This is a genomic window from Pseudomonas sp. SZ57 (genome assembly GCF_009495975.1).
Lineage (GTDB): Bacteria > Pseudomonadota > Gammaproteobacteria > Pseudomonadales > Pseudomonadaceae > Aquipseudomonas > Aquipseudomonas syringae.
In genome coordinates this window covers 109794-167464 of sequence record NZ_WIBD01000015.1, presented here as the reverse complement: position 1 = coordinate 167464, position 57671 = coordinate 109794, and the positions used below count along the sequence as shown (strand labels likewise).

General features: G+C 61.0%; 51 protein-coding genes and 3 pseudogenes (1 of these 54 only partly in view). 18 read left to right on the top strand and 36 right to left on the bottom strand.

All coding sequences use genetic code 11. From position 1 onward, the window contains the following. Positions 1-82: 82 nt before the first annotated feature. The 3 genes from GE543_RS15355 to GE543_RS15345 all read right to left on the bottom strand — a co-directional run bounded on the left by GE543_RS15355 (position 83) and on the right by GE543_RS15345 (position 1902). Positions 83-577 carry a copper chaperone PCu(A)C gene (locus tag GE543_RS15355; protein ID WP_153221795.1) on the bottom strand — a complete coding sequence of 165 codons (495 nt, stop codon included), beginning with the start codon at positions 575-577 and terminating at the stop codon, positions 83-85. Next, complete coding sequence (locus GE543_RS15350; RefSeq protein ID WP_153221794.1) at positions 571-1176, bottom strand: SCO family protein; 606 nt, start codon at positions 1174-1176, stop codon at positions 571-573. The genes GE543_RS15355 and GE543_RS15350 overlap by 7 nt, the downstream gene beginning before the upstream one ends. A 174-nt stretch (positions 1177-1350) precedes the next feature. After that, a complete protein-coding gene (locus GE543_RS15345; RefSeq protein ID WP_153221793.1) occupies positions 1351-1902 on the bottom strand; it encodes a TetR/AcrR family transcriptional regulator in 552 nt (183 codons plus the stop codon). Positions 1903-2081: 179 nt separating this feature from the next. On the opposite strand from GE543_RS15345, the gene GE543_RS15340 reads away from it, so the two are divergent. Further along, on the top strand, positions 2082-3242 hold the full coding sequence (locus tag GE543_RS15340) for an efflux RND transporter periplasmic adaptor subunit (RefSeq protein ID WP_153221792.1): 1161 nt from the start codon (positions 2082-2084) through the stop codon (positions 3240-3242). A gap of 33 nt (positions 3243-3275) precedes the next feature. After that, a complete protein-coding gene (locus GE543_RS15335; RefSeq protein WP_153221791.1) occupies positions 3276-6419 on the top strand; it encodes an efflux RND transporter permease subunit in 3144 nt (1047 codons plus the stop codon). A gap of 21 nt (positions 6420-6440) precedes the next feature. Here GE543_RS15335 and GE543_RS15330 read toward each other — a convergent pair whose 3' ends face one another. Together GE543_RS15330 and sfnG are read right to left on the bottom strand one after the other, a co-directional pair. After that, positions 6441-8033, bottom strand: coding sequence for a sensor domain-containing diguanylate cyclase (locus tag GE543_RS15330; RefSeq protein ID WP_046235758.1), 1593 nt, complete (start codon positions 8031-8033; stop codon positions 6441-6443). Between the two features lie 320 nt (positions 8034-8353). Continuing rightward, entirely contained in the window at positions 8354-9454 is a 1101-nt protein-coding gene (gene sfnG, locus GE543_RS15325) for a dimethylsulfone monooxygenase SfnG (RefSeq protein ID WP_153221790.1), read from the bottom strand. A gap of 322 nt (positions 9455-9776) precedes the next feature. Between sfnG and GE543_RS15320 the strand changes: the two genes are divergently transcribed. Together GE543_RS15320 and GE543_RS15315 are read left to right on the top strand one after the other, a co-directional pair. Further along, positions 9777-10112 carry a hypothetical protein gene (locus GE543_RS15320; protein ID WP_004410841.1) on the top strand — a complete coding sequence of 112 codons (336 nt, stop codon included), beginning with the start codon at positions 9777-9779 and terminating at the stop codon, positions 10110-10112. A 207-nt stretch (positions 10113-10319) separates the two neighbouring features. Next, positions 10320-11357 carry an LLM class flavin-dependent oxidoreductase gene (locus tag GE543_RS15315; RefSeq protein WP_004412651.1) on the top strand — a complete coding sequence of 346 codons (1038 nt, stop codon included), beginning with the start codon at positions 10320-10322 and terminating at the stop codon, positions 11355-11357. 553 nt (positions 11358-11910) lie between these two features. Here the strand turns inward: GE543_RS15315 and GE543_RS15305 are convergent. From GE543_RS15305 to glnT, 4 genes are all read right to left on the bottom strand, one after another. After that, positions 11911-13257 carry an FMN-binding glutamate synthase family protein gene (locus GE543_RS15305; protein WP_103688044.1) on the bottom strand — a complete coding sequence of 449 codons (1347 nt, stop codon included), beginning with the start codon at positions 13255-13257 and terminating at the stop codon, positions 11911-11913. 15 nt (positions 13258-13272) lie between these two features. Next, entirely contained in the window at positions 13273-13956 is a 684-nt protein-coding gene (locus GE543_RS15300) for a protein glxC (protein WP_046235856.1), read from the bottom strand. Continuing rightward, entirely contained in the window at positions 13953-14873 is a 921-nt protein-coding gene (locus GE543_RS15295; protein ID WP_153221789.1) for a glutamine amidotransferase family protein, read from the bottom strand. Before GE543_RS15295 ends, GE543_RS15300 begins: the two co-directional genes overlap by 4 nt. Positions 14874-15023: 150 nt before the next feature. Continuing rightward, positions 15024-16358 carry a type III glutamate--ammonia ligase gene (glnT, locus tag GE543_RS15290; protein WP_004410830.1) on the bottom strand — a complete coding sequence of 445 codons (1335 nt, stop codon included), beginning with the start codon at positions 16356-16358 and terminating at the stop codon, positions 15024-15026. 288 nt (positions 16359-16646) lie between these two features. Between glnT and GE543_RS15285 the strand changes: the two genes are divergently transcribed. Continuing rightward, positions 16647-17252, top strand: a complete 606-nt coding sequence (locus tag GE543_RS15285) for a helix-turn-helix domain-containing protein (RefSeq protein WP_003423969.1) — start codon at positions 16647-16649, stop codon at positions 17250-17252. A gap of 48 nt (positions 17253-17300) precedes the next feature. On the opposite strand, the gene GE543_RS15280 is transcribed toward GE543_RS15285, so the two are convergent. From GE543_RS15280 to GE543_RS15265, 4 genes are all read right to left on the bottom strand, one after another. Next, positions 17301-18467: a DUF1624 domain-containing protein gene (locus GE543_RS15280; protein WP_153221788.1), complete on the bottom strand. Its 1167-nt coding sequence runs from the start codon at positions 18465-18467 to the stop codon at positions 17301-17303. Positions 18468-18518: 51 nt separating this feature from the next. Beyond that, positions 18519-19079 (bottom strand): carbonate dehydratase, encoded by a 561-nt coding sequence (locus GE543_RS15275; protein WP_003367212.1) that lies wholly within the window; start codon positions 19077-19079, stop codon positions 18519-18521. An 11-nt stretch (positions 19080-19090) separates the two neighbouring features. Continuing rightward, positions 19091-19996: a GTP cyclohydrolase FolE2 gene (gene folE2 / locus GE543_RS15270; RefSeq protein ID WP_004410826.1), complete on the bottom strand. Its 906-nt coding sequence runs from the start codon at positions 19994-19996 to the stop codon at positions 19091-19093. Between the two features lie 174 nt (positions 19997-20170). Beyond that, positions 20171-21079 (bottom strand): LysR substrate-binding domain-containing protein, encoded by a 909-nt coding sequence (locus GE543_RS15265; RefSeq protein ID WP_003408081.1) that lies wholly within the window; start codon positions 21077-21079, stop codon positions 20171-20173. A 206-nt stretch (positions 21080-21285) separates the two neighbouring features. Here GE543_RS15265 and GE543_RS15260 point away from each other — a divergent pair, with 206 nt between their 5' ends. The 8 genes from GE543_RS15260 (at position 21286) to GE543_RS15220 (ending at position 30998) form a co-directional block, all read left to right on the top strand. After that, entirely contained in the window at positions 21286-22806 is a 1521-nt protein-coding gene (locus GE543_RS15260; protein ID WP_153221786.1) for an ABC transporter substrate-binding protein, read from the top strand. A gap of 102 nt (positions 22807-22908) precedes the next feature. After that, on the top strand, positions 22909-23826 hold the full coding sequence (locus GE543_RS15255; RefSeq protein WP_003348343.1) for an ABC transporter permease: 918 nt from the start codon (positions 22909-22911) through the stop codon (positions 23824-23826). Positions 23827-23834: 8 nt separating this feature from the next. Continuing rightward, positions 23835-24743 (top strand): ABC transporter permease, encoded by a 909-nt coding sequence (locus GE543_RS15250; protein WP_024647922.1) that lies wholly within the window; start codon positions 23835-23837, stop codon positions 24741-24743. A gap of 16 nt (positions 24744-24759) precedes the next feature. Further along, the gene (locus GE543_RS15245) at positions 24760-25761 is read left to right on the top strand and encodes an ABC transporter ATP-binding protein (RefSeq protein WP_003423960.1); all 1002 of its coding nucleotides are present in this window, start codon (positions 24760-24762) and stop codon (positions 25759-25761) included. Further along, positions 25758-26780 (top strand): ABC transporter ATP-binding protein, encoded by a 1023-nt coding sequence (locus GE543_RS15240; RefSeq protein ID WP_153221785.1) that lies wholly within the window; start codon positions 25758-25760, stop codon positions 26778-26780. Before GE543_RS15245 ends, GE543_RS15240 begins: the two co-directional genes overlap by 4 nt. Next, positions 26777-28204 carry a M20 family metallopeptidase gene (locus tag GE543_RS15235; RefSeq protein WP_046270406.1) on the top strand — a complete coding sequence of 476 codons (1428 nt, stop codon included), beginning with the start codon at positions 26777-26779 and terminating at the stop codon, positions 28202-28204. The genes GE543_RS15240 and GE543_RS15235 overlap by 4 nt, the downstream gene beginning before the upstream one ends. Continuing rightward, positions 28201-29352, top strand: coding sequence for a M20 family metallopeptidase (locus GE543_RS15230; protein ID WP_153221784.1), 1152 nt, complete (start codon positions 28201-28203; stop codon positions 29350-29352). The genes GE543_RS15235 and GE543_RS15230 overlap by 4 nt, the downstream gene beginning before the upstream one ends. A gap of 122 nt (positions 29353-29474) precedes the next feature. Then, positions 29475-30998 carry an amidase gene (locus tag GE543_RS15220; protein WP_153221783.1) on the top strand — a complete coding sequence of 508 codons (1524 nt, stop codon included), beginning with the start codon at positions 29475-29477 and terminating at the stop codon, positions 30996-30998. Positions 30999-31041: 43 nt separating this feature from the next. On the opposite strand, the gene GE543_RS15215 is transcribed toward GE543_RS15220, so the two are convergent. From GE543_RS15215 to GE543_RS27945, 16 genes and pseudogenes are all read right to left on the bottom strand, one after another. Continuing rightward, positions 31042-33423 carry a glucose/quinate/shikimate family membrane-bound PQQ-dependent dehydrogenase gene (locus GE543_RS15215; protein WP_153221782.1) on the bottom strand — a complete coding sequence of 794 codons (2382 nt, stop codon included), beginning with the start codon at positions 33421-33423 and terminating at the stop codon, positions 31042-31044. Between the two features lie 208 nt (positions 33424-33631). Then, the gene (gene phnP, locus GE543_RS15210) at positions 33632-34381 is read right to left on the bottom strand and encodes a phosphonate metabolism protein PhnP (protein ID WP_004410803.1); all 750 of its coding nucleotides are present in this window, start codon (positions 34379-34381) and stop codon (positions 33632-33634) included. Then, a complete protein-coding gene (gene phnN, locus GE543_RS15205; RefSeq protein ID WP_153221781.1) occupies positions 34372-34938 on the bottom strand; it encodes a phosphonate metabolism protein/1,5-bisphosphokinase (PRPP-forming) PhnN in 567 nt (188 codons plus the stop codon). Before phnN ends, phnP begins: the two co-directional genes overlap by 10 nt. Further along, a complete protein-coding gene (locus GE543_RS15200; protein WP_004410800.1) occupies positions 34938-36083 on the bottom strand; it encodes an alpha-D-ribose 1-methylphosphonate 5-triphosphate diphosphatase in 1146 nt (381 codons plus the stop codon). Before GE543_RS15200 ends, phnN begins: the two co-directional genes overlap by 1 nt. After that, positions 36077-36793, bottom strand: a complete 717-nt coding sequence (gene phnL, locus GE543_RS15195; protein ID WP_024960089.1) for a phosphonate C-P lyase system protein PhnL — start codon at positions 36791-36793, stop codon at positions 36077-36079. Before phnL ends, GE543_RS15200 begins: the two co-directional genes overlap by 7 nt. Before the next feature lie 41 nt (positions 36794-36834). After that, a complete protein-coding gene (gene phnK / locus GE543_RS15190) occupies positions 36835-37656 on the bottom strand; it encodes a phosphonate C-P lyase system protein PhnK (RefSeq protein WP_103695437.1) in 822 nt (273 codons plus the stop codon). Then, positions 37653-38525 carry an alpha-D-ribose 1-methylphosphonate 5-phosphate C-P-lyase PhnJ gene (locus tag GE543_RS15185; RefSeq protein ID WP_371927173.1) on the bottom strand — a complete coding sequence of 291 codons (873 nt, stop codon included), beginning with the start codon at positions 38523-38525 and terminating at the stop codon, positions 37653-37655. The genes phnK and GE543_RS15185 overlap by 4 nt, the downstream gene beginning before the upstream one ends. Positions 38526-38536: 11 nt before the next feature. Continuing rightward, a complete protein-coding gene (locus tag GE543_RS15180; RefSeq protein ID WP_046270411.1) occupies positions 38537-39616 on the bottom strand; it encodes a carbon-phosphorus lyase complex subunit PhnI in 1080 nt (359 codons plus the stop codon). Continuing rightward, positions 39616-40212 (bottom strand): phosphonate C-P lyase system protein PhnH, encoded by a 597-nt coding sequence (phnH, locus tag GE543_RS15175; RefSeq protein ID WP_153221779.1) that lies wholly within the window; start codon positions 40210-40212, stop codon positions 39616-39618. Before phnH ends, GE543_RS15180 begins: the two co-directional genes overlap by 1 nt. Beyond that, positions 40212-40676 carry a phosphonate C-P lyase system protein PhnG gene (phnG, locus tag GE543_RS15170; protein ID WP_003367168.1) on the bottom strand — a complete coding sequence of 155 codons (465 nt, stop codon included), beginning with the start codon at positions 40674-40676 and terminating at the stop codon, positions 40212-40214. Before phnG ends, phnH begins: the two co-directional genes overlap by 1 nt. Positions 40677-40690: 14 nt before the next feature. Further along, positions 40691-41440, bottom strand: coding sequence for a phosphonate metabolism transcriptional regulator PhnF (gene phnF, locus GE543_RS15165; protein ID WP_153221778.1), 750 nt, complete (start codon positions 41438-41440; stop codon positions 40691-40693). Between the two features lie 36 nt (positions 41441-41476). Next, a complete protein-coding gene (gene phnE / locus GE543_RS15160) occupies positions 41477-42265 on the bottom strand; it encodes a phosphonate ABC transporter, permease protein PhnE (RefSeq protein WP_003403611.1) in 789 nt (262 codons plus the stop codon). 28 nt (positions 42266-42293) lie between these two features. After that, the gene (phnD, locus tag GE543_RS15155) at positions 42294-43304 is read right to left on the bottom strand and encodes a phosphonate ABC transporter substrate-binding protein (RefSeq protein WP_003396071.1); all 1011 of its coding nucleotides are present in this window, start codon (positions 43302-43304) and stop codon (positions 42294-42296) included. A gap of 44 nt (positions 43305-43348) precedes the next feature. Further along, positions 43349-44182 carry a phosphonate ABC transporter ATP-binding protein gene (gene phnC / locus GE543_RS15150; protein ID WP_004410760.1) on the bottom strand — a complete coding sequence of 278 codons (834 nt, stop codon included), beginning with the start codon at positions 44180-44182 and terminating at the stop codon, positions 43349-43351. Positions 44183-44420: 238 nt separating this feature from the next. After that, positions 44421-45185: a methyl-accepting chemotaxis protein gene (locus tag GE543_RS27950; protein WP_371927172.1), complete on the bottom strand. Its 765-nt coding sequence runs from the start codon at positions 45183-45185 to the stop codon at positions 44421-44423. Between the two features lie 93 nt (positions 45186-45278). Continuing rightward, a pseudogene (locus GE543_RS27945) lies at positions 45279-46310 on the bottom strand (cache domain-containing protein); the annotation flags it as partial. 333 nt (positions 46311-46643) lie between these two features. On the opposite strand from GE543_RS27945, the gene GE543_RS15140 reads away from it, so the two are divergent. The 3 genes from GE543_RS15140 (at position 46644) to GE543_RS15130 (ending at position 50083) form a co-directional block, all read left to right on the top strand. Then, the gene (locus GE543_RS15140) at positions 46644-47471 is read left to right on the top strand and encodes an HDOD domain-containing protein (RefSeq protein WP_178118617.1); all 828 of its coding nucleotides are present in this window, start codon (positions 46644-46646) and stop codon (positions 47469-47471) included. Positions 47472-47641: 170 nt separating this feature from the next. Further along, complete coding sequence (locus GE543_RS15135) at positions 47642-49618, top strand: DNA topoisomerase III (protein WP_153221775.1); 1977 nt, start codon at positions 47642-47644, stop codon at positions 49616-49618. Between the two features lie 63 nt (positions 49619-49681). Beyond that, positions 49682-50083 (top strand): RidA family protein, encoded by a 402-nt coding sequence (locus GE543_RS15130; RefSeq protein WP_153221774.1) that lies wholly within the window; start codon positions 49682-49684, stop codon positions 50081-50083. Positions 50084-50090: 7 nt separating this feature from the next. On the opposite strand, the gene GE543_RS15125 is transcribed toward GE543_RS15130, so the two are convergent. Then, positions 50091-50402 (bottom strand): DUF6482 family protein, encoded by a 312-nt coding sequence (locus GE543_RS15125; RefSeq protein WP_032698387.1) that lies wholly within the window; start codon positions 50400-50402, stop codon positions 50091-50093. A gap of 205 nt (positions 50403-50607) precedes the next feature. On the opposite strand from GE543_RS15125, the gene GE543_RS15120 reads away from it, so the two are divergent. Next, positions 50608-50979, top strand: a complete 372-nt coding sequence (locus GE543_RS15120) for a PH domain-containing protein (RefSeq protein ID WP_004410746.1) — start codon at positions 50608-50610, stop codon at positions 50977-50979. Between the two features lie 45 nt (positions 50980-51024). On the opposite strand, the gene GE543_RS15115 is transcribed toward GE543_RS15120, so the two are convergent. The 3 genes and pseudogenes from GE543_RS15115 to GE543_RS27935 form a co-directional block, all read right to left on the bottom strand. Then, complete coding sequence (locus GE543_RS15115; protein ID WP_046235878.1) at positions 51025-52821, bottom strand: methyl-accepting chemotaxis protein; 1797 nt, start codon at positions 52819-52821, stop codon at positions 51025-51027. A 162-nt stretch (positions 52822-52983) separates the two neighbouring features. Next, on the bottom strand, positions 52984-53709 hold the full coding sequence (locus GE543_RS27940) for a methyl-accepting chemotaxis protein (RefSeq protein ID WP_370683537.1): 726 nt from the start codon (positions 53707-53709) through the stop codon (positions 52984-52986). Between the two features lie 132 nt (positions 53710-53841). Beyond that, positions 53842-54597: pseudogene (locus GE543_RS27935) on the bottom strand (MCP four helix bundle domain-containing protein); the annotation flags it as partial. Positions 54598-54801: 204 nt separating this feature from the next. Here GE543_RS27935 and GE543_RS15105 point away from each other — a divergent pair. Continuing rightward, complete coding sequence (locus tag GE543_RS15105; protein WP_371927170.1) at positions 54802-55746, top strand: DNA/RNA non-specific endonuclease; 945 nt, start codon at positions 54802-54804, stop codon at positions 55744-55746. Between the two features lie 97 nt (positions 55747-55843). Here the strand turns inward: GE543_RS15105 and GE543_RS15100 are convergent, their stop codons facing one another. From GE543_RS15100 to GE543_RS27925, 3 genes and pseudogenes are all read right to left on the bottom strand, one after another. Beyond that, positions 55844-56764: a substrate-binding domain-containing protein gene (locus GE543_RS15100; RefSeq protein WP_024660336.1), complete on the bottom strand. Its 921-nt coding sequence runs from the start codon at positions 56762-56764 to the stop codon at positions 55844-55846. An 18-nt stretch (positions 56765-56782) separates the two neighbouring features. Beyond that, on the bottom strand, positions 56783-57541 hold the full coding sequence (locus GE543_RS27930) for a methyl-accepting chemotaxis protein (protein WP_370661141.1): 759 nt from the start codon (positions 57539-57541) through the stop codon (positions 56783-56785). Positions 57542-57637: 96 nt separating this feature from the next. After that, a pseudogene (locus tag GE543_RS27925) lies at positions 57638-57671 on the bottom strand (HAMP domain-containing protein) (its annotated part continues 137 nt past the right edge of the window); the annotation flags it as partial.

Here is a 57671-nt window from a genome sequence, read left to right as displayed (position 1 = left end):
TGTGCCGGCCTCTTCGCGAGCAAGCTCGCTCCCACAAGACCGGTTTATAACGATGAGTGCCCCGCGTCCGATGCTGCAAGCCTCAATGGCCGCTGTGATCGCCGTGGCTGCTGTGCTCGTCGCTGGTCAGTGACTTGGCGACTGCGGTGACCTGGATCGATTGCTTCGCGCCCTTGGCGTCTTCTACGGTCAGGGTCAGAGGCACCTGATCGCCTTCTTTGACCTGGGCAGCCAGGCCCATGAACATCACGTGGTAGCCGTCGGAATCGAGCATCACCGGTTTGCCGGCCGGCAGGTCGACCGAGTTGACGCGCTGCATGCTCATCACATCGCCTTTCATGCTCATCTCATGGATCTGCACGGTTTTCGCAACGGGTGAAGCGACGTCGACCAGCTTGCTGTCGGTGTCCGCAGTGATGCGCATGAACGCGCCAGTGGCTGACTGGCCCGGCACGGTGGCACGCACCCAGGCGTCATCGACGTGTGTTTCGGCCAGGGCCTGAGCGCTCAGGCTCAACAGCGAAAGGGTCAGCAACAGCGGTTTTGCGACGTTACGAATCAAAACGGTCATCAGCATACTTCCATCAAAGTGAGCAGATCTTCGGTGCATTGTTGGGCGGACAGCCTGTGCGACAACCCCAGGCGCAATACACCGCGGGTGTCGTAGACGTAAATGGTCGCGGTGTGCGAGATCGTGTAGGTGTCACCCAGTGGGACCTTCTCGAAGAATACGCCGAACTCCTTCGCCGTTGCCGCCGTTTCTTCAAGCGTGCCGGACAGTGCGACGAAGGTCGGATCGAAGGCCTTCACATAGGCGTCGATCACTTCGGGCGTGTCGCGCTCCGGGTCCAAGGTAATGAACACCACCTGCAGCGTCTTGCCCTCCTCGCCCATCAGCTTCCTGATTTGCGCAGCCCGCGCCAACGCGGTGGGGCAGATGGCCGGGCACTGGGTGAAACCGAAGAAGATCATCGGCATCAGCCCGCGAAAGCTGGACAGGGTCTTGACGTTGCCTTGCGAGTCCTTGAGCCGGAAGTTGCGGCCGACAATCTCGTTGCTCATGTCCTTGCCGTGCTTGAACGGCAACGCATTGGAGCTGCCGCAGCCGGTCAACAGGCCAAGGCTCAGCAATGAGAGGCCAGTGACCACCTCGCGGCGTGTCAGATGTTGCGTCATGTCTTGCGTCCCCTGAGGATAAGGCGCGTGGGTTCAGACAAATTCAAAGGCGGCGAATTTACCACTCAAGGGCAATGGGGAATACCGCCAATCCTGTATCAAGGCATGAGCAGACGCGCAAACGTCGCGCTCATGGGCTGCCATACGTCGTGCGACAAAACAGCGCAGGCCTGCTTATCGTGCCGCCGCCCCGTGCAGGAAGAACTGGGTCACCAACGCGCCCATGCCGACGCGCGCCACACGGCCGCGGCGTTCGGCGTCGACCATCCCGGAGAGCAGCGCCGCGAACATTTCGGTAAGGACGGCGGCACCGACGTCGATCCGGAACAGGCCTTCACGCTGACCACGCAGGAAAAACGCATCGAGGGCATCGGAGTAAGGCAACCAGCGGCGCCCCCCGCTGCTTTCATCGAGCGAATCCGGGCGCCACTGAAATACCAGAAAGACCAGCATTTCGCGGTGCATCAGGTGGTTGTCGACCAGCCGTTGAAGCGCTTCCAGCGGCGGAGCACTCTGCAGATCCGCGTCGGCGACCATCTGGTTCATCAGGTCCGAGGCGTGGTTGAGCAGCAGTTCCACAAGGTTGGCGCGGGTACCGCAGAAGCGGTTGAGCGTCGCCTTGCTGACGCCAGCTGCCTGAGCAATATCCTTGAGCGTACCGCTGGAATGGTCAACCAGCGCAACGGCCAGGGCCTTCAGAAATTTGTCGTCAGCAGGTAATTCCATTGGGGTACGTCTTCAACTCGTATAAGTGGCGGGCGGCGCATTGTGCAGAAACCTTGATGCGTTCTCAAAGCCTATACACAATTAGTCACTAAAGTCTCAAGTGAGTCAATATTGACTCACTTTCGTACAAAGTAGATCATTCGCGGCTTTAGCATCTGATGGCTGCGGCCGGGTGAATGATGAGTAGTTTCAGCGATTGGCGTGTCATGCCTGCAGTAGCCCTGCTGGCAGCGTTGGGTCTGGCCGGGTGCGAGCAGAAACAGCAGCAGGATCACGCTGCATCGAAAGCGCCCAAAGAGGTGGAAGCCATTACCGTCAACGCCGAATCGTTCACGGTCGTTGACGAATTGCCCGGCCGTATCGAACCGGTGCGTGTGGCGCAGGTTCGCGCCCGGGTGGCCGGCATCGTGCTGAGCCGCAACTTCGAGGAAGGTGCCGATGTGAAAGCCGGCGCAGTGCTGTTCCAGATCGATCCGGCGCCTTTCAAGGCCGCGCTGTCCAAGGCGCAGGGAGATCTGGCCCGCACGCAAGCCACGCTGTTCGAGACTCAGGCCACGGTCAAACGTTACGAGTCGCTGGTCGAAATAGAAGCGGTCAGCCGCCAGACTTTCGATACCGCCCGCTCTGCACTGCAAAACGCAATCGCCGCTAAAAAATCGGCTCAGGCGGATGTCGAGACAGCCAGGCTGAACCTGGGCTATGCCACCGTCAAAGCGCCGATTTCAGGCCGCATCGGCCGCGCCATGGTCACCGAGGGCGCGCTGGTCGGTCAGGGCGAAACCACGCTGCTGGCAACCATTCAACAACTCGACCCGGTCTACGCCGACTTTACCCAGCCGGCTGCCGAGGCCTTGCAGATGCGCGCCGCGATACAGGAAGGCCGCTTGCCCAAGGGCGGCGAAGACGCGTTGTCGCTGAGTGTCGACGGCACCGATTACACGAGCACCGGCACCCTGCTGTTTACCGATGTCGCGGTAGACCGGACCACCGGGCAGGTGTCGTTGCGTGCCCGCTTTGCCAATCCCAAGGGCGTGCTGCTGCCCGGCATGTACGTACGGGTGCGCACACCGCAGCGCGTCGACAGCAACGCCATTCTTGTTCCGCAGCGCGCCGTTCAGCGCTCCGGCGACGGTGCAGCCCGCGTGCTGGTGATTGCCCAGGACGGCACGGTCGAAGCGCGTCCGGTCAAAACCGGGGCGATGCAGGATTCGCGCTGGCAGATCACCGAAGGCCTGAAGGCAGGCGAACAGGTCATTGTCGGCAACATGACCGGGCTCAGCGCCGGTGACAAGGTCGCCCGCAAATCGCCATCCGCCCAACCGCAGGCCAAGGCGCAATAAAGCCGCCTTCAGCGCGACCGAGGATCACTGTCCATGTCTCTCTTCTTTATCAAGCGCCCCAACTTCGCCTGGGTACTTGCCCTGTTCATCCTGCTCGCCGGGCTGATGGCTCTGCCGTCCCTGCCTGTGGCGCAGTACCCGGACGTGGCGCCACCGCAGATCACCATCACCGCCACCTACCCCGGCGCATCCGCGAAGGTGCTGGTCGATTCGGTGACCAGCGTTATCGAGGACGAGCTCAACGGTGCCAAGGGCATGCTGTATTACGAGTCGACCAGCAACTCGACCGGCAGCGCGGAAATCAACGTGACGTTCGTGCCGGGTACCAACCCGGACCTGGCTCAGGTCGAGGTGCAGAACCGTATCAAGAAAGCCGAAGCACGCTTGCCTCAGACTGTCCTCAGCCAGGGCCTGCAGGTCGAACAGGCCAGCTCCGGTTTTCTGTTGATCTACACCCTTAACTACAAGGACGGCGCGGCCAACAAGGATACCGTCGCGCTGGCCGACTACGCGGCACGCAACGTCAATAACGAAATAAGCCGGGTGAACGGTGTCGGCAGACTGCAATTCTTCGCTGCCGAAGCCGCGATGCGGGTATGGATCGATCCGCAGAAGCTGGTGGGTTTCGGCTTGTCCATCGACGACGTGAATGCCGCCATCCGGGCGCAGAACGTGCAGGTGCCGGCAGGCAGCTTCGGCAGCAGCCCGGCCTCGTCACTGCAGGAGTTGACCGCCACCCTGGCGGTCAAGGGTACGCTGGACAACCCGGAAGAGTTTGGGCGCATCGTTCTGCGTGCCAACGAGGACGGCTCTGCGGTGCATTTGTCCGATGTGGCGCGCGTGGCAGTCGGCAGCCAGGATTACAGCTTCGAATCACGCCTGAACGGGCAACGGGCCGTCGCCGGTGCCGTTCAGCTGTCGCCGGGTGCCAACGCGATCCAGACGGCCAGAGCCGTCGAGCAGCGGCTCACCGAGCTGTCGGTCAATTTCCCGGAAGGCGTGGGGTTTTCGATACCGTACGACACCTCGCGCTTCGTCGACGTGGCCATCGACAAGGTCATCTACACCCTCATCGAAGCCATGGTGCTGGTGTTTCTGGTGATGTTCCTGTTTCTGCAGAACATCCGTTACACGCTGATCCCGACCATCGTGGTCCCGGTGTGTCTGGCAGGGACACTGGCGATCATGTACCTGATGGGCTTCTCGGTGAACATGATGACCATGTTCGGCATGGTGCTGGCCATCGGTATTCTGGTCGACGACGCCATTGTGGTGGTGGAAAACGTCGAGCGGATCATGGCTGAAGAAGGCCTCTCTCCCGCCGCCGCCACGGTCAAGGCGATGCAGCAGGTTTCCGGGGCGATTTTCGGCATCACGCTGGTCCTGGCCGCCGTGTTTCTGCCACTGGCCTTCATGGGCGGCTCGGTCGGGGTCATCTACCAGCAGTTCTCGCTGTCGCTGGCCGTGTCGATTCTGTTTTCGGGCTTTTTGGCCCTGACGTTCACCCCGGCGCTGTGTGCCACGCTGCTCAAGCCGATCCCGGCCGGGCACCATGAAAAGCGGGGGTTCTTCGGTGGTTTCAATCGCCTGTTCGGCACGTTCACCGATCGTTACGAGCGCGTCAGCTCCAGCATGATCAAGCGCGCCGGCCGCTACATGCTGCTGTACCTCGGTATCGTCGGTCTGCTGGGCTTTTTCTACCTGCGCCTGCCGGAGTCCTTTGTGCCCGTGGAAGACCAGGGCTATCTGATCATCGACGTGCAACTGCCTCCCGGCGCCACCCGTTCGCGTACCGACCTCACCGCACAATTGCTCGAGAACTACATGCTGTCCCGCGAAGCCACGGGTGCGGTGACCATGCTGCTGGGGTTCAGCTTCTCGGGCATGGGTGAAAACGCCGGTCTTGCGTTCCCGACCCTGAAGGACTGGTCGGAGCGCGGCAAGGGCCAGTCGGCGGCTGAAGAAGCGGCGGCGTTCAACCAGCATTTTGCCGGGCTCAGCGACGGTACGGTGATGGCGGTGACGCCACCGCCCATCGACGGCCTGGGCACCTCGGGCGGCTTCTCGCTGCGTCTGCAGGACCGTGCGAGCCTGGGCCGTGAAGCATTGCTGGCGGCGCGCGACAAGCTGCTCGGCGAGGCCAACGGCAACCCGAAGATTCTCTACGCGATGATGGAAGGTCTGGCCGAAGCGCCGCAATTGCGCCTGAACATCGACCGCGAAAAAGCCCGGGCGCTGGGCGTGAGTTTCGAGTCGATCAGCAACGCCCTGTCCACCGCCTTCGGCTCCTCGGTGATCAGCGACTTCGCCAATGCCGGGCGTCAACAGCGCGTGGTCGTGCAGGCCGAGCAGAGTTCGCGAATGACCCCGGAAAGCGTGCTCAAACTCTACGTACCCAACAGCAGCGGCACGCTGGTGCCGCTGGGCGCCTTCGTTTCGACGCATTGGGAACAAGGCCCGGTGCAGATCGCCCGCTACAACGGCTACCCCGCGTTCAGGATTTCCGGCGACGCAGCGCCGGGGGTCAGTACCGGCGAGGCCATGGCGGAAATCGAACGGATCGTTTCCGGGCTGCCGCAAGGCATCGGTTACGAATGGACCGGCCTCTCCTATCAGGAAAGAGTCGCCAGCGGCCAGGCGGCCGGACTGTTCGGCCTGGCGCTGCTGGTGGTGTTCCTGCTGCTGGTCGCTTTGTATGAGAGCTGGGCGATCCCGCTGGTGGTGATGCTGATCGTACCCGTCGGTGCGTTGGGTTCCGTGCTGGCGGTGACAGCCGTGGGTATGCCCAACGATGTGTATTTCAAAGTCGGCCTGATCACCATCATCGGGCTGGCGGCGAAAAATGCGATTCTCATCGTCGAGTTCGCCAAGGAGCTGTGGGATCAGGGCCACTCACTGCGCGACGCGGCGCTTCAGGCTGCGCGGCTGCGCTTTCGACCGATTGTCATGACCTCGCTGGCCTTCATCCTTGGCGTGGTGCCGCTGACCCTGGCCACCGGCGCAGGCGCTGCGAGCCAGCGCGCCATCGGTACCGGTGTTATCGGCGGCATGCTCAGCGCAACGTTGCTGGGCGTGGTTCTGGTGCCGGTATTCTTCGTCTGGTTGCTGTCCGTGCTGCGCCGCAAACCGCATGCGCAACCCATTGCCGACGATCAGCAGCTGCCTGAGAAGCGATAGGCAAAAGGCGGCCGGCGGGTGTCAATCCCGCTGGCCCGACCTTGGCTCCGTGTCGGCTTGCTCGTCCGCAGAGGCCTTGACGCGGGTCCAGGCCGGTAATGTGCCGGTCGTGATTTCCGAAGCCACATTCACCCGATTGCGACCTTGCGACTTGGCGGCGTACAACGCGCGGTCGGCAAGCTCGATCAGGCTACGCTCATCGAGTTGCCGATCCGTGCCGACGAATGTCGCGACACCGAGGCTGATCGTCACGATGCCAAACGGGCTGGCAGGATGTTCGATCTGCTCGTCACGGATCGCCCGCAGGATATTTTCGGCCACCTGGCGAGCGTTCGACTCGTCAGTACCAGGCAACACCACCGCGATCTCTTCACCGCCATAACGGGCGGCGACGTCACTGGGACGACGAATGAACTGCTCCACCACTCGGGCCAGCGCAATCAGGCATTCGTCACCGGCCAGGTGACCGTAATGATCGTTGTAGCGTTTGAAATGATCGGCATCGATCAGAATCAACGACAGCAGGCTGCGCTCGCGTCTGGCGCGCTTGAATTCGACTTCCAGAAACTGATCGAAACGTCTGCGATTGGCCAGCCCGGTGAGTTTGTCTTCAGAGGCGATCAACTCCAGATGCTGGTTCAGCCGGATCAGGGCTGCCTGGGAATCAAGCAACTGGTCTTCTGCACGTATGCGGCTGTGAATATGCCCGATCAGACGAACGCCGAGCCCGATCACCAGGCCGAGCAGCACCAGCATGACCAGAATGGACTGCTTGGTCTGGCCCAGCCAGTCGAGCATGGCTTCTTTCTGACCCAGCGCAACCACGGTGACGATCGGGTAGACATCACTGCGTTTGAACGCATAAAAACGCGGGACACCGTCAATCCTGGAAACGAACTGAGCGGTGCCGGACACTTGGCCGCGTTCCGAGGTGAAAATGGGCGTCGATGACAGGTCGCGACCGATTTCCTGTTCCAGATGGGGATAGCGCACCCGCAATTGTCCGGCCGTCGACGTCAGACTAATAATGCCGGTTCGACCAACCTTGATATCCGAATAGAACTTCAACAGATGATCGACGCCGATGGTCACAACCATCAGCCCGGCAAAACTCGCATCGGGATTATTGATGCGTCTGCTGACCGATATGACCCATTCGCCGGAGGCGCGGCTGCGAATCGTCGGGCCGATGTAAGGGGCTTTGTCAGGCACCTGCAGGTGGTGCTGAAAGAACTGGCGCTGCCCGCTGTTGATGCCTATGACTTTGGGATTGCTTGAGAAGATGCAAATCCCGTCAGCGTTGTACAGCGACACGGTATCGATCTGCGGCAGCGCGCCCATTTCACGCGCGATCACCCACCTCAGACGCTCGATCTGTTCGGGTCCGGCGCCGTCCTTTTCGACACGCTCCGTCAGGCCGATCAGCATCAGCTCGCTTTGCTTGAAAATGCCATCCGTGTAGGTACTCAGCGCTCCAGCCAGATTGATCGTGCTGGTCTGGATGTTTTCCAGGGTGTTGCGGCGTGCGGTCCATGCTTGCCAGGCCATCAACATCACCACGCAGGCGCACACTACGAAGATCAGCCATGACGCAAGCCGAAGGTCGCGTTTCAAAACTTGCCTCCACAACAGGTGAGAACCAGTGCATCTGGTTTTTCTGAAAACCGGACCTGATTGCTCAGGGGCCATCGACAATCCTTTCGCTATCAACTGCCATTGTCGGCAAGTGCTCGGCCATACCTGGAAGGCCTGGCATCGATAAAAGCATGCCAGTGAGTGGCATCATAATGCCACGTACAGCGGTATATGGGTTGATCGGGGTTGAACATACGGACGCAGGCGCACACTGGATCACAGTGGCGCCTGATTTTATGGCGGGCTGTAAGCGCGACCGGCTTACAGGGGCAAGGCGGGTTGTCGGCAGTGACCTGGGGTCAAGCCGTCTCGGCGACAGGCTTGCGTTGTGCAGCGGCTTCCAGCTCGCGTACCAGAGGCAACACGTGCTGACCGAAATAGGCGACTTCTTCCTGGAAATGCAGGAACGCGGAAAGGACCAGGTCTACGCCAACGGACTTGAGTTCGACGATGCGTTCGGCAATCTGCCGGGGTGTGCCGATCAGGTTGGTCTTGAAGCCATCGTTGTACTGCACCAGATCCTGAAAGGTGGATTTGGCCCAGTTGCCCTCGCCTTCCGGACTCGCCTGACCGGCCTGTTTCGCGGCGTCACCAAAGGCGTTGACAGCTTCCGGATCAGCCTTGTCGACGATTTCGGCCAGCACGGCGCGTGCCTCTTCTTCGGTATCTCTGGCAATGATGAAGGCATTGACGCCGATCTTCACCGAATGCCCGTTCGCGGCTGCCTTGGCTCGAATGTCATAGACCTGCGCCTTGATACCTTCGACAGTATTGCCGTTGGTGAAATACCAGTCCGACACCCGCGCCGCCATATCACGTGCAGCCCGCGAGCTGCCGCCCTGAAAGATCTCCGGGTGAGGACGCTGGATCGGCTTGGGCTTGAGGGTGTAATCGTGAAAGCGATAGAAATCACCCTTGAAGGTGAAGTTGTCGGTGGTCCAGATTCCCTTGAGCGCGCGAATGAACTCCTCGGAGCGCCGATAACGTTCGTCATGCTCCAGCCAGGGCTCACCGATGGCCTGAAACTCGCCCTTGAACCAGCCGCTGACGATATTGACTGCCACGCGCCCGGCAGTGAGCTGGTCAATGGTCGCCAGTTGCTTGGCGGCTACCGACGGGGTCCATGGACCGGGCAATATCGCGGCGATGACCTTGAGCTTTTCGGTCGCAGCCAACAGCGCGTGGCTGAAAGCTACGGATTCATGCTGGAACTCGGCGCCATAGCCGGCGGTAAAGCGGATTTGCGTCAGCGCGTAGTCGAAGCCGGACTGCTCGGCGATCTGCGCTAATTTGCGGTTGTAGTCGATGGTCCAGCTGGTGCGCTGTTCGATCTTGCTGACGACCAGCCCACCGCTGACGTTCGGAACCCAGTACGCAAATTTTATGGACGATTGGCTCATGTCGGTACTCCTCTGGCTGCAAGCTTCCCGAGCGCATTAAACACAAGGGCCTGCAGATCCACAGAGCAGCAACCGTGCCATCCAATAAAACACAGACAGATCAAGGCGTTGCGACGGCTGATGTGCAGCGTCAACTGTCCGTGCCACGCCAGGGTGTGGAACCACTGTTGCCGGAGCAACAGTTTCAAGGGATTTTTGGCCTGCGCAGGATGTGATTCGTTAAAAACAAGCCGACGAGAGGCAGCTCGCCCTGCTATCCAGAATCGCGTTGCAGTAGTAAATTTTGGATCCAACGAACCCGCATTCATCCGCAGGAGCACCGATGAAATTGCATGCCTGTTTTCTGGCTTTGATGATCCCTGCCCTGTCGGCGCATGCCGAAGGCAAAACCCTATCCATCCCCCATGATCCGTCCGGTCATCACGCACTGGTAGAAAAAAGCGGAAGCGCAAAGGAACGCGTGGTGATCACCCGGCGTGAAGGCATGCTTGGGGTGATCTACTCCAAGCGGGTCTATAACTGCGCCAACCATACGGTGAACCTGGTCGGCACCGGTTCCACACTGGAAATCATGGAGCAGGCAAAGGCCGTGAGTGGCATGGGTCCGGTGATTCGCGACTCCACGGCTGACTATATCGAATCCGAAGCCTGCAGTTGATCCCGAGCTGATCGAGCCTGTCCCGGCTGAATCCGCAACACCCGAAAGCGCCTCCCATGAGGCGCTTTTTTTCGTTTCTGCCGTTGCGTTTTGCAGCGCGGAGCAGCGCCGCAAAAAACACTTGCACCGAAAGTATTACGGTATACCATCAGACAACAATAACTCATCACGCCGGTGCAGGCGCCAGATTTAAGCGAGGTAAGTGTCATGAAGTTTTCGTTGTTCGTGCACATGGAACGCTGGGATGACAGTGTCAGTCATCGCCAGCTTTTCGAGGACCTGACCGAGCTGACGCTGATGGCCGAGCAAGGTGGCTTCAGCACAGTCTGGATTGGCGAACACCACGCGATGGAATACACCATCTCGCCAAGCCCGATGCCGCTGCTGGCCTATCTGGCGGCCAAAACCACACGCATTCATCTGGGCGCGGGCACCATCATTGCGCCGTTCTGGCATCCATTGCGGGTCGCGGGGGAATGCGCGCTGCTCGACGTGATCAGCAACGGGCGCATGGAAGTCGGTCTGGCACGCGGCGCCTATCAGGTGGAGTTCGACCGCATGGCCGGTGGCATGCCAGCCTCCGAAGGCGGCAAGGCGTTGCGTGAAATGGTCCCGGTGGTGCGTGCGCTGTGGCAGGGTGACTACGCTCACGATGGCGACATCTGGAAATTCCCGACCTCGACTTCCGTGCCCAAGCCGATCAACACGCCGCCGATGTGGATCGCTGCACGCGACCCCGACTCGCATAATTTCGCTGTGCAGAACGGCTGCAACGTGATGGTCACCCCGTTAATGAAGGGTGACGAAGAAGTTGTCGACCTGAAGAACAAGTTCGACGCCGCGCTGGCCAACAACCCTGACGTGCCCCGCCCGCAATTGATGGTGCTGCGCCATACGCATGTGCATGCCGCAGATGATCCTGAAGGCTGGAAGGTAGGTGCCACCGCCATCGCTAAGTTCTACCGCACTTTTGACGCGTGGTTTGGCAACAAACAGACGCCGGTCAACGGTTTTCTGGCTCCCAGCCCGGAAGAGAAATTCAAGGAACGTCCGGAGTTCGAGCTGGAGAACATCCGCAAAAATACCATGATCGGTACCCCTGAGGAGATCATTCCGCGCATTCGTCACTATCAGGAGTTGGGTGTCGACGAGTTCAGCTTCTGGTGCGACAACAGCCTGCCGCATGCCGAGAAGAAAAAGTCGCTTGAGCTGTTCATCAAGCACGTGGTGCCGGTGTTTCGTTGAGTGTTGAGATTGCCTGAGAGGCCCAGGAAAATGCTGCTCAGACCATAATATTGATCCTCCACACGCTCTGCACTCATCGTTATGCGCAAGTCCTGGATGCTCCAAGTAAAAGGCTTCCAGGCTTCTGCCCGAAGGGCGTAGGAGCGAACTTGTTCGCGAAAGCGCGAGTGTAATCGGCAAAAATACGTCGATTGAGAAGCCTTCTTCGCGAACAAGTTCGCTCCTACGGCCTTCGGCCAGAATCAAAAATCACATTGCGACGCTCGTTCCCACGCTCTGGTGTGACCCCCGAAGGTTGGGGTCCGGCTCAGATCACCTTTTCGCCCCTCGGCGACCTACTTTGATGCGGCCAAAGTAGGCAAAGCCCGCAGCTCCGTTTCCGGCCCGACTTCGTCGGGTTCCTTCGCCCTGTCACTGATCCGGGGGTAGCCCCGGATCAGCGCCAGGACCCAGCCGTCACTTACGTCGCAATTTGCGTCGTCTGTGCCATCGTGATCGAAAAGCACGTTATGGCGTCAGTCAGTACATCGCGTTTCGAAAGCACGTTATGGCGTCAGTAACCCGACCCTGAACCCGAACCCGGAATCCACGATGTCCCGGCCAGGGGCACGCGGGCCATGGCTGCTGATTCGACGGTCAGTGCCACCAGGTCTTCCGGGTCGAGGTTGTGCAGGTGTGATTTACCGCACGCGCGGGCCATGGTCTGGGCTTCGAGGACGAGTACGCGCAGGTAGTTGGCCAGGCGCCGACCGCCTTCGACCGGGTCGAGACGTTTGGACAGTTCCGGGTCCTGGGTGGTGATGCCCGCTGGGTCGCGGCCGTTTTGCCAGTCGTCGTAGTAACCCGCTGCCGAGCCGATCTTTTTCAGTTCTTCGTCGAGCCGCGGATGGTTGTCGCCCAGTGCTATCAGCGCCGCCGTGCCGATCGCCACTGCGTCGGCGCCCAGCGCCATGGCCTTGGCTACGTCGGCGCCGTTGCGGATGCCGCCAGAGACGATCAACTGCACCTTGCGATGCATGCCCATTTCCTGCAGCGCCTGCACGGCCTGCGGGATGGCAGGCAGAATCGGGATGCCGACGTGTTCGATGAACACTTCCTGAGTCGCTGCCGTACCGCCCTGCATGCCGTCGAGCACGATCACGTCGGCGCCGGCTTTCACGGCCAGTTTCACGTCGTAGTAGGGACGGCTGGCACCGATCTTCACGTAGATCGGCTTTTCCCAGTCGGTGATCTCGCGAATCTCGGCAATCTTGATCGCCAGATCGTCCGGGCCGGTCCAGTCCGGGTGACGGCAGGCCGAGCGCTGATCGACACCGACCGGCAAGGTACGCATGCCGGCCACCCGTTCGGTGACTTTCATGCCCAGCAACATGCCACCGCCGCCCGGCTTGGCGCCCTGCCCCAGCACGATCTCGATGGCATCGGCCTTGCGCAGGTCGTCCGGGTTCATGCCATAACGCGATGGCAGGTATTGATAGACCAGATGCTGCGACTGGCCACGCTCTTCCGGGGTCATGCCGCCGTCGCCGGTGGTGGTGCTGGTGCCCGCGATGGTCGCGCCACGGCCCAGTGCTTCCTTGGCGTTGGCCGACAACGCGCCGAAGCTCATGCCGGCAATGGTTATCGGGATTTTCAGGTACAACGGCTTCTTGGCAAAGCGATTGCCGAGCACCACGTCGGTGCCGCACTTCTCGCGGTAACCTTCCAGCGGGTAGCGCGACACGCTGGCGCCGAGCAGCAACAGGTCGTCGAAGTGCGGCAGCTTGCGCTTGGTGCCGCCACCGCGAATGTCGTAGATGCCGGTTTCCGCAGCACGCTGGATTTCCTGAATGGTCAGGCGATCGAAGGTGGCCGACTCGCGCAGGACTGGAGCAGGTTTGTGGCTGATAGGGTCGCTCATGGTAATGCTCCTGGATCAGTACGCGGAGGCGTTATCGACTTTGAAGTTGTACAGCTGACGGGCCGAGCCGTAGCGTTTGAAATCCGCTGCCTTCTCGTTGAAGCCCGCGCGATTGAGCAGCTCCTGCAACTCCTGCAGATGCTCTTCACGCATCTCCTTGGCGATGCAGTCGGAGCCCAGTGACTCGACCTTGCCTTTGACGTAGATCCGCGTTTCATACAGCGAGTCGCCCAGCGCATCACCAGCGTCGCCGCAGACCACCAGCCGACCGGCCTGGCCCATGAAGCAGCTCATGTGGCCGATGCTGCCGCCGACCACGATGTCGATGCCTTTCATGGAAATACCGCAACGCGCTCCGGCATCGCCTTCAATCACCAGCAAGCCGCCATGTGCCGTTGCGCCGGCCGCCTGCGAGGCACTGCCCTTGACCCGCACAGCGCCAGACATCATGTTTTCCGCGCAGCCGACACCGACGTTGCCGTGCACGGTGATCGACGCTTTCTGGTTCATCCCCGCGCAGTAGTAACCCGCGTGGCCCTTAATATCGATGGAGATGGCTTCGTTGACGCCGACCGCCAGATTGTGTGCGCCATCGGGATGCGTGACCAACCATTCGCGGTCCTGCAATTGCTTGACCTGATCGTGCAGGGCCTGATTGAGATCACGCACGGTGGCGCTGGAAAGATCGACGGTTTTCATGGGCGTGCTCCCTCGGCTGGCTCGCGTTCCCAGATGTACATGGTGGCCGGGACCGGTTCCCAGACCCTGGCGTTTTCGATCCCCGGCAGGCTGGATAGCGCCTGGTATTCCGAGGCCATGGCGACGTAGTCATCGGTTTCGGCAAGGATTGCCGGTTTGCAGGCGATCGGGTCGCGGATCACCGCAAAGCCATTGCGTGTGCCGATGGCGAAAGTAAAAAAGCCATCGAGGTCTTCGAGCGACTTGTCGAGTGCCTGTTTCAGGCTGTCGCCCTGTTGCAGACGCCAGGCCAGATACCCCGCCGCCACTTCGGTGTCGTTGTCGGTCTCGAAATGAATACCCTCGCGGCGCAGGTTCTGGCGCAGACGAAAGTGATTGGACAGTGAGCCGTTGTGCACCAGGCACAGGTCGGAGCCCGTGGAGAACGGGTGACTGCCTTCCGTGGTCACGGCGCTTTCGGTGGCCATGCGCGTGTGGCCGATGATGTGGCTGCCTTTCATGGACGCCAGACCGAAACGTTCGGAAATCTCCCGCGGCAGGCCCATGCCTTTGAGGATCTCGATGCTCTGCCCGGCACTCATGATGCGCACGCTCGGTGCCAGTTCCGCCAGCGCAGCGCGCACCGGGGCTTCTTCTGCCTGAACCTTCAAGACCACGGCGCTGGCGTTCTGAAACCAGTCCAGCTGCGCGCTCAACCTGCCTTGCAGCGCCGCAATCAGCGCCGTGAAATCATACTGTTCGGTGGTGGCCTGCAAGGTCAGCTTGACCCAGCCCTGCGCCACTTCATCGCCATAGATGGCGAACCCGGCACTGTCCGGTCCGCGGTCGGTCATGGCTTCGAGCATCGGCTCGAACAACTTGCCGAGTTGCGACTCCAGCGCCGGGTTTTTCAGATACAAACCAACGATTCCGCACATACGCCTCACCTTGTTCGGGAGCGGCAAGCTTTTAGCTGCAAGCTGCAAGCTAAAAACCAACCGCGTAGACAGAGAAATCAAACACGCCGCAATCCGCTTCTTCTTGCAGCTTGCCGCTTGAAACTTGCAGCTGCTCTCTGAAACTTGCCGCTAGAAAAACTCGATATAGCGTTTCACTTCCCAGTCGCTCACGTGGCGGCTGTATTCCACCCACTCCATGCGCTTGAGGCGGATGAATTCATCGACAATCTCGCTGCCCAGCACTTCGCCAAACAACGGGTCGGCCTGCAGCGCGTCGCAGGCTTCGTTGAGCGACTGCGGCAGGGTCTTGATGCCCCGTGCGGCAATCTCTTCGAGGCTCAATGTGTAGAGGTTCTCGTTGCAGACGTGATCGATCTCCAGTTGCCGGTCGATACCGTCGAGCCCTGCGGCAATGATTGCGGCGCTGACCAGATACGGATTGCAACCAGCGTCGGGCAGACGAAACTCCAGACGGCCATAAGGCACGCGCACCATCGCCGAGCGGTTGTTGGCACCGAAGGCAATAAACGCCGGGGCCCAGGTGGCGCCCGAGAGTGAATTGCCGACCACCAGGCGTTTGTAGGAGTTGACCGTGGGTGCGGCAAAGGCACACAGCGCAGGTCCATGAGCCAAAAGACCCGCCGCGAAGTGATAGGCCAGTTTCGACAACCCCATGCCGCTCGGATCGCTGGCATCGTGGAACAGGTTCTTGTTGCTGGCACTGGCGATCGACAGGTGAAAGTGCATGCCGTTGCCGGCACGTTTGGGATCAGGCTTGGGCATGAACGAGCAGATCATGCCCATGTCATTGGCAATCTCTCCGGCGGCCATGCGGAAGAAGGTGAAACGGTCAGCCGATTCCATGGCCTCGCTGTAGGTGTAATTGATCTCGAACTGGCCGTTGGCGTCTTCATGATCGATCTGATAGATGTCGAAACCCACTGGCTGCAGTGCCTCGGTCAGGCGCTCGAGAAACGCGCGAGAACGCGACAGCCCTTTGTAGTCGTAGCAGGGCTTGTCGAGGTTATCGCTGGCATCGACCATCTGCAGACTGCCGGTGACGTCGCGCTTGAACAGGCTGAACTCGGGCTCCAGGCCGGTATTGAGGGTCCAGCCACGCTGGCTGAGGCGTTCGACCTGCTGCTGCAACACGTAGCGGCTGTCATAAGGCCAGGGTTTGCCATCCACATGGCCGATGCACACTACCCGTCCATAGCCCGGCTGCCATGGCACCGGGGTCAGCGACGACAGATCACCCCTGGCCATGAAGTCCGGCCCGTGGGGCTCCATGCCCATCCCGCAAATCGCGAAACCGGCAAACCCGGCACCGTCCTCTGCAACCATTTCCAAACCTGTCACAGGAACCGATTTGGTCTTGGCCGAACCATGAATGTCGACGAACTGAGCCAGTACGTACTTGATGCCGTGCTGTTCGATCAGACGCTGTGTTTCGGGTGGCAACATGGGACGTGTCTCCTGGCAAAAGCAAAACGTTTCAAGGAAGGGCCGCTGTTCACTGCCTTTCGGGATATATTCCGAACAGGAAAATTACTTTCCCTTTAGGAATGCAAGGCGCTTGCCAGTTTGGTATGCCAATTAAACGAAGTGACTCAGGAGGGGTAATTCTGCTGTTTATATGGGAAACTCGTTTTCCCTGTGGGAATAATCTGCAACCCGGCCACACCACGGTCAGGCGAAACGCACATTCCCAGTGCGAAATAAAAATTATTGAACGGAAACCGTGCAAAGCCGATGAACATGCCGACCGACCCTCATCCGAAATTGAAGCTCGAGCAGTACCTGGGCATTCAGATCAAGCGTCAGCGCCAGGCTCAGGAACTGAAGCTCGCCGACGTGGCGCGCATCGCCGGTATCAGCCAGGGCATGCTGAGCAAGATCGAGAACGCGCAGGTCTCGACCAGCCTCGACAACCTCAGCCGCCTGTGCGACGTGCTGGGCATGCCCATGTCCAAACTGTTCAGCCAGTACGACCAGCAAGGCAGCAGTGCCTTGCTGGTGAAGGCCGATGAAGGACTCGAAGTGGTGAGGCGCGGCACCGAGAAAGGCCACACCTATCACCTGCTCAACCATACCCGTGGGCCGAAGAAGAGTTTCGAGGCGTACATGGTGACGATGGACGATGCCAGCGAAGAGTTTCCGACCTTCTCACACCCAGGTACGGAGTTTCTGCACCTGCTGGAAGGCGAGCTGATTTACCGCCACGGCAACCAGTTGTATCCGATGCAGGCCGGTGACAGCCTGACCTTCGATGGCGACATCCCCCATGGCCCCGAGCAACTGGTGCAGGTGCCGATCAAACTGCTGTCGATCATGAATTACGGGGCGCACGGAGATTGACGCCAGGCGAGACGCGGTACGCCAGCAGGCGCACCGCTGTTGCCGGGACTAGAAGTATTTCAGCCAGCTGATATCCCGACGACGAGCCTTGAGCGCGGCGAACCAGCGCACCGCCGGGAACAGCAGTACGGCCAGTACCACCGAGGTCAGCCAGACGCCCCACATGTGGTCGAAACCGAAGTACGTGCCCTGATTGGTGCCCCAGATCGCCAAGGCAATCAGGTACAGAATTTTCAGCACGTAAAGGTGCAGCAGGTAGAAAAACATCGGCGCCGAACCGAGTACCACCAGCGGCCGCAACGCGCTTTTTTCCTGACCGCGTTCGAAGGCGATGAGGATCAGCAGACCAATCCCCAGCGTCAGGCAGATGAACAGCAGCGACGGCGGGTATTTGGTGATGTTGAAGAAGCTCATGACCGTCTGTACGCCGGTATCGCCGACGCTCCACGGCTTTTCGCCGTAGCCGTTGATCAGGCGCAGGACCACGAAGCCCAGCAGCGCCCCTGCCCCACACTTCCACAGGTTCGCACGGCGTTTCGCCGCGTCGTAGCTGCTTGAGAACCAGGGGCCTGCGGCGTAGCCCAGTGCGATGATGCCGATCCACGGCAACAACGGATACGAGGTGCGCAAGCGCAGGTTATCGGAAGCCTCGATCCAGCCACGGTCGTGCAGGATCGCCCACGGCACGTGCATGGCCGACTCGACACCGAAATGCACGGTGTCCAGCAGGTTATGCCCGGCAATGATCACCACACCGATGACCACCAGCGCCCAGCGCGGCAGGAACACCATCAGCGACAGCGCGACCATGCTCAGGCCGATGGCCCAGATCACTTGCAGGTAGATGATGGTCGGCGGGAACTCGAAGGTCCAGGCAAAGCTCACCAGAGTGAACTCCAGCGCAATCAGAAACAGACCGCGCTTGAGCAGGAACGCCGCAACGTCGCTTTTGCCCTGGTGTTTCTCGCCATAGAGGAACGCCGAAAGCCCGGTCAGCAGGACGAACAGTGGCGCACACAAATGCGCCAGCGTCCGGCTGAAAAACAGCTCGGGCGCGGTGGTGGCGACGTCCATCGGGTCGATGACCTGGTGGTGCATGAAGAACGTTTCGCGGACATGGTCCAGCAACATGAAAAGAATGATCAGCCCGCGCAGAGCATCGATCGAGCGCAGCCGTGATGCGGGTGCCCGGGTTGAGTGAACAGCTGTTGTCATGAAAAATCCAGATCCGTGGGCGGAAGTGCAATGAGTCGAGGGTGTCCTGAGTCAGAACTCGTTCTGAAGCGCCTTGTAGCCGCGCACCAGATCAATATTGGTGTGCGCCACATCTTCGGAAAACTCCGAAGCCGAAATGCTCACCGGTGGGAATTGCGAAAGGTCAGTGCCCGGCCCGATCCGGGTGGTGGACGGCACGTAAAAGTGCTCCGGTAAATCGCGACCGTCGACCACCGAGTTGTGCCTGACCACGCTGCCGTTGCCGACCTGGCAATTGAACAACACGCTATTGAAACCGATGAACACGCGATCTCCGACCATGCAAGGTCCGTGCACGATGGATCGGTGGGCGATCGAGGTGAACTCGCCGATGGTGACAGCAGCACCTGATTTCGAATGGATCACCACGCCATCCTGAATGTTGGAATTGGCACCGATGACGATCGGTTCCATGTCTCCGGTGGCATCGACTTCGTCGGCGCGGATCACGGCGTAGGGCCCGACAAACACGTTGTCCTTGATGATCACCTTGCCGCAGATGATCGCGGTTTTATCGATGTAGGCGGACTCGGCAATGACCGGCAGATGGCCGGAAGGATTTTTACGGATCACGGAATGAAACCTCAGGACAGGTAGTTGGAAGTCTGGGCAGCGGCATCGTGCGGGTGCAGGCTTTCGAAGTGACGAACACTGACGCTGGAAGCTGCATAGCGGCCTTCAAGTGCTTGCTGGACCTTGCGCGCAGCGTCTTCGACGTACATCAGGTTCTGGCCGTTGAGCCGCGCGAACGCCTGCTCGTCGGCACGCTTGACCGCGGTTTGTACCGGGGTGCCCAACGCCTGTTCGACAAGGTCGATCAGCGTCATCAGGCCCAGTTCGGTCGCCTGCTCCGCCACCCGCACCTGCACCGTCGCAACGCTGCGCTGGCTGTGCGGCGTGGCGAACGATGCGTTCTCGCGCAACCAGGCGGCGACCTGCATCGGATCGACAAATGACTGCCTGCCGAAGCGCGCCGCGAATGCCTCTTCCAGCAGTTGCCGAGACAATGCGGCCGAGCACGGACAGGTGGACGAGTAGGTGACATCCACCGAACTGTCGAGGCACAGCCGACCGGCATGCCAGGTGGCATCGAGCGTCACGGGGTAGGATTTCCAGCCGCTGAGCCCTTCGGTAATCAACGCCGGGCGACGGCACAGCAGATTGAAGCTCAGCTTGAGTCGGGCATGGCTGGAGTGACAGTCGAGGTGACTCTCGACCATGGCTTCCAGCAAGGCAGACAGCGTATCGGGGCTGACGATCTGCCGTTCGGCATAGCCGTCGAGCAGCCGATAGAGTCGCGACATGTGGATGCCCTTGACGCTCGGGTCGGTCAGATCGACCTGCAGATCGACATGCGCGTGAACAGGATGACGAATGCTTGCTTCAGCCAGTCTGATCGGCACTTCCACACCTTGCATGCCGACCCAGTCGAGTGACACCAGCGCCGGGGAAATTTCCGTCAGGGCAACATCCGGGAGAGGTTTGTTCATGTGCGTCGTTCGTCTCGTTGGCGAACTTCACCACGCGGGCGAAGCCTGATGTTGGCGGTTCACAGCCGTGCAGTGCACGGCCATAAATTCGTTACACTATAACATCATGCTTGCGAACTTCATCAACCAAAGGTTACTCACTCCACACAGCGCTCCCGCAATACCGCCAGCGGCTCAGGTCTTTGCCAGTTCCTCGATCAGAAAATCCCGGAAGGCAGCAACTGCAGCGGGAAGGTTGCGCCCGGCCATGCTTTGCAACTCGATACGCCGTGCCTTCATGCCATCGTCACTGATCGGCAGCGATTTGAGCTGTTTTTCATGGGCGCGTTTGTCGAGTGTCATCTCGCTGGACAGGCTGATCCCGCCCTCCTCCCGAACAAACCGCAGCAAGGCGCCGATGTAGTTGCTGGTCAGCACCGGATCGAACAGCAGGCCCTGCACGCCGCAGCAGATATCGAACAACTGGCGCAAGGTCGTGTCGGTGTTGGTCAGGGCGATGGCGTAAGGTTGCAGCTCAGCCAGCGTGACCTCCTTGCGGGCGGCCAGCGGATGGTTATGACTGACCACTGCGCAGATCGCGCCGCTGTGGATGTGCTCGACCTTGATCTCGTTCTGCGGCGTCAGGCTGAAGGTCAGGCACAGGTCAGCGTCGCCCGAGCGCACCCGTTCGGTGGCCTGCGCCGGGGCACAGACCTCCATCGAGAAATGGATGCCCTGATACTGCCGCCGAAACCGCGCAATGCACTGCGGCAGAAAATCCAGGGCAAAGCCCTCGGAGCAGGCGATGCGCACATGCCCACGCTGCAAGCCTTGCAGCTCGGTAATTTCCAGTACCACCTGCTCGGCCTCAAGCTGTGATTTGCGTGCATAGGCCGCCAGGCGAACGCCCGCCTCGCTGAGCATCATGCCGCGCGCCTGACGCTCGAAGAGCACCGCATCCAGCTCTCGCTCCAGTTTGCTGATCTGCCGACTGACCGCCGAAGACGCGACATTGAGGCGGATCGAGGCTTCGCTGATCGATCCGCACCGCGCCACTTCGAGGAAGTAGCGCAAGGCCGTGGACTGTACGCCGTAGAGTTGCATCAATGCTCCTGCGTTGCCTTTTCAGCAATGAAAGGTTCGAAATATTGTGCTTGTGGCATTGATACGCTTTGCCTAGAGTCGTGTCGAGGCGCAATTCATCAAAACAACCCAATCAAAAGAACACTGCGGCCTCGTTGCTTCCTCCTTCTCGCATTTGCGACCCACTGCCCTTTGATACATCCACTTTGCCTTTTGGAGACGACGGCATGGGAATCAAGGGTTTCGCTCGCAGCATCGCGCTATTGAGCCTGTTCAGCAGTTTCTCCGTCCTGGCCGGCAAGGCTGACGACACACTGGTCTACGCCTCGGACAGCGAACCGGAAAACATCAGCCCCTATCACAACGATTTGCGCGAAGGCGTGATCCTCGGTCGCCTGATCTGGGACAACCTGGTCTATCGCAACCCGGACAATGGCGAGTACCAACCGATGCTCGCCACCAGCTGGAAACAGGTCGACGATACGACCATCGATTTCCAGCTGCGCCATGGCGTGAAGTTTCACAACGGCGACCCGTTTACTGCAGATGACGTGGTGTTCACCCTCAATTATGTGGTGTCTCCCGAGTCCAAGGTGGTCACGGTACAAAACGTCGACTGGATCAAGAGCGCCGAAAAACTGGGTGATTACAGCGTTCGTCTGCACCTGAAAAAGCCCTTCCCGCCTGCGCTGGAATACCTCTCCAACGCCGTACCGATGTTCCCGAAAAAATATTTCGAAGAAGTCGGGCTGGCAGGCTTCAGCCGTAAACCGGTCGGCACCGGGCCTTACAAGGTGACGGCCATCGCCACCGGCGAAGGCGTGAAGATGGACAAGAACCCGGACTACTTCAAGGACAGCCCGCAGGGTCAGCCAAAGATCGGGCACATCAACTTCCGGGTGATCGCCGATGCCGAAACGCGTCTGGCCGAGCTGATGACCGGTGGCGTCGACTGGATCTGGCGGGTTGCACCGGATCAGGCGGAAAACCTCAAGGGCATGCCCAATCTGGTGGTCACCAGCGGCGCGACCATGCGTATAGGTTTTCTGATTCTGGATGCGCGCGGCACCTCCAGCGCCGATTCGCCGATGAAACACCTGAAGGTGCGCCAGGCGATCAACCACGCGATCAACCGTGACGGCCTGGCTTCGCAACTGGTCGGCGGCGAAAGCAAGCCGTTGCAAGTCGCCTGCTACCCTGGCCAGTTCGGTTGTGACACCACCGCCGCCACGGTCTACAACTACGACCCGGCAAAGGCCAAGGCGCTGCTCGCCGAAGCCGGCTACCCGAACGGCTTTGAGACCGAAATCTTCGCCTACCGCGACCGCGATTACGTGGAGGCCATCATCGGCAACCTGCGCGCCGTGGGCATCAACGCCAAGCTGCGCTACCTGAAGTACGCCGCCCTGCGTGATCAGCAGCGCGGCGGCAAAGTACCGATGTCGTTCCAGGCCTGGGGCTCGTTCTCGATCCTCGACACCTCGGCGTCGGCCGGCACCTGGTTCAAGGGCAACCCCGACGACAACATCAAGGACCCGCAAGTCCAGAGTTGGCTGCAGACCGCCGACAACGCGCTGGACCCGCAGGTGCGCAAGGACAACTACCGCAAGGCGTTGCAGCGCATCAGCGAGCAGGCTTACTGGGCGCCGCTGTTCAACTACTCGATGAACTACGCCTACGTCTCGGACTTGAACTTCAAGCCTTACCCGGACGAGCTGCCGCGCTTCGTGCTGTCGAGCTGGAAATAAGCGCTTGCCCAGGCCAGTCGGCGAACCTGGCTGTGAGGCGCATGACGCGTCTTGCAGCAGGTTCAGCCACCCCGTCACTCCCTGAACACAAGGTCACTTGCCATGTTCGGATTTCTCTTGCGCCGCCTGGGCATTGCCCTATGCGTAGCGATTACCGTGTCGGTGATCAGCTTTTCCCTGCTGCACCTGTCCGGCGATCTGGCCACTGCCATCGGCGGGCCGGAAGCCAGCAGCGAGCAGATCGAACAGATCCGGGTGCAGTACGGCCTCAACAAGCCCTTGGTGACGCAGTATTTCGAATGGCTGGCCGACGTGGTGCGCCTCGATCTGGGCGACTCGTTCTTCTTTCAGGAGTCGGTCTACAACCTGATCGCCTCGCGCCTGTCGATCACCCTCGGGCTGGGTGCGATGGCCCTGAGTATTGCGCTGCTGATCGCCATTCCGCTGGGTGTGCTGGCCGCGGTGAAACGCGACACGTGGATTGATCGCCTGGCACTGAGCATCGCAGTACTGGGTCAGGCGATGCCGAGTTTCTGGTTCGCGCTGATGCTGATCGTGGTGTTTTCGGTCACCCTGAAATGGCTACCGGTGTCAGGCAATTCGACCTGGGCGCACTTCGTGATGCCGGCCATCGCCCTCGGTTATTACGCCACGCCGGCGATCATGCGCCTGACCCGTGCGGGCATGCTCGACGTGCTCAACTCCGATTACATCCGCACCGCGCGGGCCAAGGGCCTGCGCCCTGCCACCGTGCTGTTCAAGCATGCGCTGCGCAACGCGCTGATTCCGGTGGTGGCCCTCGCCGCCGTGGAATTCGGTTTCATGCTCGGCGGTTCGGTGGTCATCGAGACGGTTTTCTCGCTGCAGGGCATTGGCCAACTGGCCTGGGACGCGATTGCCCGTGACGACTTCCCGGTGGTGCAGGCGGTCGTGCTGTTGATCGCAGTGATCTACATCGTCCTCACCCTGCTGGCCGACGTGCTCAACGCACTGCTCGACCCGCGCATCCGCGTGAAATAGGAGGCCCCATGAGCACAACCACCTCATCGCCGCTGCTGATCAACGATTATCAGCCTCCGGCGCGCAGCGTCTGGCGCACATTGCGCAGCAGCTTTGCGCATCGCGGCTTCGCCATCGGCGCGGTACTGCTGCTGGTCATCATGCTCGGCGCCCTGTTCGCGCCCTGGCTGGCCCCCTACGACCCTTATGCGCAGGACGTGATGCTGCGCATGAAACCGCCGGTGTGGATGGCCAACGGCACCTGGGACTACGTGCTGGGCACCGACAAACTGGGCCGCGATTACCTGTCACGCCTGCTCTACGGCGCACGCATCTCGCTGTTTATCGGCTTATCGGCCGCGCTGATCTCCGGAATCATCGGCACCATCATGGGCCTGTTGGCCGGTTACTTTGGCGGCAAGACCGATGCACTGATCAGCTACCTGATCACCACACGCCTGGCGATGCCGGTGGTGATGATCGCGCTGGCCTCCGCGTCGCTGATCGGTGGCTCGCTGAAAGTGGTGATCGTACTGCTTGGCTGCCTGCTCTGGGACCGCTTTGCCGTGGTGGTGCGCGCTGCCGTGCAGCAGATTCGCGACGCTGAATACGTCGCCTCGGCCCAGGCCCTGGGTTGCTCGACGCTGCGCATTCTGGCCAGCGAAATCCTGCCCAATCTGGTCGGTGCGCTGATCGTCGTCGCTACGCTGGAAATGGCTCACGCGATCCTCCTTGAGTCAGCGCTGTCGTTTCTCGGAGTCGGCGTGCAGCCGCCCATTCCTTCCTGGGGGCTGATGATCGCCGAGGGCAAACCGTACATGTTCTTTTCCCCTTGGGTCATCGCCATTCCCGGCGTCGCCCTGATGGTGCTGGTGCTGGGCATCAATCTGGTCGGTGACGGCCTGCGCGACCTGATCCTGCCCGACGGGCGCAACTGACAGAGGAGATACGCACATGGCGCTTTTGCATGTTGAAAACCTGCGTGTCGAGATCCCTCTCGGCCAAGACACGCTGCACGCAGTGCGCGGCCTGGATTTCCAGGTCGAGCGCGGCGAAATGCTGTGCATCGTCGGCGAGTCCGGCTGCGGCAAATCCCTGACTTCGCTGGCACTCATGGACCTGCTGCCGCGCAAGGCCCGACGTACCGCAACGACGCTGAGCCTGGACGGCATCGACATGCTGACCCAGAGCGAGCGGCAGATGTGCGACCTGCGCGGCAACCGCCTGGCGATGATCTTTCAGGAGCCCATGACCTCGCTGAACCCGGCCTACAGCATTGGCGATCAGCTCAGCGAAGTGCTCACCCGACACCGCAAGGTGTCGCGCAAGGAGGCCCTGCAGCGCGCCGCGCAAATGCTCGAGAAAGTCGGGATCAGCAACGCGGGCGAGCGTTTGCGCCAGTATCCGCATCAACTGTCGGGCGGCCTGCGCCAGCGGGTGATCATCGCCATGGCCCTGATGTGCGAGCCGGACGTGATCATCGCCGACGAGCCGACCACTGCGCTGGACGTGACCATTCAGGCGCAGATCCTGCGCCTGATCCGCGACATCCAGAAGGAGCTGGGTCTGGCCGTGATCTTCATCACCCACGACCTGGGGCTGGTGGCACGTATCGCCGACCGGGTCGCGGTGATGTACGCCGGACAGATCGTCGAGACCGCCCCGGCCATCGAGTTGTTCGAGAACCCGCAACACCCCTATACCCGCGGCTTGCTGGCGAGCATACCGATCCCCGGACGCACTCAGCCGGGCCAGCCGCTGGGGTCGATTCCGGGGCTGGTGCCCAGCCTGGTGGGCGAGCAACACGGCTGCGCATTTCGCAATCGCTGCCCGCAGGCGATCCCCGCCTGTGCCGACGACATCCCGCCGATCAATAGCCACAACCACATGACTCGCTGCCTGTTTGCCGCAGCGGGCGCCGAACCTGTGTTTCACCGTGAGGGCGTACCGTCATGAATACCGCCGTGAAACAGGTTCCGACTGCCAGCGTCAAGAAAGACATCGCGCTGGAACTGTGCGATATACGCCGCGAATTCAGCATCAGTCGTGGTTTTTTCAAACCCGATGCCACGCTCAAAGCCGTCGATGGTGTGTCGCTACGCCTGATGCGTGGCGAAACACTCGGGCTGGTCGGCGAATCGGGCTGCGGTAAAAGTACCCTGGCGAAGATGCTGCTGGGGCTGCTTGCGCCCAGCAGCGGCGACGTACTGGTCAACGGCAAGCACCTCGCCGGCACCGACCGCAAGGAGATGGCGCGGCGCATTCAGCCGATCTTTCAGGACCCCTACTCGTCACTCAACCCACGCAAGAACCTGCGCGAGATCGTCACGCTGCCGCTGATCGTGCATGGCATCGGCACCGCGGCCGAACGTCGCCAGCGCGCCGAAGCGATGATGGATGTGGTCGGCTTGCCCAAACGCGTGATCGACAGTTACCCGAGCCAGCTTTCCGGTGGTCAGCGTCAGCGTGTGGCGATTGCCCGGGCGCTGGTGATGCGCCCGGATGTGCTGATCTGCGACGAGCCGACTTCGGCGCTGGACGTTTCGGTGCAGGCACAGATTCTCAATCTGTTGCAGGAGCTCAAACAGGAATTCGGCCTGACTTACCTGCTGATCAGCCACAACCTGGCCGTCATCGAACATCTGGCCGACCGCGTGGCGGTCATGTACCTGGGGCGGATCGTTGAAGAGCGCAGCCGCGAATCATTGTTCGCCCGGCCCGGCCATCCCTACACCCAGGCGTTGCTGGACTCGGTGCTGACCCCGGACCCGCATCTGGGGATTCCCGATCTGGGTTTGCACGGCACCTTTCCCAACCCCATGTCGCCGCCGTCCGGCTGTGCCTTTCATCCACGCTGCCCGGCGTGCATGCCGGTGTGCAAGGAAAAAGCCCCGGCCATTGGCCGCATGGAAGGCGGAACCGTTCGCTGCCACCTGCACGACACCTCGAAACCTCTGGAGCAGATGCCCTCATGAGTAGCCGTTCGCACGCCATCGAAAACGTCACTGAACAGTTCGACAACGGCGCCTTTTTCGCCCTGCTCGGCAAAAGCGTTGCCTACCCGACCCAGAGCCAGGAGGCCGAGAGCCTGCCCGAGCTGTATCGTTATCTTCATGAGTTCATCACGCCGCATGTCGAGCGTCTGGGTTTCAGCGTTACCGTGCATGACAACCCGGTCGCCGGACGTGGCCCGCTGATGATCGCCACGCGCATCGAAGCCGCTGAACTGCCAACGCTGCTCAGTTACGGCCACGGCGACGTGGTTCGCGGGTATGACGCGCAGTGGCAGACCGGCCTGTCGCCGTGGCAGGTGATTGAGCGTGGCGAGCGCTGGTACGGGCGCGGCACCGCTGACAACAAGGGCCAGCACCTGATCAACCTGACGGCACTGGAGCAGACCCTCAAGGCTCGCGATGGCAAGCTGGGCTTCAACGTCAAACTGCTTCTGGAAATGGGCGAAGAAGATGGCTCTCCCGGCCTCAGCGCGTTCTGCCAGGCCCACGCCGAAGAGCTCGCCGCCGACATCTTTATCGCCTCCGATGGCCCGCGCCTCGCAGCGGCACGCCCTACCCTGTTTCTCGGCTCGCGCGGGGTGTTCAACTTCGAGCTGACGGTAAACCTGCGCGAAGGCGCGCACCATTCCGGCAACTGGGGCGGCCTGCTGGCCAACCCGGGGATCATTCTGGCCAATGCCATCGCCAGCATGGTCGATGAGCATGGCCGGGTGAAAGTCGCGGGGCTGATGCCCAAAGCCATTCCCGACGCTGTGAAGGCCGCGTTGGCGGATATCGAGGTCGGCGGCGGCCCCGGCGATCCGGACATCGACGCCGACTGGGGCAACCCGGCGCTGTCGCTCAGCGAAAAAGTCTTCGGCTGGAACACCCTCGACGTCCTCGCCTTCAAGACCGGCAACCCGGACGCCCCGGTACACGCCATTCCCGGCAAGGCTCACGCGTTGTGTCACATTCGCTTTGTGGTCGACAGCGATTACAACGCATTCATCCCCGCGGTGCGCGCGCACCTCGATGCCCACGGCTTCGATCGTGTCGAGGTCAGGCAGACGCGTATGGACGTGATGCACGCCACGCGCCTGTCGCCGGACAGCCCGTGGGTTGGCTGGGCGCTGGATTCGCTGGCCACCACCACGGGCAAGAAACCCGCACTGCTGCCCAATCTGGGCGGTTCGCTGCCCAATGACGTGTTCGCTGAAGTGCTGGGCCTGCCGACGGTCTGGGTGCCACACTCATACCCGGCGTGCTCGCAGCATGCGCCTGATGAGCACTTGCTGGCTCCGGTGGTCAAGGAAAGCCTGCAAATCATGGCCGGACTGTTCTGGGACCTGGGCACGGACGGCGCACGACTGACCCGGGAGCAGCGGGCACAGGAGCTGAGTGAATGAATGAGGCACAACTGCACGCCACCGCGTGGCTGGCCGAGCAATATGAGGCGATGGAAGCGCTGCTGCAGCGCCTGGTCGATACCGATTCCAACAGCTACGACAAGGTCGGCGTCGACGCAGTCGGTGAGCTGCTTGTCGAGCAGTTGCAGGTCGATGGTATCGACGTCACACGCATCCCGGTCGAAGGGTTTGGCGATGTACTGCTCGCCGAGTTGCCCGGTGGCCCCGGCAAGCCGGTGTTGTTGCTGGGTCACCGCGACACCGTATTCCCCAAGGGCACCACTACAACACGCGGCTACACAAAAGACAGTGAGCTAGCCTACGGCCCTGGCGTGGCCGACATGAAAGGCGGACTGGTGCTCAACTGCTTTGCGCTGAAGGCCTTGAAACGCGCAGGTCCGCTGCCGTTCCCGGTGCAGATTCTGTATACCGGCGACGAGGAAATCGGCTCCGCCAGCGCTCGCAGCCACATCGAACACTACGCCCGCCAGGCGCGCGCAGTGCTCAACCCCGAGCCGGGCCGCGCCAGCGGCAATGTGGTCAGCGCGCGCAAAGGCGGTGCCACGTTGATCATCGAAGTCAGCGGCCGCGCAGCGCATTCGGGGGTCAATCATGCCGACGGTGCCAGTGCCATCCAGGCGCTGGCGCACAAGGTGATCAAGTTGCATGCATTGACTGATTACGCAGCGGGCATCACCACCAATGTCGGGCTGATCTCCGGCGGTACCTCCAGCAATACGGTAGCGCCCAGCGCCACGGCGAAGCTCGATGTGCGTTTTGTCGAGCTTCGCCAATGGGCGGAAATACTTGCAGCCGTGCAGGCGATCGTCGCCGAAGAGGAACTGCCCGGCACGTCAACCAGACTGCTGGAAGCCACCACCTTCCTGCCGATGGAATCCCGGCACAGCACCGATTTGCTGAGTATTTATCAGGACCTCGCGCAGGAACTGGGTTTCAGCGTGGAGGGCGAATTCACCGGAGGCTGCGCCGACTCGGGTTTTACCGCCAGCCTCGGGATCCCGACCCTGTGCGGCCTCGGCCCGGTGGGCGGCAAGGTCCACACCGACCGCGAGTACCTGGAACTGAACACCCTGGTGCCCAGAGGCCAGGCGCTGGTCGCGACGATACTGGCGTTGGGGGATGTTTGAAGAGACTGCCCACGTGCGCCCAATCTGGAAAAAGAGGCGCGACGCAGATGTGTGACGCAGAGCGTCACGAAATGCATTCCCACGCGGAGCGTGCGGAACGATGACATTCGGGAGAACACTCCATGCAAAAATCGTCCGAGCTGCTCGGTAAATCTGCCACCGAACTGCGTGCGCTGATCGGCAACAAACAGCTCTCTCCGGTGGAATTGCTGGACGCCTGTATCGAGCGGATTGAAAGCCTGAACCTGAAGATCAACGCGTTCGCCGCGACCTGTTTCGAGCGCGCCCGCGACGAGGCACTGCTGGCCGAACATGCCGTCATGCAGGGCGAACCGCTGGGGCTGCTGCATGGCCTGCCAATCGGCATCAAGGACCTGGAAGAAACCGCCGGGGTCCTCACCACCTACGGCTCGCAACTGTTTCGCGACAACATTCCCGCGCAGGACAACCTGTTCGTCGCGCGCCTGCGTGCAGCCGGGGCAATCATGGTCGGCAAGACCAATGTTCCGGAGCTGGGCGCAGGCGCCAATACCCGCAATGTGGTGTGGGGCGCGACCGGTAACCCGTTCAATCCTGAACTGAATGCCGGCGGTTCCTCGGGTGGATCCGCCGCCGCACTGGCCGTCGACATGGTGCCGTTGTGCAGCGGCTCGGACACCGGCGGTTCGCTGCGCATTCCCGCGGCGCTGTGCGGTATCGTCGGCCTGCGTCCTTCACCAGGGCTGGTGCCGAGTGAACGCAAGAAGCTCGGCTGGACACCGATTTCAGTGGTAGGCCCCATGGGCCGCAATGTTGCCGATACCCTGCTGCAACTGCGCGCCAGCGCCGGGCTGGGGCAGTCCGACCCATTGAGTTATGCCATCGCCGCTGACGAGTTCGCACCGCGCCCGATCGACCTCAGCCAGCTGCGTGTCGGCTACAGCGAAGACTTCGGCGCGTGTGCTGTGGATGACAGGATCCGTGCCGTCTTTCGGGAAAAGATCAGCGCCCTGAAATCGCTGTTCAAGTCCTGCGAAGCCGTCGACCTGAATCTGACCAGCGCCCATCGCACCTTCGACGTCCTGCGTGCCGAAGCCTTCGTCGCCGGGCTGCAGGACGCTCACGACCGCGACCCTGATGCACTGGGGCCCAACACCCGCGCCAATTTCGACATGGGTGCCGCGATGTCGCTGCAGGACTGCGTCAAGGCGCATGGCGAGCAAAGCCGGATCTTTCGCGGCTTTCAGAAACAATTCGAACACTACGACCTGATCCTCGCGCCCACCACGCCAGTCTCGCCCTTCCCCTGGAGCGAGCTGTACCTGCGCGAAGTCAATGGCGTGCCCCTGGACAATTACTATCGCTGGCTGGCGCTGTGCTACACCATCACCCTGACCACCAATCCGGCGCTGTCCCTGCCCTGCGGCGCCGACCACAACGGTATGCCGTTCGGGCTGCAGGTGATCGGCGGATTTCGTGGCGATGCGAAACTGCTGGCCTGCGCTGACGCGATCGAGCAGGCAACGCTGAATGATCCACGCCTGTCACGTCCGCGTCCCGACCTGCAAAAACTGCTGGCCTCGGCGGTCGACCTGACCCACATCGTCACGCATCCGCCGATTTATGGCGGGTCGAGAACGGGCAAGCCAGAGATTGGGGCGATGTAAAAAAGGCTGAGGGGCAGCATCTGCCCCTCAGAGGTGATATGCGTTACTTGGGCAACGCGTAGGCAATCACGTAATCGCCACGATCCGGCGATTGGCGGGCACCGCCGGCAGTGAGCAGGATGTACTGCCTGCCGGTCTTGGGCGATACATAGGTCATCGGGCCGGATTGGCTGCCGACTGGCAGACGTGCCTTCCAGATTTCATTGCCGTTGCCGCTGTCGAAAGCGCGCAGGTAGAAATCCTGCGTACCGGCGAAGAACAGCAAGCCCGACTGGGTGGACAACGAGGCACCCAGCGTCGGCATACCGATCGGAATCGGCAGGCCCATGCGAATGCCCATCGGGCCTGTGTCCTTCACGGTACCGACCGGAACCTGCCACATCAGTTTCTTGGTTTTCAGGTCAATCGCCGACATGGTGCCGAACGGCGGTGCCTGGCAGGGAATGCCGACGGCAGACAGGAAACGCTGACGCATGGCCCCGAAAGGAGTACCGGTCTGTGGCACAACACCCATTTCGATACCGCTGGCACCGGCGGCGATCTTGTCGCGCGGGATCATGTAGTTGGCCAGGCCCAGGCGCATGTCATTGACGAACATGTAGCTGTTGGTCGGGTCAACCGAGACACTGCCCCAGTTCATGCCACCCAGCGAACCCGGGAACTGCAACGCCGGGTCTAGCCCAGGTGGCGTGTAGACACCCTCGTGACGCATGCCTTTGAAGGCGATCCGGCACATCAACTGATCGAATGCCGTGGCGCCCCACATGTCCGACTCTTTCAGGGTCTGGTTGCCGATCGAAGGCATGTCCACCGAGAACGGCTGGGTCGGCGAATAGCGCTCGCCCGGCACGTTACCTTGCGGCACAGGGCGTTCCTCGACCCGCGAGATCGGCACGCCGGTTTCGCGGTTGAGCAGGAAGATCTCGCCCTGCTTGGTAACTTGTGCCAATGCCGGCTGGGTACCGCCCTTGCCATCTGGAATGTCATACAGCAACGGCTGCGCCGGGATGTCGAAGTCCCACAGATCGTGGTGAGTCATCTGGAAGTTCCAGCGCACCTGGCCGGTCTTGACGTCGACCGCCACGACTGACGAGGACCACTTGTCATCCTGCTCGGTACGCGTCCCGCCGAAGAAGTCGGGTGTTGCGTTACCGGTCGGCAAGTAGATCAGGCCAAGCTTGTCATCGTAGGACATGGCCGACCAGACGTTCGGCGTGCCACGGGTATAGGTTTCGCCTGCGGGCGGACGTTTGGTGGTATTCGGGTTACCCGGATCCCACGCCCAGACCAACTCACCCGTGTGCACGTCGTAGGCGCGTACTACGCCCGGAGGCTCACCGGTAGAGAAGTTGTCGGCAACACGACCACCGACAACCACCACATTGCCCGCTACCAGTGGCGTCGAGGTTTGCTGGTAGTAGCCCTCCTTGACCTCGCCCATATCGGTTTTCAGGTCGACCACGCCTTGATTGCCGAAGTCCTTGCAGGTCTCGCCGGTCTTGGCGTCGAGTGCGATCAGACGCGCGTCGCCGGTCGGCAGGAACACGCGCGCGACGCATGCGCCTGAGACTGATGGTGCCGGCGCATTGGCTGTCGCTGCTTCGGCGACAGGTGCCGCGAAGTAGCCTAGGCCTCGGCAACGCTGCCAGTTGGGCGCACTGCCCTGAGGATCGAACTTCCAGCGCTGTGTGCCGGTATCTGCATCGAGTGCGAAGACCTTACCGTAAGCGGTGCAGGTGTAAACCGTGTCGCCGATCTGCAGCGGGGTGTTCTGGTCCTCTGCGCCGGCCCCGGTACTTTGCGGGATGTCGCCGGTATGAAAGGTCCAGGCGACCTGCAGCTTGTCGACGTTGCTTTTGTTGATCTGATCCAGAGCGGCAAAACGGTTGCCTGCCGGAGTGTTGCCCCAGTGCGCCCAATTCTTCTGCTCGGAGCCCGGAGCCACCGGAACCACATCAGGCACGCTGGCGGCGCTGACCACATGGCTCGGGACGAACATATAACCGATGGTCGCTACAACACCAATGGCCAACAGACCGGCCAGGCCATAGGCACCGTGCCCTGCCTGAGCACCCGAGGCGCGAACCAGTGTCGGATAGATCAGTGCCACCACCAGGCCGATGACGGCGAAGGTCAATACTCGGGAAACCAGCGGCCAGTAATGCAGGCCTGCATCCCAGACAGCCCAGATGGCGGTCAGTATCAGGGCAATGCCATACAGCAAGGCACCTTTGGGCTTGCGGGCGGCGATCAGTACACCACTGACCAGCATCGCCAGGCCCATCAGCAGGAAGAACCAGCTCCCGCCAAGCGCTACCAGATAGCCACCGCCACCTGCCAGCCCGAGTCCGATCAAGGCGATCACCCCACCCAGTCCAGGCAGCAGAAACCTGCCGACTGCCCCTGTATTTTGCGCATTTGTCATTTTTCAAACCTGTCGGATTTTCACAGGCGCGCAGAATGTACTAAACGGTTCATTAAGACAAATTGTCGCAGCCTGCCCGGTATGTAAAAGGATCATGGCCGAGCGACATCAGGCAGATTCAGGTCACTGACAGAGCGGGTCAAAGCCGTGATGCGTCTAGCGCACAGGATTGCGGGCGATCAGCGAACAGAATTTTCGCGCCAGCGTTCTACAGGGTCATCCCGTCCTGACCGACGAACACTTGATCAGGCAATTGCCCCGCTCGCCCCATCAACCACGCATCCAGCGTATGGCCGACATGCGTCAGCACCGCCCTGCCCGGTCGTAGCCACTCGATGGTTTGCAGCGCCAGGGTCAGGTCATTGTGATTACGCGGCGGCTGAGGCTGTGGAGGCATGGAGCAGTCAAGCACCAGCAGGTCCAGCGGCGCACGTTGCAGATACTCGCGGGTGTCGTCGGGCAGGCCGACGGTGTCGGTCAGGTAGGCAAAACGTTGCCCTTCACCTTCGAACAGGTAGCCGAACGTAGGCTTTGAGTGCGCCAGTGGCAGCGCTGTGACCTGCAGCGCGCCCAGTGCACGGCGTTCGAATGCGGCGAATGGCTGGCTGAAATCCAGAATACCGGGGTGTTTGTAGAGGTCGGCCAGGCCTTCCGGATCCGCCGGGCCGTGGACCGGAATCACCAGCCCCTGGCCCCAGCGCAGGTGCAACAATCCCTGAGCATGGTCGGCGTGGTAGTGCGTCTGCAGAATCCCGCTCAGGCTGCGCGGTGGGAAACGCTCGGTGAGGTCGGTCAGGCCGCTGTCGATCAACCAGCGCTGGTCGGCGCACTCGATCAGCGCGCTGCACGGCAAGCGGCGCAGATCATGGTCGGCACGCGCGGCAGCACACGCCACGCACTGACAACCGTAGACCGGCACCTGTCGGGCATCACCGGTGCCCAGCAGGGTCAGGCGCATGCGTGACGCTTGTCGAGCAAGCCGAGCAGCGTGGCAACGGTGTGTTGCAGATCAGCGGAATTATCCAGCGGGAAGACCTGCGGATTGCTCGCCAGCAAATCTCCGGCAAAGCGCGAGTTGCGCGCAAGGCGCTCCTCGATTTCCGCAAGGCTTTCCCGGTTGCGCGCCAGCAGGCGCTTGCGCAACACCTCCTGATTGACCGTCAGCAACACCGCCAGCAGCGTGGGATAGCGCGCCTGCGCCTTTTGCAGATGCGCCCGGGAGCCGTTGATCAGGACGTCATGGCCTTCCAGCAGCCACTGATCGATCTCGACGGGAATGCCGTAGTGCAGACCATTGGCCTGCCAGCTCAAGGCGAACGCGCCTCGCTCGCGCATCTGCTCGAACTGCTCGGCAGTCACCGCCTGCGCCGCCTCGCCCACCGCTTCGGCGGAACGGGTGATCACCCGCCGAACGATACGGCAATCGCGTCGCGCCAGGGTATCCCGGGCCGCGTCCAGCAGGCTGTCCTTGCCTGATCCGGACGGCCCGATGAGATAGATCAACCTGCCAACCATCAAAACACCCTCTTGCCTTGTCGCCAGACCTTGTCGATAACCGGCAGGCCGGCATGATCACGCGCCTGGATCAGATCAGCGCGCAGCCCCACACGTATTTCACCACGATCCGCCAACCCGGCAGCCACGGCCGGCGTGCGGCTGACCATGTTGACCGCCTGCGGCAGATCACATGCGTTGTCCTGAGCGGCGAGCATGAATGCAGACTGCAACAGGCTGGCCGGGTAGTAATCGCTGGACAGAATATCCAGCAACCCGTCACGGGCCAGCGATGCTGCCGCCACGTTACCGGAGTGCGAGCCGCCGCGCACGATGTTCGGTGCGCCCATCAACACGCTCATGCCCAGTTGCCGACAGCCACGGGCCGCTTCGAGCGTGGTCGGGAACTCGGCGATGTTCATGCCGAAACCCGCCGACTCCTCGACATGCGCCATGGTTGCATCGTCGTGACTGGCAATCGACAGGCCGCGCGCCAGGCACAGTTCGACGATCGCACGCCGGTAGCGGTCGGCGTACTCGTTGGAGTTGGCCACCTGTTCAACGATGAAGCGGTCCATTTCCTCGTTGTTCATGTGGTACTTGCCCATGTAGTACTCGCGGTACTTGGACTCCAGGGCAAACTGACGCTGGCCGGGCGCGTGGTCCATCACCGAGACCAGTTGCACCAGTGGCTGGTCCACCAGATCGCGAAACACGCTCAAGGTATCCGGGTGACTGACCTCACAGCGCAAGTGCAGCACGTGCTCGGCGCGGGTCAGGCCTGCCGCATTGGCGTCGGCAATCGCCTGCAGCATGGCGGGCAATTGCTGCATGCGCTTGCCTTTGGGGTTGATGTCGCCGATCGACAGCGCGTCGAACACCGTGGTGATGCCTGCCGCGACGATTTGCGCATCGTGGCTGATCACCGCCGACATCGACGGCCAGTCGACACCCGGACGCGGCGACAGGTGCTTTTCCAGGTTGTCGGTGTGCAATTCCACCAACCCCGGCAGCAGGTAATCGCCCTGCATGTCCTGAGCCTGACTCAACTGGCTGCATCCACTCTCGACCTCGGCAATCAGGCCGTCTCGGACCACTACAGTGCCAGTGAATACCTGTTCGGCCGTCACCACGCGGGCGTTACTGAAAACCTGTTCGTTCAGCATTGCAGCAATTCCTTGGCGGTGAGGTCCACCGGGGTCATGTCGAGTTGACGATTGGCGACTGCCTCGCGGGCGTCGCGATCATGGAAAATACCGATCAGGGCGGCACCGGCCCGTTTGGCCTCGTCGACCAGTTCCAGCACCACCCGGCGGTTGGCGTCGTCCAGCGACGCAGTCGGTTCGTCGAGCAGCAGCACCGGCCAAGGCACCATGAACGCGCGCGCGATGTTGATGCGCTGCTGTTCGCCACCGGAAAACGTACTGGGCGCCAGCGGCCACAAACGCTGCGGAATGTTCAGCCGCCCCAGCAGCAGTTGCGCGCGCTCCTGCGCCTGCTCACGGGACCAGCCGCGCGCCAGGGCCGGTTCCATGACCACGTCCAGGCTGGACACACGCGGAATCACGCGCAAGAACTGGCTGACGTAGCCGAGTGTCTTGCGTCGTACCTCAAGCACCTGGCGCGGGGTTGCGCCGACCAGTTCGGTCCACTCGCCTTCATGCTGCACGCGAATGCTGCCGGCGGCAGGCAGATAATTGCCGTACAGGGTGCGCAGCAGCGTGCTTTTGCCCGCGCCGGATTGCCCGCTGAGCACCAGGCATTCGCCAGCGCGCACCGAGAAATTCAGCCCGCGCAGCACATTGAGGACCACGCCGTTGTGCTGATGCAGGGTGAAGGTTTTCGACAGGTCACGGACCTCGATCAAGGTTGTCATCGGGCTCACCTCTTCTGTACAGGCTGTTCGGGCAGTGCGGCTCATGGCTGCAATACCGAGGACACCAGCAGTTGCGAATACGGGTGCTGCGGGTCATCGAGAATCTGGTCGGTCAGGCCGCTTTCGACCACTTCCGAGCGACGCATGACCATCAGCCGGTCAGCCAGCAGCCGCGCGACCGCCAGATCATGGGTGACGATGACCACGGCCAGATCCAGTTCGCGCACCAGCCCGCGCAACAGATCGAGCAAGCGGGCCTGCACCGACACGTCGAGCCCGCCGGTGGGTTCGTCCATGAACACCAGTCTGGGGCTGGAGACCAGATTGCGGGCGATTTGCAGGCGCTGCTGCATGCCGCCGGAAAAAGTCCGCGGCAAGTCGTCGATGCGCTGCGGATCGATCTCCACCTGGGTCAGCCAGTCCAGCGCGGCACCGCGCAACTGTTGATAATTGCGTACCCCCTGCGCCATCAGACGCTCGCCGATATTGGCGCCGGCCGAGACGCCCATGCGCAGGCCATCGCGCGGATTCTGTTCGACAAAGCCCCACTCGGTGCGCAGCAAGGTGCGCCGCTGCGCCTCACTGGCGCTGTACAAATCGAACCAGTCGCCCTCCTTGCTGCGATAGTCGATGCTGCCGCGGTCCGGCGGGCAACGTCCGCTCAACAGCGAGAGCAACGTGGATTTCCCCGAGCCGGACTCGCCAACGATGCCCAGCACTTCGCCGGGGTACAGATCGAAACTGACGTCCTGACAGCCCTTCTGCACACCGTACAGACGGGTCAGACCGCGCACCTTGAGCAGCGGCTGCACAGCCTCGGGAAGGCGCCCGCCCGCCGGGTCCAATGAACGTGCACTGATCATCGGTCGTTCTCCTGCTGTTTGACGCGCTGGGCGCAGTAATCGGTGTCGGAGCAGACAAAGCTCTGCGTCCCGGCATCGTCGAGAATCAGCTCGTCGAGAAAGGAATCATGGCTGCCGCAGATTGCACAGCACTGCTCCCAGCGCTGCACCTCGAACGGGTGATCTTCAAAGTCCAGGCTCACCACCTGCGTATACGGCGGCACGGCGTACAGACGTTTTTCGCGCCCCGCACCGAACAGCATCAATGCCGGGCTCATGTGCAGCTTGGGGTTATCGAATTTGGGAATCGGCGACGGGTCCATCACGTAGCGCTCATCGACCATCACCGGGTAAGCGTAACTGGTGGCAATATGACCGAAGGTGGCGATGTCCTCGTAGAGTTTGACGTGCATGACGCCGTAATCATCCAGCGCGTGCATGGTCCGGGTCTCGGTTTCCGACGGCTCGATGAAACGCAGCGGTTCCGGAATCGGCACCTGATAGACCATGATCTGATCGGCGTGCAGCGGTGTTTCCGGGATCCGGTGACGGGTCTGGATGACCGTCGCCTCGGGCGTGCGCTCGATGGTGGCGATGCCGGCCGTGCGGGCAAAGAAACGCCTGATCGAAACCGCGTTGGTGGTGTCGTCAGCGCCCTGGTCGATGACCTTGAGCACATCATCGGCGCCCAGGATCGCCGCGGTCAGTTGCATCCCGCCGGTGCCCCAGCCATACGGCAGCGGCATTTCGCGCCCGCCGAACGGTACCTGGTAACCGGGGATCGCCACCGCCTTGAGCAAGGCGCGACGAATCATGCGTTTGGTCTGCTCGTCCAGATAAGCGAAGTTGTAGGCCTCATCCCGTGCAGGCCTTTGCTGTGCGGTATTCATCGGTGCATGAGTCATTGGTCGCTCCCCGGTTTCGGTGCAGACTTGCGCAGCTTGCGAATCAGTTCCAGCTCGGACTGGAAGTCGACGTAATGCGGCAGCTTGAGGTGCGAGACGAAACCCGCCGCTTCAACGTTGTCGCAATGCGCCAGGACGAACTCTTCCTGCTGGGCCGGTGAGAGGATCTCTTCGTTGAATTCCTCGGCGCGCAGCGAACGGTCCACCAGTGCCATACCCATCGCCTTGCGCTCCGCGTTACCGAACGCCAGGCCGTAACCCCGGGTAAACTGCGCAGGCTCGCTGGCCGAGCCGACGAACTGATTGACCATCTCGCACTCGGTGACTTCGATGTCGCCAATCACAATCGGGAAACCCAGTTCTTCAGGTTCGATCCAGACTTCCACCTCACCGATACGGATTTCCCCGGCGAACGGGTGATTGCGGCCGTAACCGCGCTGGGTCGAATAACCCAGCGCCAGCAGAAACCCCTCATCACCACGCGCCAGTGCCTGCAGGCGCTGGGCACGACTGGACGGATACTCCAGCGGCTCGCGGGTAATGTCCGCGACGCGCTCGCCATCGTCGACTTCGGGCTTCATCAGCCCTTCCTTGGCCAGCAATCCGAGCACTCGCGGACAGGGCTCCAGCGTGGCGTGCGGGGTGACTTCCGGGCCCGGGTGCTCGCCTTCGGCCAGCAAGGTGAAATCCAGCAAGCGGTGGGTGTAGTCGAAGGTCGGCCCGAGCAATTGGCCGCCGGGGAGGTCCTTGAACGTGGCCGACAGGCGACGGTTGAGCTGCATGTTCGAGGTGTCGATGGGCACGCTGGCGCAGAAGCGCGTCAGCGTGGTGCGGTAGGCGCGCAGCAGGAAGATCGCTTCGATCAGATCGCCCGCCGATTGCTTGATCGCCAGCGCAGCCAGCTGCGGGTCGTACAGCGACCCTTCGCTCATGACCCGTGCTACCGCCAGCGGCAGTTGCTGACGGATCTGCTCGACGTCGAGTTCAGCGATGCCGGTGTCGCCACGACGCCTGCTGGCCAGCAGGCGGTGAGCGTTATCGATGGCCTGTTCGCCACCCTTGACTGCGACGTACATCAGGCACACTCCTGCACGCGGGTGCTGCGTGGCAAGCCGAGCAATCGACTGCCCGAGACAAAGAACACATCCAGCCCGCAAGGGAAGACATTGCGCGCGTCACGTGCGGCCCAGAAACCTTCATCCAGCGGCACAGCCACCGAATTTTGTCGCTCGATGCCGGGACCGCTCCAGGCAAGCATCCGCCCGCCTTCCAGGCCAGGCAGCTGGATCAGCAAGGTGCAGGATTGATCCGGGTAGCGGTCATTGCCGGTATCGAAATCGTGCAGTTGCAGGGCCGTCGACGCATCGAGCAACGCGAAGCGCGCTGCGTGCCGCTCAGTGACAATCGGGCTGCCGCAATGAAAAGCAATGTTCGCGCGAATCGCCGGGGTATCGAATGCCGGCGCCAGCCACACTGGCGTGTCCAGGTCCAGCAACGCCAGGCACAAGGCGTGGGTGGCACTGTCCAGACCCTGCAAGGCCGGCGGCTGGTGCGCGCTGGGCAGGGTCTGAATCACCCCCGGACCGGACAACGCCTTGAGGGCGACACGAAAACTGCGCTGGGCATCCAGTACCGGATCGCTGAAGGCAGGTTGCAAAAGGACGGCATTCATCAGTCTTCTCCTCGGACCAGGGTAAAGAATTCGACTTTGGTGGCAGCGGCCTCGGCGTCCTTGCGCGCCCGACGCTCGGCTTGCGCACGCGCCAGCGGCTCGATCAGTTCGGAGAGCCACCAGGCCTGCTGCGCGCCCTGCAAATGCGCGTCGGCCAGCGCCGCCAGTTCAGCGTGGCGCTTGTCGCGTCCGGCCAGATAGCTGTAGCCGGTGCGCCCATCGGCCAACCGCACCACACAGCGCGTCACACTCATTTCGCCGAGGTTGAAAGCTGAACCGGTGCCGCCCATACGGCCACGCACCAAAGTCATGCCGATTTCCGGGGCGCGGATCATCTGGTAATCGGTGTCGCGCAATGCCGCTTCGTGACGCTGCAATCGCTCGCGGCTCGGCTCATCGACATGGGCGCGCGCCAATACGCCCATCCAGTGCTGACGTGCGGCTGTTTCGGGGGATGCTTGCATGGAACACCTCGGGGTCAGTCCGTCGTTGGGTGGTCAGCCATCTGGCTGTCGGCAATCGCGTTGAATGCCACTTGATACTGGAAGCGGTCAGAACGGCTGACCGAGCGCGAAAGCTCTACGGGCTGCCCCGACCGGTCACACGAAACCGTCAACACCGTCAGCGCAGGCATGTGCCGCGGCATCAGAAGCAGCCCGGCCTCGCCGCGGGACGGCAAGCGGGCACCGATGAGGCTCTGCGCACGGCTCAATGGCAACTCGCGCTCGGCCAGGTACTGGCGCACCGAACCGCTCTGATAATCAGCCAGCAACTCGCTGTAACGGGCGCTGTAGCGATGGCAGATCAGACTCATGGCCTGACCGTCCAGCTTGCGCAAGGTCTGCAGCTCGATCAGTGGCGCTAGCTCTTCCAGCCCGAGATGCAGCGCATCTTCCTGACTGGCGAGGCATTCGCGGCGCACCAGCAGCACGGCCTCGACCCCGATGCCTTGCGCCGACAGCGACTTGCTGTAAGCGCTGTCGGCCTGCATCGGGTAGATCAATGGGCGTTCCAGTACCTGAGTGCCCTTGCCCTGCCGGCGCAGCACACTGCCCTCGCGGACCAGCTCGTCGACCGCACGGCGGATGGTGTGGCGGTTGACGCTGAAACGTTCGGCCAGCTGAAACTCCGCCGGCAGGTAATCGCCAGGCAGATACGTGGCCAGCTCGTCACGCAACGTCTCGGCCAGTTCCAGATACATCGGCTCAGGTTGTCTAGACAACTGCATGGTTAAAAAAAGTGTTCATTGAACACCCCTCTTCTGTCAGATGAATTGCTTGCGCAGGCGCTGCGACATGATGTCGATGACGCTTACCACAACGATGATCACCAGCAGCACGGCGCTGGTCTGGACGAACGCAAAGGCGCGAATGTTTTCCCAGAGGATAACCCCGATACCCCCTGCGCCGACCATCCCGACCACGGTCGCCGAGCGCACATTGGATTCGAACCGGTATAGAGCATAGGAGATCCACAGCGGCATGACCTGCGGAATGACCCCGTAGATGACTTCCTGCAAGGCGCTGGCACCGGTGGCGCGCACGCCTTCGACCGGTCCGGGCTCTATGGCTTCGACAGCCTCGGCGAACAGTTTGGCGAGGACCCCGGTGGTGCTGATCCACAGCGCCAGCACCCCGGCAAACGGCCCCAGCCCGACGGCGACCACGAACAGCATCGCAAACACCATCTCGTTGATCGAACGAAAAGCGTCCATGCAGCGCCGCAGCGGCAGGTGAATCCACCACGGCGTGATGTTCTCGGCGCACAGAATGCCCAGCGGTATCGAGCAGACAATCGCCAGCGCCGTGCCCCACAGAGCAATCTGGATAGTCACCAGCATTTCCTTGAGGTAACTGCGCCACTCACGGAAGTCCGGCGGGAAGAAATCGGCGGCGAATGTGGCCATGTTCGACGAGTCGCGAACCAGTGCCATCGGGTTCATTTCTGCGCCGTGCCAGGCCCAGGCCAGTGCGGCGAGCAACAGGCCCCAGCCCAGATAACGGGACCAGTTGGGTTTGCCCGCAACCTGGGTGTAGGCAACATGAGTGGTCATGACGAACTCCTGATCGTGAACGGCTGGCTCAACCTGCGGAGCTGCCTGCGGTTTTCTGGTTCAGCTCGGTGATGCGCTCCTGCAACTTGCTCAGGCTGGCATCGATATCCTTGAGGCGGGCGGCTTTCTCCTGCTCGTCCAGCGTGGTGCTGGCCACCACTTCGGTGCGCTGCTTGAACAGTTCGAGTTGGCGAATGGGCAACAACTGGTCATCGCTGGACTTGAGAAACTTGCCCATCTGCATGTTCTTCAGCACGGTTTTCTCTTCATCGGTATTGCCGTAACTGGTGAAGAATTCACGAATCTTTGCCTTGTCCTGATCCGACAGCGCCTTGCTCCAGACAATCGGGTCGGCCGGGATCAGCGGCGATTTCCAGATCACCTTGAGTTGCTCCACCTTGTCGGGCTGAGTCACGGCCAGGCGATCCCAGCTCTCGGTATTGAAGGTCGCAACGTCCAGCTGCCCCTTGGCAACACTGAGGGCGTTGACTTCATGACTGGAGTTCAAGGTGCGCTTGAAGGCGGTGGACGCATCGACATGGTTTTTCGCAAACACGTAATAACCTGGCACCAGATAGCCCGAAGTGGAGTTCGGGTCACCGTTGCCGAAGGTCAGGCTCTTGGCGTTCTTGAGCATGTCTTCGACGTTATTGATCGGGCTGTCCTTGCGCACGATCAGCAGGCTCCAGTAGCCCGCGTCACCGTTGGCGGCGGAGGTCTGGGCAAAGATCTCGCCGTTGGAGCGGTCCACCGCTTCCATCGCCGCCTTGTTGCCCAGCCAGGCCACGTCCACCTTGTTGAAGCGCATGCCCTGAATCAGGCCGGCGTAGTCCGAGGCGAAGGTGGCGTTAACCTTGAGACCTGTCTTGCGGCTCATGTCATCGAGAAACGGCTGCCAGATGCTTTTCAGGTTTTGCGAAGACTCGGTGGACATGATGCCGAAATTGATGGCTTTTTCTTCTGCGGCCTGGACCGTGCCCAACGCGCAGGCAGTCAGCAAGGCGGCAGAGGCGAGAAGACGACCGATACGCTTGAACATGCAGGCTCTCCGGAAAATGTCAGGTGGGGGATGTTGAAAGGACGTCAGACCTTGGCCAGCGTCAGGCTGGCTTTTTGCCGCACGCGCCGGCTTCGTTCGGTGATCATCAGACTCGCGTCCGCGTCTGCACCGTAGAGGTCGTTGAGAAACTGTTTGCTGAGGTCCTGGGCCTGGCCATCGAAATGAATGCGCCCTGCCTTGAGGGCCACCGCACGCGGGCAATAGCGCACGGCATAATCAACCTGATGCAGGGTCACCACGACCGTCTTGCCGTCGCGGCGGTTGATGTCGGCGAGGATTTCCATGACACGGCGGGCCGATTCCGGGTCCAGCGAGGCAATCGGTTCGTCGGCGAGGATCACTTCGGCGCGCTGGGTCAAGGCACGGGCTATCGCCACCCGCTGCTGCTGACCGCCGGACAGGGTCGAAGCCCGTTGCGCGGCAAGGTCCGCCAGCCCGACCCTTTCCAGCGCGGCCATCGCACGCTGTTTTTCCTCGTTATTGAACAGCGCCAGACTGCCGCGCCAGCGTGGCATGCGCCCCAGACAACCGAGCAGGACGTTGTCCAGCACGCTGAGGCGGTTGACCAGATTGAATTGCTGGAAGATATAACCGATATCGGCGCGCAGACGTCGCACCTGGCTGTTGAGGCGGCCGGAGGACTGAACCTCGCGCCCAAGCACCTGAACCTGACCACCATTGCTGCGATCGCAGCACGCCAGGCCGGCGAGATGCCGAAGCAGCGTTGACTTGCCCGAACCGGAAGCGCCAATCAGCGCGACCATCTCACCGGGTTGTATAGACAACGCAAGGTCAATGAGCGCGCTTTTGTGGGAAAAGGTCTTGTTCAGGCCTTGTACATGAATGGCTTCGTTCATGAGGCTTCTCGGTCTGTGCACGACCCGGGACAGGTCGCATTTGGTTGTCAACCAAACTGAACCTGTGTTGTTGCAGCCTCATGAACCGCGAGTGACCAAGTGATAACAGTTTGTCGCCAATCGTGTGGCAACGGACAGCGGTGACCGTCATCCGCTGCATTGCCACGCAGGAGCGTGAGAACGAACGGCGACCAGGCAGCCGCTCCCGGTACGGCAGAGCGGCGCAGATGCAGCCGGATCAGATCCGGAAGCTGCCCACCAGTTGCTGCAGACGCGCAGCCTGCTCTTCCAGCGAGTTGCAGGCATCCAGGGTCTGGCGCAGGTTGTCGACGCCCAACTGGTTGAGGGTGTTGATGTGAGTGATGTCGACATTGATCGACTCGACCACCGAGGTCTGCTCCTCGGTTGCCGCCGCGACCGACTGGTTCATGCCGTTGATCTCTTCGATGCGGCGGGTCACGCTGCTCAGACGCTCGCCGGCCAGGTTGGCGATGCCGACGCTGTCCTCGCTCTGACGCTGGCTTTCAGTCATGTTGGTCACTGCGTCGCGCGCGCCGACCTGCAGCTCTTCAATCATGGTCTGCACTTGCTGGGCAGAATCCTGAGTGCGGTGCGCCAGATTGCGTACTTCGTCGGCCACTACCGCGAACCCGCGCCCTGCTTCACCGGCACGCGCCGCTTCGATGGCCGCGTTGAGCGCCAGCAGGTTGGTTTGCTGGGAAATGCTGGTGATTACTTCGAGAATCTGCCCGATGTTGGCGGTCTTGCCATTCAGGCTTTCGATGTTCACGCACGACTCGCTGATCTTCCCGGACAGCTCGTTCATCGCCTTGATGGTCTGCTGCACGACATTTTGACCGTCGCTGGCCAGGCCGCTCGCATCGCTCGACTGCTGCGAGGTGCGTGCCGCATTCTGGGCGATTTCCTGGGCTGCGGCGCCCAATTCGTTGATCGCCGCCGCCACGCTTTCGGTACGGTGGGACTGCTGGTCGGAGTTGCCCATCGACGCGTTGGAGACCTTGACCACCCGGGTGGCAACCTCGCCCAATTGCGCGGCAGTCGAAGCCACTTCACGGATCGAGGTGTGAATACGCTCGACGAAACGGTTGAACGATTCGGCCAGTTCACCGAATTCATCCTGCGTAGTGATGGCCAGACGCTTGGTCAGATCGCCCTCGCCGTCAGCGATATCACGCATCGCACGGCCCATCTGATGCAGGGGTTGCATCAACACTCGAATCAACAGACCCAGCAGCAGGATGATCACCACCACCACAACCACCATCGCCGTGATGGCCGAGGCACGGAACTCGGCCAACATGGCGTAAGCGGAATCCTGCTCGAGCACCAGTGCCACGTACCAGTTGGCCGTCGAAACACCTTGAACAGGCGTGAAGGAAATGATCTCCGGCTTCTTACCGGAGTCGATTTCAGTCACACCGGTGGTAATTTTCGGCGTATTGGTCGGGTAGGCTTCGCTGATGTTCTTGAGCACCAGTTTGCTGTCCGGGTGCACCAGAATCTTGCCGTCGGCACTGACCAGAAATGCATAACCATGGCCATCGAAGTTCAGCGAGTTGATGATCTTGGTGACGTTGTCCAGAGCGATATCAGCACCGGCCACGCCCACGAACTGATTCTGAAATTTGACCGGTGTGGCCATGGTCATGACCAGCTTGCCGGAAGATGCCGCAATGTAGGGTTCGGTCACAATGGTGCCGGGCGCATTCTGTGCCGCCTTGTACCAGCCACGCGCACGCGGGTCGTAGTCAGCGGGGCGATTGGCCGACGGCACCGAAAACATCACGCCGTCGGTGCTGCCAAAGTAGCTCAGCTGAAAACTGTCGGTGTAGGCAGGCAGGCCAATGGCGCGCTGCAACTGTGGCAGTTCCTTGCCATCCGCGGCGATTTGCTGCGACATCGACTGCAGCAATTGCATGCGGCTTTCCAGCCAGGTCTGAATATTCTGCGTGGTGAGCGTACCCAGTTGTTGCAACTCGGACTTGACGCTGGATTTGAGCGACTGACGCTGGCGATAGTCATTGACGACAATGAACACGCTGAACGCAACAACCACAATCAATGCAGCGGCAAGAAGGATTTTCTTGCTGAACCCCAGACTCTTCATAGCGGATACTTCCACGGCAAAAAACCAATAAGGACGATCTCTGGATCGCCAATCAAACTTCACAACGGTGCCGTCTATTTCACGTTACAACCCACAGGCCGTTCAGCAACCGGAGCCGATACACCTGCCGCGGCGTCAATCACCAGGCAGATCCGAGTATCGAAACCTTACAGAGACGCTTGTATCGCCATATCGGCGCAATCCGCGAGTCCTTGATTATTTTTTTCGTCGCAGGTCGAGACGTCCTTCCCACAATCGACACTCAAGCGTGCAGAACAGGAAAAACTGGCTATGGTTGAAATCATCCCCCGCCCTGCACAGGATGGCCTCGCCATGCCCAGTATCGAGCAACTTTTTGACGGTTTGCATAGCCTCCCGAGTATTCCCAAAGTGGCTCAGGACTTGATGCTGCAATTTGACAATCCCGCTTCCAACCTGGAAAGCATTGCCCGCAATATAGAAAAAGACCCGGTGATTGCGGCCAAGGTATTGCGCTTGGCCAACTCGGCGCGATTTCGTGGTTCGAGGGAATCCTCGAGCATCGAAGACGCGGCCATGCGCCTGGGTTTCAATACACTGCGCACGCTGGTCATGGCCTCGGCAGTGACCGGTGCCTTCAAGGCCGGGCCGAGTTTTGATCTCAAGGGGTTCTGGCTGAAAAGCTTTCAGGTGGCAGGGATCTGCCGGATGCTGGCGAAACAGACCGGTGCCGACCCTGAAATCGCCTTTACCTGCGGGGTCATGCATAACATCGGTGAGTTGCTGATCCAGACCGGCGCGCCCGATGTCGCCGAGCGCCTGAACAACGCCGCCAAAGCCGGGACGCCAGGGCGTGCAGCCAGCGAAACCCTGCAACTGGGTTTCAGCTACCCGGAAGTCGGCGCAGAACTGGCCAGTCGCTGGCATCTGCCCCAGATCATTCGCGACGCTATCGCCTATCAGGCGACTCCGCTGAACGCACCGAAGGACGCGTCTTTACCGAGGATCGTCGCCCAGGCCATCACCATTTCGGACGCGCTGGAGGCGCATGGCGGCGCGACACCTCAGGCGCAGCAGGCGTCAGGCGGGCCGCTGATGGAAGGCATCGATCTGGACGCGCTGTTTGCCGGGTTGCCAGCGGTGCTGGAAGCCGACAAGGCGTTTTCCGAATTGTTGAGCTGAGCCACCGGCAACTCTACAGGCTGAACCGCGCATGCGGGCATGGCGTCGAGCGGTCCATTGCTGAGGCCGCACAGTGCATTTATCTGTATATCCATACAGATAAAACTTGCCCGCTACGCATTCAACGTTCATCCTTGCAGCCCTTGCACCGGTAATCGACGACGGTAGTCATGCGGCTGTTTCTCTGCGAAAAACCTTCCCAGGCCAAAGACATTGCGGCTGCGCTCGGCGCAAACCGGCGTGGCGACGGCTGCTGGGTGGGTGCCAATGCGACGGTGACCTGGTGCATCGGCCACCTGCTGGAAACCGCCCCGCCCGATGCCTACGATGCACGCTACAAACGCTGGGTGCTGGCAGACCTGCCCATCGTGCCGGAAAAATGGAAGATGCTGGTCAAGCCCAGAACCGCCAGCCAGTTCAAGGCAGTCAAACGGCTGCTGGGTGAAGCCCGGGAACTGGTGATCGCCACCGACGCCGACCGTGAGGGCGAAATGATCGCCCGCGAACTGATCGAGCACTGTCGCTATCGCGGGCCGATTCAGCGTCTGTGGCTGTCGGCACTGGATGACGCCTCGATTCGCAAGGCGCTGGCGGCGCTCAAGCCCGGTGCCGACACGTTCAGCCTGTATCACTCGGCACTGGGCCGATCACGCGCCGACTGGCTGATCGGCATGAACATGAGCCGTCTGTTCACGCTGCTGGGTCGACAATCCGGTTATCAGGGCGTGTTGCCGGTGGGCCGGGTACAAACCCCGACCCTGCGACTGGTGGTAGACCGTGATCGCAGCATCGCCAACTTCGTCCCGGCGCCCTACTGGGCGATTGACGTCAGGCTGCTGCATGACAATCAGGCCTTCATTGCCCAGTGGCGCGCACCATCGGATGCCTGCGACGATCAGGATCGCTGCCTGAACCAGGCGCTGGCGCAACAGGCTGCGCACGACATGCGCGCCGCAGCCAGCGCACGACTGGTCAAGCTGCGCACCGAGCGCATTCGCGAAGCCGCGCCCTTGCCGTTCGACCTGGGTACCCTGCAGGAAATCTGTTCGAAGAAGCTCGGGCTCGGCGCGCAGGAAACCCTCGACATCGCCCAGTCCCTGTACGAAACCCACAAGGTCATCACCTACCCACGCAGCGATTGCGGGTACCTGCCGAACAGTCAGCACGGTGAAGCGGCAGGTATCATCGCGGCGCTGTGCAAGGCCGACCCTGCGCTGGCAGGCCTGTCGCCGCACCTCGATCCACAACGTCGGTCGCGCGCCTGGAATGACAGCAAAGTGACGGCCCACCACGGCATCATTCCCACGGCGGCGGTGCGCGGCGTAGAGCGTCTGACCGGTAAACCGCGAGCGGTGTACACCCTGATCAGGGCGCGTTACCTGGCCCAGTTTCTGCCCAACCATGAATACGACCGCACCCAGGCTGACTTCGACTGTGCGGGCCACGCGCTGCGTGCGGTGGGCAAGCAGATTGTCGAGCCTGGCTGGAAGCGTGCGATGCCCGAAGCGCTGGCCCCGGCCAAGGGTCGTGAAGCGCCTGCACCGCAGCCGTTGCCGGCATTGTTTCAGGGCTGCGAGTGTGCAATCGCCGAGGTCATCCTCAAGGACCTCTGGACCCAGCCGCCGAAACCGTTCACCGAGGGAGACCTGATCAAGGCGATGAAGAACGTCGCCAAACTGGTGGAAGACCCGCTGCTCAAACAGAAGCTCAAGGACACCACCGGCATCGGCACCGAAGCCACCCGCGCCGGGATCATTCAAGGCCTGCTGGACCGTGGCTACCTGACCAAGCAGGGTAAATCGCTGTGCGCAGCACCGGCAGCCTTCAGCCTGATCGACGCGGTGCCGCGTGCCATCGCTGACCCGGGCACCACCGCCATCTGGGAGCAGGCGCTGGACATGGTCCAGAGCGGCGAAATGAGCCTCGAAGAGTTCGTTGCCAAACAGGCGGCGTGGATGAGCAAACAGGTCAGCCGTTGCGTCGGCATGCGTATGAGCATCAGCGGGCCGGCCAGCCCGGCAGGCGTTGCGCCGCCCTGGAAGAAAAAACGCAAGACCACAAAGCGCGTCGCCAAGACCTCCGCCGCCACAGCGGACACTGCGGCGAAAAAGCCGCGGCGTGCTGCCAGACCGGCCGCCAAGGCGTAGGCCGCAACAGCGATAGCCAGATCAGCCATTGCACATTCAAGCGTTACGAACAGGTGTTACAACATGTCAGACCGAGAGCTCATCATTCCGCCCACCATGCAGTCGATCATGGACCGTGCAGGCTATGCACCTGCGGTCAGGGTTGGGGATACCCTGTACTGCGCGGGCCAGGTGGGACGTACACGGGATATGGAGGTCATCCTCAACCCCGAGGCGCAATTCATCGCCTGCTGGGAGAATCTGCGCACGGTACTCGCCGAGGGCGGCTGCACCTTCGACGATATCGTCGACATGACCACTTATCACGTCGCCATGAGCGAGCACATGGCGGTGTTTCGTGACGTGAAGAACCGCATTTTCCCGCGTGGCCAATGTGCCTGGACCTGCATCGGCGTCGCCGAGCTGGCGCACCCCGGATTGTTGCTCGAAATCAAGTGCGTCGCGGTCAGGCGCCACAACGCCTGATCGGCAATCACAGGCTGGAGCGCAAGGGTATCTCGTGCCGCGAAGACTGGGCCCGGACATCGTCCAGACCGACCATTTCGTCATGCGCCACGGCCTGGGTCATGAACAACTTTACGTCAGACACCGAAGACAGCACCTTGCGCGCTTCTTCCACCGAGGCAACGTGCAGGGTTTTCCCGCCCGAATCTTCCACCGGCACAGACTTGCCGTCGAGCTTTGCGTGCAGCACGTAGGAACCGCCTTCCATGGAGATCAGATCGAGTTCACGAACCGTTTGATCCTTTACATGCTTGGTCAGGTCTTGAATGTTCAAAGTCACACCTCCGGTGGCGTTCTGGAAATCAGCGCCGCTTGAAAATGGAGCTTTTATTGGCGCAAACGTTCAGTCGTTTGGGGCACCGCCAGCCTGAATATCCATGTCGCAAATACATGAGACAGGTTGAGCGATGTTATTCTGCGACGGCTTCGGACACCCGGCTGCGCACGTCGCGTACCCCCCCGAACAGATGTTCAAGGATAGACAGATGATCGACTTCAACAACAAGGGCTTCTTCAAACTCAAGCAGAATGACGAATACGCGGACCGGGTCAAGGACCTGCTGCTCGACGGCGAAGAGGTTATCGATGCTTATAAGTCCATGCGCGATGGCGTAGTGTTCACGACCAAGCGCATCATCGCGGTCAATGTCCAGGGCCTGACAGGCAGCAAGAAGGACTTCACTTCCCTGCCGTACAAGAACATCGTGGCCTGGTCGGTCGAGACCTCGGGCACCTTCGATCTGGACTCTGAACTGGAAATCTACTTTTCGGCGGTCGGCAAGGTGAAATTCGAATTCACCGGCAAGACCTCTATCGTCCAGATATCCAGGTACATCTCCCAACATCTGCTGGGCTGAAAAGCGCCATCAGCCTGCGCATGGCGCAGGCCCTGGCATATTCAGTCACTTGCCCAGCAGCAGCGCTGCATCGAAGCCCATGCGCAAGTTGCCCCAGTGGCGCCCTTCAAAGAAGAACGGCACATCGATTTCGGTCATGATTTCGCCGGTATCACGCAGGTAAGTCTGCAACAGAAAACGCTGCTTGTTGCCTGCAGCGCGCAGGCCGATCGGGTCGGAGAACATGCGTTTGTTGCGGCACACTGGCAGGTCGACTTCGCGATTGCCGGTAGGTTTTTGCGATACCCAGCTGTTATTGACCGGGCAATAGCCCTTGCTGTCGACGATGAAGGTGACCTTGCCGCCGCGTGTACCCTTGGTCAGCTTGTCACATTCTTCCTGGCAGATTTGCGCAAAACGCTCGGTGTAACCGGTCGTGTATTGTTTGGGATCTGTGCCCGGAATCAGCTTGTAACTCTGATCGAACAGATTGACGCCCTGCTTGTGCAGCTCGGCCAGGCGTGCTTGCAGAATGTCACGGCACTGGCTGGCGCGAGTGATCGCCGCATCCAGCTCGCCATGCCCAAGCACGAATCGCCCCAGCAGCGCCTGCACCTGCTCGGCCACACTGGACAGATCCCGGGTGGCCGTCGCGGAGTGCTGCATGCGCTGGTCGATGGCCTGGCTATCGGAATAGATCCGCGTTACCCGCTCATTGATCCCTGTGTTTGTAGAGGCGAACTGCTGAATGTGCGCAGCGATGTCGGCGAGCTTGTCGTTGGTCGACTCGAAATCGCCGATCATGCTTTCGAAATGGCCGGACGCACGCTCTACCACCAGCTGGGTTTCGCGGGCGCTGTGGCTGATCTGGATGGTCTGTTCGTGTGTAGAGCTGACTTCCTGAAGCATGGCGTCGATGTTGCGCGAGATGTCGTCAGTGGCTTTACTGACGTTTTGCGCCAGCGTGCGCACCTCGTCAGCCACCACCGCAAAACCTCGACCACTCTCCCCCGCCCGCGCCGCTTCGATGGCCGCATTGAGCGCCAGCAGGTTGGTTTGCGAAGAAATCTGCTGAATCAGCCCGACAATCGACTTGATGCTTGATGAACGTTCATTCAAGCCGGAGACCAGCCCGCCGAACTCATTCAGGCTGCTGGATATCTGGCTGATGTTTCCAGTCACTTCCAGCAATTCGGCGTAAGAGTCGCGCGCCATGCTCAGGTTCTGCGCGGTGGTGCTGGAAATGCCCTGAGTCTGCTGCGAGACATCCTCGATGCTGCCCACTGCCATGTTGCTCTGGTCCATCACTTCTCTGGCGAAGCGGGCCTGATCGGTCGCGCTGTCGCTGGAATCACTGATGTTCTTCAGCGAACGCGCCGACTCGACGGCGATCTGTACAGTCAGCCCCTGAATGCTGCTGATGATCTCGCGCTGTTTGGCCAGAAAGAGATTGCAGGTACTGGCCAGCCCGCGGATCTCGTCATGGGTGAGCAGCGGCAGATCCCTCGACAGATCACCTTCGCCACTGGCGACTTCTTCGAGCGCGCGAGTCATGGACATCACCGGACGCACGATCAGGTGGCGGAAATACCAGACCATGAAGCTGACCATGACCAGCGTGAACAGCGTGCTCAGCAGAATCGCATTGCTCAGCAGATCCAGCTGACTCTGAATCACGCCCAGCGCGGCGGGGTCCGTTTGCGTGCCGCGCAATTGCAGCATGATGTCGGAACGAATGTTCAACGCTACCCAATACAGCAAGGCGCTGACCAGGACCAGCAGGAAAAGGCTTGATAGCTTCTTGGTCAGCGTGTTGAAAAACTGCCTTTCAACTGACTCGTACAAAGCCTTTAACGTCTGCATTTTGCTGCTCCTGGGTACAAGGGTGGTTCTGGTGCGATGGTTAACGTCTCTCGCTACCAAAGCTTTAATGCGTTCGCCTTCAGCAGAGGCGGAAAAATTTCGGCCACGCAGCTCACGGCGCTTTTCGCGCCGCAGAGTACTGCAGAGTTGGGCAATTTGATATCACAGCTGAAAGCGATCGACCGATTGTGAAAGCTGCCCGGCCATTACCGACAGTTCATCAGTAGTACTGGCGGTCTGGCCGATAACCCGGCTATTGCCCTCGGACATGCTGGCAATCATTTCAACCTGATGAGCGATTTCATTACTGGCCAGGCTTTGCTCGCCAATGGTGCGGGTGATGTCGTTGACCAGTTGCGTGGTGCTCAGCGTGGCATCCAGGATATCGCTGATCGCACGTTCCACTTCGGCGGTCACCGCCATGCCCTTGTCGACCTGGGCCACACCGGCCTCCATGCTGGTAACCGCTTCGCGGGTGCTCTGCTGAATGCGCGCAACCATGGTGGTGATTTCCTGAGTGGAAGCACTGGTGCGCCCTGCCAGGCTGCGCACCTCGTCGGCCACCACGGCAAAACCACGGCCCTGCTCGCCAGCGCGGGCGGCTTCGATGGCCGCGTTGAGCGCCAGCAGGTTGGTCTGGTCGGCAATGCCCTTGATGACCTGAATAATATTGAAGATGCCTTCCGAATCCTTGTCCAGCGTGCGGATCACCTGAGCCGACTGCTGCGCCGAGCGGGCAATGCTGTCCATGTCACTGACCACCTGATGAATCACCCGGCCGCCGTTCTTGGCCAGGGATTCGGCCTGACTGGCCATTTCCAGGGCCTGCCCGGCATGCCGGGTGATTTCTTCAATGCTTGCGGTCATCTCGCTGGTCGCCGCCGACATGGTGCCGGCTGCCGAACTCTGCTGCCGGCTGCTGTCGGCCACCTCATGGCAACCACTGCTGAGCTGACGACTCATGCCACTGACGTCATTGGCATTGCTGCGCACCACTTCGATCATGCTGCGCAGGTCACGCTGCATGATCGCCAGGCTGCGAATGAGCATGCTGGCTTCGTCACGGCCGCGGGACTCGGCGATAGGTTCGCGCAGGTTGCCATGGGCAATACTGTCGGCAATACGGCTGGCGGACGCGAGCGGGATCATGATGCTGCGCGTCACCCAATGCCCCTGGATCAGCAGCAGCAAAATACTGATCGAAAGCACGACCGCCAAGGTGACATTGGCACTTCGCGTGGTCTGACGGGTGCGTTCGCCGCTGGCTTTGGAGTTGTCCTCGATCAGGTCACTCAAGCTCGACATCTGCCCCTCCAGTTGCGTGAAGGCACTGGAAAATGTGCCCAGCTCTTGCTGCGCGCGGTCCGGACTGTCGATGGCCAGCCCGACAATCCGCTCGCCTGCGCTGATATAGGCGTCGAGGCTCGGCTTGATCCTGCTCAGCTCTGCCTTGATGGCTTCGGTGAGCGGCAGTTGCAGGTTATCGCTCACGACCTTGCGAAACAGTGCGGCATGCTCTTTGAGGGATGCCTGCACTTCATCACGCGAACTGTTGCTCCTGCCCAGACCAAACAGCATCGCTGACAGCACATCGGCGCGCAGCGCGTCGTGCATCATGTCGGCTTGCAGGTGATTGCCCAGCGCAGCCATGCTGACTTCACTGTCGAGCATCGCCGCCTCCATGCGCGTATTACCCAGGTAGTTGACCAGGCTGATGATCATGACGGTCAGCACACTGGTGCCTATCAGCAAGAACAGACGTAGTTTTATCGACATCCTGTAGCCCTCCGGCCAATGAAATAACGCGAGCTGCGGATTGCTCTTATCTACAGCTTATCGACGCACGTTGCCAGATACTTAAGCCTATTTAACCGATTTTGCCGAATCGTCAGTCGATCATGTCGAACGCCCGGCCTGACGCCGCTCTGTAACGCGTCTATGGTGAACTAAAGACATTCAATCCCCACAGGAGCAAGCACTGTGCCTGACAAGAAGTTCGCCATCGATCTCGCCTACCGGCCCCGCCTTGCCGACCTCAAACCACTGATGTCGACTACACCCTTACTCGAACCACAGGCGCTGGCCGCAGGACGCACCACACCAGCAAGCGACTTGAAAAAACGCACCGGCTATGCCGAGAACTTCCTCGGTGATCTCATCGTGCCCTGGCCGACTGCCGACGAGGAGCTTGCGCCTGATGTCTATCCTTTGAAGAACACGGGGGATCGTCTCGATTACACGCACTTTTCCATCACCATGTCGCGCAGTCGGCGTCTGGCGCTGTATGTCGGCGTCAACATTGATGGTGCCAATAGCGTAGAGGTCAAACGCAGCAAGGATTCCTGGGCATTTGACGGCCGCCTGCCCGCCGAAGCGCAGATTGGCGAAAGCGTGTACGCCGACAATCTGCTGGATCGCGGCCATCTGGTTCGGCGTCAGGACCCTAACTGGGGCAAGGAAGCCGAAGTCGCCAACAGTGACACCTTCCACTTCACCAACTGCTCGCCGCAGATGGGTGCGTTCAACCAGAAGACCTGGCTGGAACTCGAGGACTACATTCTCGAGAACACACGACGCTGGAAATCACGGGTAACGGTGTTCACCGGCCCGGTGCTGCGCGACGACGACCGCAGCTACCGCAATGTCAAAATCCCTTCAGCATTCTGGAAGGTCGTGGCGTTTCTCGGTGATGACGGCAAGCCTTCGGCCAGCGCCTACATGATCGACCAGACCCGCGAGCTGGGTAAGCTGGACATCATGTTCGGCCCGCTCAAAACCTGGCAACGCAGCGTCGCGCAGATCGAGCAACTCACCGGCATCCGCTTTGGCGACCTGTCCAGCTACGACGGGTTCTCCAACGAAGAGCGCCTGACTGGCACACGCATCGAAGCCCAGATCCGCGGACCGCAGGATATTCGGGTCTGACCTGCCGGTCAGCGCGGCCTACTCCACGTTCGATCCCGAGCGTGCAGCAAGGACACAAACGTGTGACGCCCAGCGCCACACGTTTGTAACCTGAGCACTACTCGAACTGCTGACGGTTTTCCGGAGTAATGAGCTTGAACGGCACCCAGATGACCGGCGACGCCAGGGTTTCGCCGCGCGCCATGCGCATCGCGGCATCCACTGCGCCGTTGGCCTGCCCGAGCGCATCCTGGAACACGCTCACCGCCATCTTGCCTTCGGCCATCAGCTTCAAACCATCCGGGGTGCCATCGATCCCGCCCACCAGATAATCACCCGCCTTTTTGCCGGTTTTTTCCAGCCCCATGATTGCCCCAATGGCCATTTCGTCATTGTTGGCAGCGATGATGGAGAAGTCCACGCCCTGCTTGACCCATTCAATCACGATGGTCGCAGCCTGACTGCGCTCCCAGTTGCCGATTTTCTTCTGCACAACCTTCATGTCCGGGTACTTGGCGACCACCTTCTCCACGTCCTCGGTGCGCATGACCGATGATTTGTTGCTCGGGTCGCCGACCAGAATCACCACATTGCCCTTGTAATTGGCGCGGCGGGCCAGCTCTTCCATCTGCAATGTGCCGGACTCCAGTTCGTCAGAGCCGACGAACGCCGTCAGCGCAGGCCACTTGGCAGGCTCCGGATTGCGGTTGACGAATACCAGCGGAACCTTGGCCTCGTTGGCCAGACGCATCATTTCCGGCGCACTTTTGCCACTCACCATGGCGACAACGATGGCATCGACTTTCGAGTTCACCAGATTGCGAAACTGCCGCATCTGCAGTTCCACGTCGTCCTGGCCGTTTTCCATGAAAATGTCGGCGTCCAGCAGCGCTACCTGTTTTTCCACGCCGTGGCGCAGGATGGTCTGGAAGTTGTCGTTGTATTTGGCCATGCCTACACCGATCAGCGGCGTGGCAGCCTGCGCCAGGCCAGCGAACAGCAGGCTCGCACTCAGGGAAATCGATAACCACTGTTTCATGTTCTGACTCCCGGGGCGTTAAACGCTGAAATGATGGAGCAGCTCGCGCTGATCCCTGGCCATTTTCGACAGGTCCTGACTGCTGATTGCCGATTGCTCGGCACCGTCGGCGGCCTGCTGGGCGGAATCGTTGATGTGCGTGACCATGCGACTGGTCTCCTGCACGGTCGCGCTTTGCTGTTCGGTGGCCGCAGCGATCTGAATGTTCATGTCGCGAATCACATCCACCGCCTCGCCCATTTCCACCAGCAATTGATCAGCGCCGGAGGCCAGTGTCACGCAATGGTCGGACTGGATCTGGCTTTCGTTCATCACCTCTACCGCCGAATGGATCTTGCTCTGCATCTGGCCGATCATTTCCTGGATTTCGCTGGTGGAGGTCTGAGTTCGACTGGCCAGCGAGCGCACCTCATCGGCCACCACCGCAAACCCCCTGCCCTGCTCGCCAGCCCGCGCCGCTTCGATGGCGGCGTTGAGCGCCAGCAGGTTGGTCTGTTCGGCAATGGTGCGAATGGCGTCGACGATGCCGTCGATGTTCTGCCCGTATTTCTGTAACTCGTCGGTCACCGCAGATGCCTTGTTGACCTGTTCAGCCTGCTGGCGAATGTTGACGATGGTTTCAGCCACGCGCTTTTGCACTTTCCCGGTCAGCTCACTGGTGCTGTCCACCGCGCCGCGTGTGTCCTGAGCTCGACGGGCGACTTCCTCGACCGTGCTTTCCATTTCATTCATGGCTGACGCGGCAGAGTTGAGACGATCCTTCTGCTCGTCGACCACGCGGGTAGTCTGCTCACTGATCTGCGCGTTCTGGCTGGCGGTCAGCGCCAGGGCATCGGCCGACCCGATCAGCTGGCGAAACGTCTGTTGCAACGACTGGGTGAATTCATTGAGATAACCACCCAGCTCA

Bases quoted from the DNA above. Each gene is read 5' to 3' on its own strand.
- GE543_RS15260 (WP_153221786.1), top strand. From the start codon at position 21,286: ATGGGAATCAAGGGTTTCGCTCGCAGCATCGCGCTATTGAGCCTGTTC.
- GE543_RS15100 (WP_024660336.1), bottom strand. From the start codon at position 56,764: ATGAAACAGTGGTTATCGATTTCCCTGAGTGCGAGCCTGCTGTTCGCT.
- GE543_RS15295 (WP_153221789.1), bottom strand. From the start codon at position 14,873: ATGTGCGGAATCGTTGGTTTGTATCTGAAAAACCCGGCGCTGGAGTCG.
- GE543_RS27950 (WP_371927172.1), bottom strand. From the start codon at position 45,185: ATGGGCAACTCCGACCAGCAGTCCCACCGTACCGAAAGCGTGGCGGCG.
- GE543_RS15220 (WP_153221783.1), top strand. From the start codon at position 29,475: ATGCAAAAATCGTCCGAGCTGCTCGGTAAATCTGCCACCGAACTGCGT.
- GE543_RS15350 (WP_153221794.1), bottom strand. From the start codon at position 1,176: ATGACGCAACATCTGACACGCCGCGAGGTGGTCACTGGCCTCTCATTG.
- GE543_RS15335 (WP_153221791.1), top strand. From the start codon at position 3,276: ATGTCTCTCTTCTTTATCAAGCGCCCCAACTTCGCCTGGGTACTTGCC.
- GE543_RS15300 (WP_046235856.1), bottom strand. From the start codon at position 13,956: ATGAAAACCGTCGATCTTTCCAGCGCCACCGTGCGTGATCTCAATCAG.
- GE543_RS15265 (WP_003408081.1), bottom strand. From the start codon at position 21,079: ATGCAACTCTACGGCGTACAGTCCACGGCCTTGCGCTACTTCCTCGAA.
- GE543_RS15185 (WP_371927173.1), bottom strand. From the start codon at position 38,525: ATGAATACCGCACAGCAAAGGCCTGCACGGGATGAGGCCTACAACTTC.
- GE543_RS15345 (WP_153221793.1), bottom strand. From the start codon at position 1,902: ATGGAATTACCTGCTGACGACAAATTTCTGAAGGCCCTGGCCGTTGCG.
- GE543_RS15180 (WP_046270411.1), bottom strand. From the start codon at position 39,616: ATGTACGTCGCAGTCAAGGGTGGCGAACAGGCCATCGATAACGCTCAC.
- GE543_RS15240 (WP_153221785.1), top strand. From the start codon at position 25,758: ATGAATACCGCCGTGAAACAGGTTCCGACTGCCAGCGTCAAGAAAGAC.
- GE543_RS15120 (WP_004410746.1), top strand. From the start codon at position 50,608: ATGATCGACTTCAACAACAAGGGCTTCTTCAAACTCAAGCAGAATGAC.
- GE543_RS15320 (WP_004410841.1), top strand. From the start codon at position 9,777: ATGAAATTGCATGCCTGTTTTCTGGCTTTGATGATCCCTGCCCTGTCG.
- GE543_RS15340 (WP_153221792.1), top strand. From the start codon at position 2,082: ATGAGTAGTTTCAGCGATTGGCGTGTCATGCCTGCAGTAGCCCTGCTG.
- GE543_RS27940 (WP_370683537.1), bottom strand. From the start codon at position 53,709: ATGTCGGCGGCGACCAGCGAGATGACCGCAAGCATTGAAGAAATCACC.
- GE543_RS15255 (WP_003348343.1), top strand. From the start codon at position 22,909: ATGTTCGGATTTCTCTTGCGCCGCCTGGGCATTGCCCTATGCGTAGCG.
- GE543_RS15245 (WP_003423960.1), top strand. From the start codon at position 24,760: ATGGCGCTTTTGCATGTTGAAAACCTGCGTGTCGAGATCCCTCTCGGC.
- glnT (WP_004410830.1), bottom strand. From the start codon at position 16,358: ATGTTGCCACCCGAAACACAGCGTCTGATCGAACAGCACGGCATCAAG.
- GE543_RS15285 (WP_003423969.1), top strand. From the start codon at position 16,647: ATGAACATGCCGACCGACCCTCATCCGAAATTGAAGCTCGAGCAGTAC.
- GE543_RS15140 (WP_178118617.1), top strand. From the start codon at position 46,644: ATGCCCAGTATCGAGCAACTTTTTGACGGTTTGCATAGCCTCCCGAGT.
- GE543_RS15130 (WP_153221774.1), top strand. From the start codon at position 49,682: ATGTCAGACCGAGAGCTCATCATTCCGCCCACCATGCAGTCGATCATG.
- phnD (WP_003396071.1), bottom strand. From the start codon at position 43,304: ATGTTCAAGCGTATCGGTCGTCTTCTCGCCTCTGCCGCCTTGCTGACT.
- phnE (WP_003403611.1), bottom strand. From the start codon at position 42,265: ATGACCACTCATGTTGCCTACACCCAGGTTGCGGGCAAACCCAACTGG.
- sfnG (WP_153221790.1), bottom strand. From the start codon at position 9,454: ATGAGCCAATCGTCCATAAAATTTGCGTACTGGGTTCCGAACGTCAGC.
- phnP (WP_004410803.1), bottom strand. From the start codon at position 34,381: ATGCGCCTGACCCTGCTGGGCACCGGTGATGCCCGACAGGTGCCGGTC.
- GE543_RS15250 (WP_024647922.1), top strand. From the start codon at position 23,835: ATGAGCACAACCACCTCATCGCCGCTGCTGATCAACGATTATCAGCCT.
- GE543_RS15230 (WP_153221784.1), top strand. From the start codon at position 28,201: ATGAATGAGGCACAACTGCACGCCACCGCGTGGCTGGCCGAGCAATAT.
- phnN (WP_153221781.1), bottom strand. From the start codon at position 34,938: ATGGTTGGCAGGTTGATCTATCTCATCGGGCCGTCCGGATCAGGCAAG.
- GE543_RS15355 (WP_153221795.1), bottom strand. From the start codon at position 577: ATGCTGATGACCGTTTTGATTCGTAACGTCGCAAAACCGCTGTTGCTG.
- phnL (WP_024960089.1), bottom strand. From the start codon at position 36,793: ATGACAACCTTGATCGAGGTCCGTGACCTGTCGAAAACCTTCACCCTG.
- GE543_RS15200 (WP_004410800.1), bottom strand. From the start codon at position 36,083: ATGCTGAACGAACAGGTTTTCAGTAACGCCCGCGTGGTGACGGCCGAA.
- GE543_RS15235 (WP_046270406.1), top strand. From the start codon at position 26,777: ATGAGTAGCCGTTCGCACGCCATCGAAAACGTCACTGAACAGTTCGAC.
- GE543_RS15280 (WP_153221788.1), bottom strand. From the start codon at position 18,467: ATGACAACAGCTGTTCACTCAACCCGGGCACCCGCATCACGGCTGCGC.
- folE2 (WP_004410826.1), bottom strand. From the start codon at position 19,996: ATGAACAAACCTCTCCCGGATGTTGCCCTGACGGAAATTTCCCCGGCG.
- GE543_RS15315 (WP_004412651.1), top strand. From the start codon at position 10,320: ATGAAGTTTTCGTTGTTCGTGCACATGGAACGCTGGGATGACAGTGTC.
- phnF (WP_153221778.1), bottom strand. From the start codon at position 41,440: ATGCAGTTGTCTAGACAACCTGAGCCGATGTATCTGGAACTGGCCGAG.
- phnG (WP_003367168.1), bottom strand. From the start codon at position 40,676: ATGCAAGCATCCCCCGAAACAGCCGCACGTCAGCACTGGATGGGCGTA.
- phnK (WP_103695437.1), bottom strand. From the start codon at position 37,656: ATGATCAGTGCACGTTCATTGGACCCGGCGGGCGGGCGCCTTCCCGAG.
- GE543_RS15135 (WP_153221775.1), top strand. From the start codon at position 47,642: ATGCGGCTGTTTCTCTGCGAAAAACCTTCCCAGGCCAAAGACATTGCG.
- phnH (WP_153221779.1), bottom strand. From the start codon at position 40,212: ATGAATGCCGTCCTTTTGCAACCTGCCTTCAGCGATCCGGTACTGGAT.
- GE543_RS15115 (WP_046235878.1), bottom strand. From the start codon at position 52,821: ATGCAGACGTTAAAGGCTTTGTACGAGTCAGTTGAAAGGCAGTTTTTC.
- phnC (WP_004410760.1), bottom strand. From the start codon at position 44,182: ATGAACGAAGCCATTCATGTACAAGGCCTGAACAAGACCTTTTCCCAC.
- GE543_RS15215 (WP_153221782.1), bottom strand. From the start codon at position 33,423: ATGACAAATGCGCAAAATACAGGGGCAGTCGGCAGGTTTCTGCTGCCT.
- GE543_RS15305 (WP_103688044.1), bottom strand. From the start codon at position 13,257: ATGAGCGACCCTATCAGCCACAAACCTGCTCCAGTCCTGCGCGAGTCG.